General features: G+C 26.2%; 34 protein-coding genes. 22 read left to right on the forward strand and 12 right to left on the reverse strand.

Translation table 11 applies throughout. From position 1 onward, the window contains the following. Window positions 1-126: 126 nt before the first annotated feature. Together NG904_RS14135 and NG904_RS14140 are read left to right on the forward strand one after the other, a co-directional pair. Window positions 127-675 carry a GNAT family N-acetyltransferase gene (locus NG904_RS14135; protein WP_252213498.1) on the forward strand — a complete coding sequence of 183 codons (549 nt, stop codon included), beginning with the start codon at window positions 127-129 and terminating at the stop codon, window positions 673-675. A gap of 445 nt (window positions 676-1,120) precedes the next feature. Next, window positions 1,121-2,203 (forward strand): alpha/beta fold hydrolase, encoded by a 1,083-nt coding sequence (locus tag NG904_RS14140; RefSeq protein ID WP_252232238.1) that lies wholly within the window; start codon window positions 1,121-1,123, stop codon window positions 2,201-2,203. A 96-nt stretch (window positions 2,204-2,299) separates the two neighbouring features. On the opposite strand, the gene NG904_RS14145 is transcribed toward NG904_RS14140, so the two are convergent. Both NG904_RS14145 and cls read right to left on the reverse strand, forming a co-directional pair. After that, window positions 2,300-3,487 (reverse strand): AI-2E family transporter, encoded by a 1,188-nt coding sequence (locus NG904_RS14145; RefSeq protein WP_252232240.1) that lies wholly within the window; start codon window positions 3,485-3,487, stop codon window positions 2,300-2,302. Between the two features lie 97 nt (window positions 3,488-3,584). Continuing rightward, window positions 3,585-5,012: a cardiolipin synthase gene (gene cls, locus NG904_RS14150; RefSeq protein WP_252232242.1), complete on the reverse strand. Its 1,428-nt coding sequence runs from the start codon at window positions 5,010-5,012 to the stop codon at window positions 3,585-3,587. Between the two features lie 530 nt (window positions 5,013-5,542). Between cls and NG904_RS14155 the strand changes: the two genes are divergently transcribed. From NG904_RS14155 to NG904_RS14200, 10 genes are all read left to right on the forward strand, one after another. Further along, on the forward strand, window positions 5,543-6,034 hold the full coding sequence (locus tag NG904_RS14155; RefSeq protein ID WP_252213502.1) for an NADH-quinone oxidoreductase subunit NuoE family protein: 492 nt from the start codon (window positions 5,543-5,545) through the stop codon (window positions 6,032-6,034). Beyond that, window positions 6,024-7,904: an NADH-quinone oxidoreductase subunit NuoF gene (locus NG904_RS14160; RefSeq protein ID WP_252232244.1), complete on the forward strand. Its 1,881-nt coding sequence runs from the start codon at window positions 6,024-6,026 to the stop codon at window positions 7,902-7,904. Before NG904_RS14155 ends, NG904_RS14160 begins: the two co-directional genes overlap by 11 nt. Before the next feature lie 42 nt (window positions 7,905-7,946). Then, complete coding sequence (locus NG904_RS14165) at window positions 7,947-9,644, forward strand: [FeFe] hydrogenase, group A (protein ID WP_252232253.1); 1,698 nt, start codon at window positions 7,947-7,949, stop codon at window positions 9,642-9,644. Window positions 9,645-10,118: 474 nt separating this feature from the next. Then, window positions 10,119-10,664, forward strand: a complete 546-nt coding sequence (locus NG904_RS14170; protein ID WP_252232255.1) for a phosphoglycerate mutase family protein — start codon at window positions 10,119-10,121, stop codon at window positions 10,662-10,664. A 198-nt stretch (window positions 10,665-10,862) separates the two neighbouring features. Further along, window positions 10,863-12,221 (forward strand): MATE family efflux transporter, encoded by a 1,359-nt coding sequence (locus tag NG904_RS14175; RefSeq protein ID WP_252232257.1) that lies wholly within the window; start codon window positions 10,863-10,865, stop codon window positions 12,219-12,221. 181 nt (window positions 12,222-12,402) lie between these two features. Continuing rightward, entirely contained in the window at window positions 12,403-13,098 is a 696-nt protein-coding gene (locus NG904_RS14180) for a PHP domain-containing protein (RefSeq protein WP_252225911.1), read from the forward strand. Between the two features lie 450 nt (window positions 13,099-13,548). Continuing rightward, a complete protein-coding gene (locus NG904_RS14185; RefSeq protein ID WP_252232259.1) occupies window positions 13,549-14,304 on the forward strand; it encodes a DeoR/GlpR family DNA-binding transcription regulator in 756 nt (251 codons plus the stop codon). After that, window positions 14,297-15,199, forward strand: coding sequence for a 1-phosphofructokinase (gene pfkB, locus NG904_RS14190; RefSeq protein ID WP_252232261.1), 903 nt, complete (start codon window positions 14,297-14,299; stop codon window positions 15,197-15,199). The genes NG904_RS14185 and pfkB overlap by 8 nt, the downstream gene beginning before the upstream one ends. Window positions 15,200-15,220: 21 nt before the next feature. After that, a complete protein-coding gene (locus tag NG904_RS14195) occupies window positions 15,221-17,113 on the forward strand; it encodes a PTS fructose transporter subunit IIABC (RefSeq protein ID WP_252232263.1) in 1,893 nt (630 codons plus the stop codon). 222 nt (window positions 17,114-17,335) lie between these two features. After that, entirely contained in the window at window positions 17,336-17,491 is a 156-nt protein-coding gene (locus tag NG904_RS14200; RefSeq protein ID WP_003374574.1) for a zinc-ribbon domain-containing protein, read from the forward strand. Window positions 17,492-17,521: 30 nt separating this feature from the next. On the opposite strand, the gene NG904_RS14205 is transcribed toward NG904_RS14200, so the two are convergent. Next, a complete protein-coding gene (locus tag NG904_RS14205) occupies window positions 17,522-17,974 on the reverse strand; it encodes a GNAT family N-acetyltransferase (RefSeq protein ID WP_252213516.1) in 453 nt (150 codons plus the stop codon). Window positions 17,975-18,190: 216 nt separating this feature from the next. On the opposite strand from NG904_RS14205, the gene NG904_RS14210 reads away from it, so the two are divergent. Further along, the gene (locus tag NG904_RS14210) at window positions 18,191-18,520 is read left to right on the forward strand and encodes an ArsR/SmtB family transcription factor (RefSeq protein ID WP_252213517.1); all 330 of its coding nucleotides are present in this window, start codon (window positions 18,191-18,193) and stop codon (window positions 18,518-18,520) included. An 86-nt stretch (window positions 18,521-18,606) separates the two neighbouring features. Here the strand turns inward: NG904_RS14210 and sfsA are convergent, their stop codons facing one another. Continuing rightward, on the reverse strand, window positions 18,607-19,305 hold the full coding sequence (gene sfsA / locus NG904_RS14215) for a DNA/RNA nuclease SfsA (protein ID WP_252213518.1): 699 nt from the start codon (window positions 19,303-19,305) through the stop codon (window positions 18,607-18,609). 59 nt (window positions 19,306-19,364) lie between these two features. Next, complete coding sequence (locus NG904_RS14220) at window positions 19,365-19,973, reverse strand: hypothetical protein (RefSeq protein WP_252213519.1); 609 nt, start codon at window positions 19,971-19,973, stop codon at window positions 19,365-19,367. 366 nt (window positions 19,974-20,339) lie between these two features. On the opposite strand from NG904_RS14220, the gene NG904_RS14225 reads away from it, so the two are divergent. Next, window positions 20,340-20,963, forward strand: a complete 624-nt coding sequence (locus NG904_RS14225) for a hypothetical protein (protein WP_252213520.1) — start codon at window positions 20,340-20,342, stop codon at window positions 20,961-20,963. A 103-nt stretch (window positions 20,964-21,066) separates the two neighbouring features. Here the strand turns inward: NG904_RS14225 and NG904_RS14230 are convergent, their stop codons facing one another. The 3 genes from NG904_RS14230 to NG904_RS14240 form a co-directional block, all read right to left on the reverse strand. Next, window positions 21,067-21,786: a tRNA 2-thiocytidine biosynthesis TtcA family protein gene (locus tag NG904_RS14230; RefSeq protein ID WP_252213521.1), complete on the reverse strand. Its 720-nt coding sequence runs from the start codon at window positions 21,784-21,786 to the stop codon at window positions 21,067-21,069. A gap of 214 nt (window positions 21,787-22,000) precedes the next feature. After that, window positions 22,001-25,144, reverse strand: a complete 3,144-nt coding sequence (locus tag NG904_RS14235) for a bifunctional diguanylate cyclase/phosphodiesterase (protein ID WP_252232265.1) — start codon at window positions 25,142-25,144, stop codon at window positions 22,001-22,003. 280 nt (window positions 25,145-25,424) lie between these two features. Next, a complete protein-coding gene (locus NG904_RS14240) occupies window positions 25,425-29,384 on the reverse strand; it encodes a bifunctional diguanylate cyclase/phosphodiesterase (protein ID WP_252232267.1) in 3,960 nt (1,319 codons plus the stop codon). 443 nt (window positions 29,385-29,827) lie between these two features. Between NG904_RS14240 and NG904_RS14245 the strand changes: the two genes are divergently transcribed. Continuing rightward, window positions 29,828-31,168 (forward strand): CHAP domain-containing protein, encoded by a 1,341-nt coding sequence (locus NG904_RS14245; RefSeq protein WP_252232268.1) that lies wholly within the window; start codon window positions 29,828-29,830, stop codon window positions 31,166-31,168. A 78-nt stretch (window positions 31,169-31,246) separates the two neighbouring features. Here NG904_RS14245 and NG904_RS14250 read toward each other — a convergent pair whose 3' ends face one another. Continuing rightward, window positions 31,247-31,495 (reverse strand): hypothetical protein, encoded by a 249-nt coding sequence (locus NG904_RS14250; RefSeq protein ID WP_252232270.1) that lies wholly within the window; start codon window positions 31,493-31,495, stop codon window positions 31,247-31,249. Between the two features lie 150 nt (window positions 31,496-31,645). Here NG904_RS14250 and NG904_RS14255 point away from each other — a divergent pair, with 150 nt between their 5' ends. The 3 genes from NG904_RS14255 to aroD all read left to right on the forward strand — a co-directional run bounded on the left by NG904_RS14255 (window position 31,646) and on the right by aroD (window position 35,818). Further along, a complete protein-coding gene (locus tag NG904_RS14255; protein WP_252232272.1) occupies window positions 31,646-33,421 on the forward strand; it encodes a FapA family protein in 1,776 nt (591 codons plus the stop codon). Between the two features lie 262 nt (window positions 33,422-33,683). Then, entirely contained in the window at window positions 33,684-34,904 is a 1,221-nt protein-coding gene (gene pepT / locus NG904_RS14260; protein ID WP_252213527.1) for a peptidase T, read from the forward strand. 149 nt (window positions 34,905-35,053) lie between these two features. Then, window positions 35,054-35,818, forward strand: a complete 765-nt coding sequence (gene aroD, locus NG904_RS14265) for a type I 3-dehydroquinate dehydratase (protein WP_252232274.1) — start codon at window positions 35,054-35,056, stop codon at window positions 35,816-35,818. A gap of 173 nt (window positions 35,819-35,991) precedes the next feature. On the opposite strand, the gene NG904_RS14270 is transcribed toward aroD, so the two are convergent. Beyond that, a complete protein-coding gene (locus NG904_RS14270; RefSeq protein ID WP_252232276.1) occupies window positions 35,992-36,750 on the reverse strand; it encodes a DUF3298 and DUF4163 domain-containing protein in 759 nt (252 codons plus the stop codon). A gap of 345 nt (window positions 36,751-37,095) precedes the next feature. Between NG904_RS14270 and NG904_RS14275 the strand changes: the two genes are divergently transcribed. Next, complete coding sequence (locus NG904_RS14275; protein WP_252225889.1) at window positions 37,096-38,853, forward strand: helicase-related protein; 1,758 nt, start codon at window positions 37,096-37,098, stop codon at window positions 38,851-38,853. A gap of 186 nt (window positions 38,854-39,039) precedes the next feature. Here the strand turns inward: NG904_RS14275 and NG904_RS14280 are convergent, their stop codons facing one another. Together NG904_RS14280 and NG904_RS14285 are read right to left on the reverse strand one after the other, a co-directional pair. After that, on the reverse strand, window positions 39,040-39,585 hold the full coding sequence (locus tag NG904_RS14280; RefSeq protein WP_252213530.1) for a 50S ribosomal protein L25: 546 nt from the start codon (window positions 39,583-39,585) through the stop codon (window positions 39,040-39,042). Between the two features lie 242 nt (window positions 39,586-39,827). Then, entirely contained in the window at window positions 39,828-40,376 is a 549-nt protein-coding gene (locus NG904_RS14285) for a 50S ribosomal protein L25 (RefSeq protein ID WP_252213531.1), read from the reverse strand. A 406-nt stretch (window positions 40,377-40,782) separates the two neighbouring features. Between NG904_RS14285 and NG904_RS14290 the strand changes: the two genes are divergently transcribed. The 3 genes from NG904_RS14290 (at window position 40,783) to NG904_RS14300 (ending at window position 43,655) form a co-directional block, all read left to right on the forward strand. After that, window positions 40,783-41,874, forward strand: coding sequence for a ribose-phosphate pyrophosphokinase (locus tag NG904_RS14290; protein ID WP_252213532.1), 1,092 nt, complete (start codon window positions 40,783-40,785; stop codon window positions 41,872-41,874). Between the two features lie 298 nt (window positions 41,875-42,172). After that, window positions 42,173-42,670 (forward strand): RNA polymerase sigma factor, encoded by a 498-nt coding sequence (locus NG904_RS14295; protein WP_252213533.1) that lies wholly within the window; start codon window positions 42,173-42,175, stop codon window positions 42,668-42,670. Further along, window positions 42,648-43,655 carry a hypothetical protein gene (locus tag NG904_RS14300; protein ID WP_252232278.1) on the forward strand — a complete coding sequence of 336 codons (1,008 nt, stop codon included), beginning with the start codon at window positions 42,648-42,650 and terminating at the stop codon, window positions 43,653-43,655. Before NG904_RS14295 ends, NG904_RS14300 begins: the two co-directional genes overlap by 23 nt. Window positions 43,656-43,700: the final 45 nt, after the last annotated feature.

Raw genomic sequence — 43,700 nt, forward strand, 5'->3', positions numbered from 1 at the left:
TCATTTTAGTATTCCTAAGTTTAATTACTTCGTCCACTTCGCTTATTCATATATTAACATATATTTAAAATATAGTTATAATTAAAATAAGATATGGTATTTTTGAATTTATTGGAGGAGAAATTTATGTTTAAGAATTTAGAAAGAATTGAAAAGGATGATTTTGAGAGCTTTTTTTGCTTATTAGATAAGTCCTTTCCTAATATAGAAAGAAGAAGCAGAGAAGGTCAAAAAGAAATTTTTGATGATGATTTATATAAAGTATATGGAGTCAAAGACCATAGTGGAAATGTTGTTGGATTTATAGCAACATGGGAATTTGAGAAGTTTAATTTTATAGAACATTTTGCAGTAGATAGAATCTTAAGAGGTAAAGGTATGGGAACTCACTTGCTAAAAGAATATATAAATAATTCGAACAAGCCTATTTATCTAGAGGTGGAATTTCCTAATGATGATATATGTATACGTAGAATTGAATTTTATAAAAGATTAGGATTTAAATTAAATGAGTTTGATTATATACAGCTACCATTACAAATAGGAAATGAATTATTACCATTAAAGATAATGACATACCCATCTAAAGTAAGTAATGATGAATTTATTTACTTTAGAAAAAATGTTTATGATAAGGTATATAAACAAAGTCAATCTTCTGACTTTGAACTTTAATTATAGATAAAATTATATAAATTAAAATAATAGTACTATTAACTTAGATTATCTGAAAAAATAATACTCTATTTAATATAAAAAAGTATATTAAATAGAGTATTATGTATATTGAGAAGATTGTTATGATATTTTAATTATTGACTTATATTTTAATTATATACATATAAAAAATAAAAAAATGTAATTTTAAACAAAAAATAATATGTTAAATATAGTGTAATTAACTATTAGAATAAACTTCAATACATAATTTTACATGGAAAGTAAAATTATCAAAATAAATCAAATTTTCTATTAATTTATAATTTAAAATATAAATTAAATATGAAAGTCACAAATATTTATTTTGATATTGTTAAATATAAAAATTCAGTTTACAATTAAAGTAATCGATTACATAAATAGTTATAACTAAAAATAATTAGTGAAAAGGAGAATTTTAATGTGCAAAAATATTAAAAAAACGATTGCTATTTTTACTATGGTGGTGTTAATGACTCTATGTTTTGAATTGCCATATCAACATGTTTTTGCTTTTGATAAAGCTTCACTAGAAAGTATCTATGTATTAGAAGAAGACTATGAAGAAAAAATGAAGAACGTAGTAGAACCCTATATTGATGACATAAAAGAGACAGGCTTTGTACAAGGACAAGAAGGCGTTGATATATATTATGAGATGTATAAATTAAATGACTCAAAAGCTAATGTTGTAATAAGTCATGGATTTTCAGAATCATTAGAAAAATATAATGAAATGATTTATTATTTTCTAAATCAAGGATATTCGGTTTTTGGAATAGAACATAGGGGACATGGAAGGTCAGGTTCTCTTGGAGTTAAAGATAAGAGTCAAATAAATGTAAAAGATTTTGAACATTATGTTTTAGATCTAAAAGAATTAATGGATGATGTAGTTATGCCTAATTCTAATGATAAAGAAGTATTTTTGTTTGCACATTCAATGGGGGGTGGAATAGGAAGCAAATTTTTAGAAGAATATCCAGAATATTTTGATGCTGTAGTATTAACTTCACCTATGTTAGAAATTAATACTGGCAAAGTACCATCAAGTATAGCTAAATTAATAGCTAATACAAGTGTAGCATTATCATTTGGTGATAAATATATTGCTGGACAAGGTAAATATGATGACACGTATAGTTTGAAAAGTTCTGATACATCATCAGATGCTAGATGTAGATATTATCATAATATAGTAAGCAATGATGAAGATCTACAAAGAGGTGGAGCTTCATATAATTGGCTTCAAGCATCAATATATGCTACTAAAGGAATTACAGATAAAGACAATGCATCAAAGGTTGAAATTCCTGTAATGTTAATGCAAGCTGATAAAGATGATTTTGTAAAATCAGGTGGACAAAACAAATTTGCAAAATATGCTCAAAATTGTGATAAGGTATTTTTTGAAGGATCTAAGCATGGAATATTTAGAGAAAAAGATGAAATATTAAAAGAATATTTAAATGACCTATTCACATTCTATGAAGAAAAGTTATAATAAAAATTCTATCTGTTTTAAGATGTAGTTGATAGTATGAAATAAAGAAAAAAAGATATCTAGAAAATCTAAGATATCTTTTTTTCTTTAAAATCATTATTTTACTTTTAAGTTTTCTTTTTTCATATAATTTGTGTACCAATTATTAAATAAAACTTTAAATGAAGCAGCTAAAGGTACTGCAAGTAACATTCCAAAGAGTCCACCAATATTTCCACCTATTAATATTGCAAGCATTGTAAATACAGCATGCAATCCTACGCTATTCCCAACTATTTTAGGTGCTAAAAGATTATTATCTATTTGTTGAACAATAATCATAGCAATAATAGCATAAACTATTTTTATAGGTGTACCACTTAATAAGCCCATTATGGCAGCTAAAATAGTACCAACTATTGGACCTACATAAGGAATAAGATTTGATAATCCAACTATTATACCTATAACAAAAGCGTAATCTATTCCAACAATAGATAAAGCTATTGCTGATAAGATTCCTACGAAGAATGCTTCTAGCAATTGGCCACGAATAAACTTTCCAAAAACCTCATGTATTGTTGAAAATACGTAATTTATTTTCTTACCAACTTTACTATTTCTGAAGATTAAGTAATAAAGTTTATTCCAAAGATTAATAAAATATTCATGATCTTTTAAAAGGTAAATACTAATAACTAATGCAATAAAGAAAGTAGCAACTCCACTTCCTATAGATACTGCAAAAGAAGCCATTTTCCCCATATTATTTGTAATATAATTTTGAATAAAGTTAACTACTATTACTATATGATCTTCTATAGCATTTAAAAAAGGTAAATTTAAATTTTCTAATGCTAAACTGATTGATGAATTAGAAAATGAATGTGTACTTAAATAAACAGATATATATTCTACTATATTAGAAATACTAATATTTTTAGATAATTGTCCACCAATCATAAAATAAATACCACAAAGAAGTCCTAATATTATTCCTATTATTGCTAGGTAAGAAAAAATAATGCTTAGTGCACGGTAAGTGCCTTTATTTTTTATCTTATATATCTTATTGTTTTTTAGAAAATTTTCTATACCTTTAGTAAGAGGAAATAAAATATATGTAATTAAAATAGCTATTAACAAAGGTTTTATTAATGAAAGTATTTTCTCTATAACATGAAAAGTAGTTCCTAAAATGTTACCTATATTAAAAAGAATTGCAAAGGCAATATATATAGTAATAGCTGTAATAGTAATGTATAATCCATATTTAAATAATTTTTTATCAATATCAATTTTCATTTTGAGTCACCTTTCTAAAGTTTATGTATTTTATTACAGTATAATAAAATATAGTGTAACATAAAATTTAGAAAAAATAATTAAAATTTTATTATTATTAAAGAATAGGTGATATTAATCTAGAAATAGATTCTAATATTTTAATTAGATGTCCTCTATTTTCATATTCTTTAAGCGTTAATAGTGTACATACATTTTGGTCTTTTAAAAATATATCTTCGTAGTCTTTTGCTATTTTAGAGTCATAAATTATAGCATTAATTTCAAAATTAAGTTTAAAGCTTCTTATATCTAAATTAGCAGTACCAATGCTACATACTGAACTGTCTGAAACAATAGTTTTAGAATGAATAAAGCCATTTTTGTATTTATAAAATTTAATACCAGATTTAATAAGACTGCCTATTGAGGCACTTAGAGCCCAACTCATAAAAAAGTAATCAGCTTTATTTGGAACCATTATTCTTACATCAACGCCAGAAAATGCTGAAATTTTTAAAGCTTCTATCATAGGATGATCAAGCACTAAATAAGGTGTTTGTATAAAGAGAGTTTTTTTTGCATTTGTTATAATTTTTAAATAAGAATTTCTTATGTATTCCTCCATATTATCTGGACCAGAAGAGACTATTTGTATACCCACATTTCCTTTTGAAGAAAATGTGATTTTTTTTAATTGTATATCGTAAATATCTTCTTTTGCAGCATATTCCCAATCAAGAGCAAATCTTTTGTTTAATTCTAATGCAGCAGCACCTATAATTTTTATATGAGTGTCTCTCCAAAAAGAAAATTGTTTTCCTTTATTTATATATTCATCACCAACATTAAAACCACCAACATAACCTGTATCTCCATCAATAACTACTATTTTTCTGTGATTTCTATAATTCAGACGTGGATTTATATATGGAGCTATATTAGGAAAAAAAACTGAAAATTTTATTCCGCAAGATTTAATATATTTTATGTGCTTTTTTGTTAATGATTTAGATCCCATACCATCAACTAATAATCTAACTTCAATACCTTCATTAATTTTTTCTCTTAATAATTCTATTAATTTAGAGCCAAGAGTATCAAATTTAAAAATATAGTATTCAATATTTATAAAGGATTTAGCATTTTTAATATCGCACATTAAATCTTTAAATTTATTTTCTCCATTAATGTAGATTTTTACTTCATTTTCTTTTGTATAAATACTATCATTAGCATAAAAATTCATTTTTATAAGATCTATATATTCTTCAGCAACTTCATTATGCAAATCTTTATTTAAATCAGCTAATAATTTTTTAATCTTTTTTTTATCAATGGCAGCTTTTTTGCTGAAAATCTTTTTTTTAGATATGTTTTGTCCAAAACATAAATAAAGCATAAATCCTAAAAAGGGAAAAATAAAAAGGATTAAAAGCCATGCCCAAATAGTTGTGGTATCTCTTTTTTCAATAAATACTAAAGAGACTGCACATATAGAATTAATTATGAAAAGAATTAATGTTAAAATTAAATATATATTCATATACTTCACCTATTTTAATTGAATTTTAATATGTGTTTTAAAGTAGAATTATCTTATAACTAAAATTAAATCTTTATAATATATTTTTCTTATAACTAGTTTTTTATACTTAAATTATGTAATTGATTTTAAATAATAATATAAATTGAAGATTATTGACAGAATATTAAGATATATGATTATTTAGTTTTGCAAACAATCAATCTTATATTCAAAGAAGACAAAAAATAAACTACTTTTTTCGTTTCTTTTTTTTAATAATTACATTAACCTAATATGTAAGAAATAATAAAAATATCTTACAAATAAGTGAAATATGTGTTTTAATATATATAAGAATATAAATAAATATCATAGTATATAATATACGTATGAATGATAGTCATTTAAAGAAGGTGGTATTAAAAAATAAAAAAATAATATATTATTTTGTTAATAAAAGTGATTATATATTATAAATATGTACAAGCATATTATAATAAATCATTTTTTATTTTTATAATAATTTATAATATATGGGGGTGGGACAAGTGATATTAAAAGAAGAGGAAATGAAAGAATTAGATACCATTTTAGCTTCTCATAATTATCAAAAGTCGTCAGTTATTGCTATAATGCAAGAAGTTCAAAAACAATATCGTTATTTACCAAAGGAAGCACTATGTTATATTGCAAAACACTTAAAAATAAGTGAAGCAAAAATATATGGTGTTGCAACTTTCTATGAAAATTTTTCATTACAACCTAAAGGAAAATACGTAATAAAAATTTGTGATGGAACTGCATGTCATGTAAGAGGATCTATACCTATATTAGAAGAATTCAGAAAATTATTAGGACTTTCAGAAAGCAAAGTTACAACAGATGATATGATTTTTACAGTTGAAACTGTATCTTGTCTAGGCGCATGTGGGTTAGCACCGGTCTGTACTGTAAACGATGTAGTACATCCTAGTATGACTAAGCAAAAGGCTAGAGACATAATAAAACAGTTAAAGGAGGAAGCATCTAATGAGAATTAACACTAGGGAAGAGTTGAACTCTTCAATAGAAAAATGTAAGTTAGCTTTAGGTAAACAATCTAAACAAATATTAATTTGTGGTGGAACTGGTTGTGTAGCTAGTGGTTCTTTAAAAATCTATGATAGATTAAAAGAGTTAATAGAACAAAGAGGACTTGAAGTTACTATCTCATTAGAAGAAGAACCTCATGATGATAGTATTGGTTTAAAGAAGAGCGGATGTCATGGATTTTGTGAAATGGGTCCACTTTTAAGAATAGAACCTGAAGGAATATTATATATAAAAGTTAAATTAGAAGATTGTGAAGAAATTGTTGAAAGAAGTATAATTTCCAATGAAGTAATAGAACATCTTATTTATAAAAATGAAGAGAAAAGTTACAGTAAGCAAGAAGAAATTCCTTTTTATGCAAGACAAACACGTGTTGCATTAGAACATTGTGGACATATAAATGCAGAGTCTATTGAAGAATATCTAGCAGCTGAAGGATATACTGCTGTTGCGAAAGCACTTTTTGATATGACACCTGAGGAAGTTGTAGACGAAATATCAGAATCTTATCTTCGTGGAAGAGGAGGCGGTGGTTTCCAAACAGGAAGAAAATGGTCTCAAGTATTACAACAAGCTGAAAAACAAAAATATATAGTGTGTAATGGTGATGAAGGTGATCCAGGAGCATTTATGGATAGAAGTATGATGGAAGGTGATCCTCATAGAGTAATTGAAGGAATGCTTATAGCTGGAATTGCAACAAAAGCAAATTATGGTTATATATATGTTCGTGCTGAGTATCCACTTGCAGTTAAAAGATTGCAAATGGCTATAGATCAAGCTACTAAAGTGGGACTTTTAGGAAAGAATATTTTAAATTCTGGATTTGATTTTGACTTACATATAAGTCAAGGAGCAGGAGCATTCGTTTGTGGTGAGGGAAGTGCTCTTACAGCGTCAATAGAAGGAAATAGAGGTATGCCAAGAGTTAAACCACCTAGAACTGTTGAAAAGGGATTATTTGAAAAACCAACTGTATTAAATAATGTTGAAACATTTTGTAATGTTCCAAGCATCATTAATAAAGGTTCAAAGTGGTATAAGAGTATTGGTACTGAAAAGAATTATGGAACTAAGGCTTTTGCACTTACTGGAAATGTCAAACACACAGGTTTAATAGAAGTTCCTATGGGAACAAAATTAAAAGAGGTAATATTTGATATTGGTGGTGGAGTAAAAGAAGGAAAGTTTAAAGCAGTTCAAATTGGAGGACCATCTGGTGGATGTCTTTGCGTAGGCGAAAATCATTTAGAATTACCACTAGATTTTGATTCACTTAAAAAAGTTGGAGCCATGATTGGTAGTGGTGGATTAGTTGTAATGAATGATAAAAGTTGTATGGTAGAGGTAGCTCGTTTCTTTATGAATTTTACTCAAAATGAATCTTGTGGTAAATGTATACCTTGTAGAGAAGGTACAAAAAGAATGTTAGAAATTCTAACTGATATTGTAGAAGGAAGAGGTACATTAGAACACCTAGATATGTTGGAAGAATTATCAGATACTATATCTGCGACAGCGCTTTGTGGTCTTGGTAAGAGTGCATCTTTGCCAGTAAAGAGTACTTTGAAATACTTTAGAGAAGAATATATAGCTCATGTTGTAGATAAAAAATGCCCAGGCGGAGTATGTAAATCTTTAATGTCTTATGAAATAGATAAGGATAAATGTAAAGGCTGTTCTAAATGTGCAAGAATGTGTCCAGCAGGAGCTATTACAGGAGAAATTAAAAAACCTTATACCATTGATCAATCAAAATGTATAAAATGTGGTGCTTGTATGGATGGATGCGCATTTAAAGCAATCCAGTTGGTTTAATAGCTCACGAATTATGAATTAGTGAAAGGAAGGTATAAACTTATGTCAAAATATATGATAATTGATGGTAACAGGGTAGAATTTGATAAGGAAAAAAATATTTTAGACTTAGTAAGAAAAGCGGGAATTGATTTACCTACATTTTGTTATTATTCTGAGCTATCTATTTATGGAGCTTGTAGAATGTGTGTGGTTGAAGATGAATGGGGAGGAATTATAGCTTCTTGCTCTACGCCACCTAAGGATAAAATGTCAATTAAGACTAATACGCCTAAACTTCATAAGCATCGTAAGATGATATTAGAACTTTTATTGGCATCACATTGCAGAGATTGCACTGTGTGTGAAAAGAGTGGAAAATGTAGACTTCAAGAATTAGCTTTGCGCTTTGGAGTGAAGACTATTAGATTTAAAAATAAAAATGAAAAAATTGAATTAGATACTTCATCTAAATCAATAGTTCGTGATCCAAGTAAGTGTATATTATGTGGAGATTGCGTTAGAATGTGTAATGAAATACAAAATGTTGGAGCAATTGATTTTGCATATCGTGGTTCTAATATGGTTGTTAGTCCGGCATTTGGTAAATGTTTAGGAGAAACAGATTGTGTAAATTGCGGACAATGTGCTAATGTATGTCCAACAGGAGCTATTGTTGTAAAGAGCGATATAAAGCCAGTTTGGAAAGCAATATATAATCCTAAACAAAGAGTTGTAGCTCAAGTTGCACCAGCAGTAAGAGTTGCTTTAGGTGAAGAATTTGGAATAAAACCTGGAGAAAATGTTATGGACAATATAGTTGCTGCAATGAGAAAATTAGGATTTGATGAAATATATGATACTTCATTAACAGCTGATATGACAATAGTAGAAGAATCTAATGAATTTTTACAAAAATTAGAATCGGGAGATGATAAACTTCCTTTATTTACTTCTTGCTGTCCAGCTTGGGTAAGATATGTGGAAACTAAACATCCAGAACTTATGAAGTATGTTTCTACATGTAAGTCACCTATGCAAATGTTTGGATCAGTAATAAAAGAGTATTTTAAAGAAAAAGATGCTTTAGACGAAAAAGAAACTATATCAGTAGCTGTTATGCCATGCACTGCTAAGAAAGCAGAAGCAGCTAGAGAAGAATTTATAAGAAATGGAATTAAGGATATTGATTATGTAATTACAACAACAGAATTATGTAAGATGATTAACGAAGCTGGACTTCAATTTGATAAGATTGAACCAGAATCTTCAGATATGCCATTTTCTTTATACTCAGGAGCAGGTGTTATATTTGGAGTTACAGGTGGTGTAACAGAAGCTGTAATCCGTGGGGTAGTTGAAGATAAGAGCTCAAAGGCTTTAAAAGAAATAGAATTTATTGGTGTTCGTGGAATGGAAGGTGTAAAGGTTTGTGAAGTTCCATTTGGAGAAAAGAATCTGCGTATAGGAGTAGTCAGTGGACTTGCTAATGCAGAAAACCTAATTGATAAGATTCAAAATGGAGAAGAACAGTTTGATTTTGTTGAAGTTATGGCTTGCCCAGGAGGATGTGTAGCTGGAGCAGGACAACCTTTTAGTTTAAAAGAAGGAAAGAAAGAAAGAGCTAAAGGTCTTTATAAAGTAGATAAGGTTACGCAAATAAAGAGAAGTCAAGAGAATCCGGTACTAATATCTTTATATAATGGACTATTAAAGGAACGTTCAAAAGAACTATTACATGTTCATTATAAATATGACTAGGAAATAAATAGTTAATATATTTTATGGTGAAAATTTATATTTTTAATTTTATTATTTTGAGTGTGTGTGTTTCAAATATATTTGGAACACTTTTTTTTGCTTTATTTTAAGGATATGTTTTATCAAAATACTTATATATGTATAAGCAAAGTGAACAGAGTAATTGAACTTATGAATGCCCAAAATAAATATATTTATATAAATATTATTAAATAATACTTAAAAATATATGAACTATTAAACAGTTAAAAAAAATTGCTGTATAATAGACTATAAATTTTAACACATTGGGGAAATATTAATAAATAGTATGAAGAAAGGTTAATATTTTATGTTGATCTTATAGAAGTATTTAGATTAATGCTTAGCATTAAGTTGATATAAGTATATTTTATTGATGGAATTAAATATAGTACATAAATTATACAGTATACTAAAGTTAATTTATGTAATTAAGTTGGTGGAGGTATAGGAATGAGAATAGGACTTGTAAGACATTTTAAAGTTAATTATAAAAGAAAATTTCTTATGACATCAAAAGAGTTTAAGGATTGGGAAACTGCTTACAATACTAGTGATGTTATAAGAAATGATGTAGAACTTCAAGGAATAGCTTGGGATAAATGTTATTGTAGTACTTTAAGTAGAGCAATAACAACTGCTAAAGATATATATTTTGAAGAAATAGTTCAAGATGATTTAATAAGGGAAGTTCCAATAAGTCCATTGTTTAAAAGTAATTTAAAGTTACCATATTGGTTCTGGGCAATAAGTGCAAGGTTTGCATGGTATTTTAATCATTCTTCTCAAGAGGAATTAAAAACACAAACTGAATTAAATGCTAAAAATTTTCTTGATTTTTTAGAAGAAAAAGTAAAAGAAGAAGGATCACAGAATATTTTAATAGTTACTCATGGATTTTTCATGTATACTCTTCAAAAGGAATTGAGGAAAAGAGGATTTAAAGGCAAAATGATACATACACCTCAGAATGGTACTTTATACTTATATAAAAGATAAATAAGTATACTAGAGTTTTGATTATTTTATATTTATATTGATTAATGATATTAAGGGATGTAATATAAAACATGGCAATGATTTGTTTAAATTTTGCCATGTTTTGTGTTGTATAAATATTGTGTTTTAAAATAATATTTATGCAATAGAAATAAACGCAACAACAAGAAGGATTTTTGTGAAGGGAAAGGAGAAAAAATGAGTAGTATAAACACATTAGAGAGGACAACTGAAAGAACAACATCGTTATTTAAATTGACATGGCCTATTTTTATAGAACTTATTTTGCAGATGCTTGTAAGTAATGTGGATCAACTTATGTTAAGCAGAGTATCGGAAAATGCTGTTGCTGCTGTAGGAAATGTAAATCAAATCATGAATTTCTTACTTATTACTTTTAGTATTATTACTATGGCAACAACAATACTTGTATCTCAATACTTAGGTGCAGAAAATTATGGAAAGGTTTCCGAAATATATTCTGTAGCTGTATTTTCTAATTTGATATTTAGTATTTTAATAAGCATATTGTTATTATGTTTTAATGGTATATTTTTTAAATGGCTAAGAATGCCAAGTGAGCTGCTTATAGATGCAAAAACATATATAAGTATAATCGGTGGAGGAATATTTCTACAAGCTATATTTATGACTTATTCAGCAATATTAAGAAGTAACAGCTTAATGAAACAAGGAATGTATGTTTCTGCAATAGTAAATGCCATTAATATATTAGGAAACTTTCTTTTTATAAATGGTGCATTTGGGATACCGAAGCTTGGAGTAGAAGGTGTTGCTATATCAAGTGTATTAAGCAGACTTATAGGAGCTATAGTTATAATATACATATTTAAACAAAATATAAAACAAAAAGTATCATTAAAGTATCTAAATCCATTCCCTAAAGAAATATTTAAAAAGTTAATGATGATTGGTCTTCCAGCTGGAGGAGAATCAGTATCATATAACTTTTCACAAATGGTTATATTAACATTTATAAACATGATAGGTACAAGCTCTGTTGCAACAAAAGCATATGTTGGAATATTGGTTTGGTTTTCTTTCATATATGGATCAGCAGTATCACAAGCGAATCAAATAAGAGTTGGGTATCTTATTGGTGCTAATAAGGAAGATGAAGCCTATAAGAAAGTTTTGGAGACATTAAGACCAGCAGCATTTATTTCAGTAGGGGTTTCAATAGTGCTATTTATATTTAGTGATAATTTGCTTGGTATATTTACATCTAATCCTGAAATCTTAAAATTAGGAAAACAAGTTTTATTTATAGATGTATTATTGGAGTTTGGAAGATCCTTTAATCTTGTAATAATAAGAGGTATGCAGGCAGCTGGTGATATTAAATATCCTATATTTATAGGAGTTTTATCAATGTGGATTGTAGCAACAGGACTTTCTTATGTTTTCGGAATAGTTTTAGGACTAGGACTTAGAGGGATATGGATTGCAATGATGTGTGATGAATGTTTAAGAGGATTAATTTTCTATATAAGATGGAGAAGAGGGACTTGGAGATCTAAGAGTGTTGTAAATTAAGTCTAGATTAAGTATTATGTGTAATATATTTGATTTTTAAGGTTATCTTACACCATCTAGCTTTAATTATGCATATGTCAACATGACCTTAAAGAATAACCTGATATGAAAATAATAAATAACTATTATATTATAAATCTCATACAATAAAATGTGGTATAACATTTTAAAGGAGTTACAGATGTATAAAAAAGGAGATTTTCATATTCACTCAACATCTTCAGATGGTGGTTATACCCCAAAACAAGTTGTTAATTTTGCTAAAAAAAGAGGTGTTGATATAATTTCTTTAACAGATCATAACAATACTTGTGGTATAGATGAATCTATATTAGAGGGGGAAAGAATAGGAGTTAAAGTAATTCCAGGAGTTGAACTTTCAACTAAACATAAAAATGGAAGTAGAGTTCATATTTTAGGATATTTTAAAGATGAGAGTTATAAAGATGAACTTCTTGTTAAGATTTTAAAAGATGTGAAAAATCATAAGATAAATAATATAAAAAAAGTATTAGGAAGATATATAGAAATCAATAAAGGCGATGGATTATCGGTTGATAATGGAATTAAAATATTAAAATTTTTTGGAGCGACAGTTGTACTTGCGCATCCAGTACTTATCAATAGAAATGATTTTAAAGAAATTATAAAATTAGATTTTGATGGATTAGAGGCTAAGTATTTTAGCAATACAGATGAAGATACAAAATATTTTTTGGAAGTAGCTAAAAATAAGAACATTCTTTATACAGCAGGATCAGATTTTCATAATCATAATGAGTTTTATAGAGCACATGGGCTTATAGGTGATGTATATCTAAATGAAAATGAAATATATAATTTTCTTACAAAAGGAGGATTGTATCCATACATTTAACTAAATTATCCTTAGGTACTACTGCGATTTTTACAAAGCTTTAGTTTTAATAAAAGGGATGTATCAAAATTTGATACATCCCTTTTTATATAAAAAATTATATATAACATTTGAGGATTTAAATTCAAACTATTATCTCTAAACTTTTAAATAACAAGATATGGTTTGGTAAATTTTCTTTATGGAATAGTATGATTAGTTTTGAAATATTTGTTAAAAATGATATTATATTATGAGTGAATATAAAAAATAGTTATATAAATATGGCTGAAAATGAATAGAGTTGGATCAAAAACAGTTATAAACGATCAAAATTATGTAATAATTATACTTTAAAAATATATTTTAGTTGAAAATATAAATGCTTTTGATTGATTTTAAATTAATTTGAACTAAAATGATTGATTTTTAAAAACAAATAGTTTATTATAAAGATATGGAGTGGTGAGAATGTTTACAGAAGAAAGATACAATATAATACTTCAAGAACTAAAAACAAAAGGAATAATTTCAGTTGTTGAACTAGTTAAATTACTAGATGCTTCTGAATCTACAATAAGAAGAGATTTAAATAATCTTCATAATGAAGGATTGCTTAAAAAAATTCATGGAGGAGCAACATTAATAAGTGAAGGTACAGCAAAACATGATTATAAAGTAAATGTTAGAAAATCATTAAATGCAGATAAGAAAATTGAAATAGCAAGATATGCAGCTAATTTAATAGAAGATAGAGAGTTAATTTACTTAGATGCTGGTACAACAACAGAAGCTTTAATATCATTTATAGAAGCAAAAGATATAACTGTTGTTACAAATGCTATAGTTCATGCAAAAAAATTATTAGAAAAAAACATAAAAACTTTAATGTTGGGTGGAGAATTAAAAGCTGTTACTGAAGCAATTGTTGGACCTATAACTGTAGAAGATTTAAAAAAATATAATTTTACAAAAGGTTTTTTTGGTACAAATGGTGTAAGTAATAAAAATGGATATACAACGCCGGATGTAAATGAGGCTATGGTAAAAGCAGAGGCGATAAAAAGATGCAATAAAGCATTTGTTTTATGCGATGAATCGAAATTAGATGAGGTTAGTTTTATAACTTTTGGGACAATAAAAGATGCAACATTAATTACAAGCAGAATAAAAAATTTAGATATTATATATGATACTAATGTAATAGAGGTGAGTAAAAATGATTAATACAATAACTCTTAATCCTTCATTGGATTATATAGTAAAAGTTGATAATTTTAAAGTTGATTCATTAAATAGAAGTAATGATGAAGAAGTTTATGCAGGAGGAAAAGGAATAAATGTTTCTATAGTCTTAAATAATTTAGGTATAGAGAACATGGCATTAGGCTATGTTGCAGGTTTTACAGGAAATGAAATAGAAAGACAAGTTAAAAATCACGGTGTTGATTGTGACTTTATAAAATTAAAAAATGGTTTATCAAGAATTAACGTAAAGCTAAAAAGTAATGGAGAAACAGAAATAAACGGAGCAGGTCCAGAAATTACAAATGATGATTTAAATAAATTATATGAAAAACTTTCTGATTTAGAAGAAGGAGATTATTTAATATTGTCAGGTAGTATACCAAACAGCGTTCCTGATGATATATACCAAAATATAATGAAGAACCTATTGGAAAAGAATGTAGAATTTATAGTTGATGCAACTAAAGATTTACTTTTAAAGGTACTAAAGTATAATCCATTTTTAATAAAACCTAATCATCATGAATTGGCTGAAATGTTTAATGTTGAGCTGAAAAATGATGAAGACATAATAACTTATGGTAAAAAGCTTCAAGAAATGGGCGCTAAAAATGTATTGATTTCAATGGCTGGAGAAGGAGCAATTTTATTACCTGAAAATGGACAACCTATAAAAAGAGAGGTACCAAAAGGAATATTGAAAAATTCAGTAGGAGCTGGAGACTCTATGGTAGCAGGATTTTTAGCAGGATATATTAAAAATAATGATATAAAAGAAGCATTTAAAATGGGAATTGCAACAGGTAGTGCAAGTGCATTTTCTGATGAATTAGCAACAAAAGAAGAAGTAGAAAAACTATTATCTAAAATGTAAAAATGTAAGGAGGAATATTTAATGAGAATTGTTGATTTATTAAAAAAACAAGGCATTGAGTTAAACTTTAATCCATCTTCTAAAGATGAATGTATTGAGAAACTAGTAAACTTGATGGATAAAACAGGTAATTTAAATAACAAAGAAGAGTATAAAAAAGCTATTATAGCAAGGGAAGCACAAAGTACAACAGGAATTGGTGATGGAATAGCTATACCACATGGAAAAACTAATGCTGTTAAAAAAGCTTCATTAGCTGCAGCAGTATGTAAAAATGGAGTAGATTATGATTCATTAGATGGATCTTTAGCAAAATTATTTTTTATGATTGCAGTTCCAGATAATAGTGACAATTTACATTTAGAAGTTTTAGCTAGATTATCTACTATATTAATGGATGAAAAATTTAAAGATAGCTTAATTGATTGTAAAGATAAAGATCAATTTTTAAAACTAATAGATGAAAAAGAAAGTGAAAAATTTCCTGAAGAAGTTAAAGAAAATAAAAAAACTTCAAATAATGGTGGATATAGAGTTCTAGCTGTTACAGCATGTCCAACGGGAATAGCACATACTTATATGGCAGCAGAAAGTCTTGAAAATAAGGGTAAAGATTTAGGCATTACGATAAAAGTTGAAACTAATGGTTCTGGAGGAGCTAAAAATGTTTTAACTAAAAAAGAAATTGAAGAAGCAGAATGTATTATAATTGCAGCAGATAAAAATGTTGAAATGAGTAGATTTAATGGAAAAAGAGTTATAAAAACTAAAGTAGCCAATGGAATACATAAAGCAGAAGAATTAATCAATGAAGCTATAAGTGGAAATGCACCTGTATATCATTATAATGGTAATAGCAGTGCTGAAACAGAGAATATAGAAAATGAAAGCATAGGTCGTCAAATTTATAAACACCTTATGAATGGAGTATCACATATGTTGCCATTTGTAATTGGTGGTGGTATATTAATTGCATTAGCATTCCTTTTTGATGATTATAGTATTGATCCAAGCAACTTTGGTATGAATACACCACTTGCAGCATTTTTTAAAACAGTAGGTGTAACAGCTTTTGATTTTATGCTTCCAGTACTTGCAGGATTCATTGCAATGAGTATTGGAGATAGACCAGCACTAGCAGTAGGTTTTGTTGGTGGAGCATTAGCTAATAAAGGCGGATCAGGATTCTTAGGTGCATTACTTGCAGGATTTATTGCTGGTTATTTAGTTGTTTTATTAAAGAAATTATTCGATAAATTACCTCAGAGCTTAGAAGGTTTAAAACCTGTATTATTATATCCTTTCTTTGGTATATTACTAATTGGAGCAATTATGGTGTTTGCTGTTAATCCACCAGTTGGTGCTTTAAATACTATGATTACAAATGGACTTAATTCAATGGGCGGAACTAGTAAAGTTCTTTTAGGTATAGTATTAGGTGGAATGATGTCAGTTGATATGGGAGGTCCCGTAAATAAGGCAGCATATGTATTTGGTACAGCATCACTTGCAAGTGGAAATTTTGAAATAATGGCAGCTGTTATGGCTGGTGGTATGGTTCCACCACTTGCAATAGCATTAAGTACTACTTTCTTTAAAAGTAGATATACAAAAAGAGAAAGACAATCAGGTCTTACTAACTATATAATGGGTCTATCATTTATAACAGAAGGAGCAATTCCATTTGCAGCAGCAGATCCATTAAGAGTAATACCAGCTTGTGTAGTAGGTTCAGCGGTTGCTGGAGGGCTATCAATGTTCTTTAATTGTGCTCTAAGAGCGCCACATGGTGGATTATTTGTAATAGGTATTATAAGTAATAAATTAGGATATATTGGAGCAATAGCAGCAGGTTCAGTAGTAGGTATGATAATACTTTCAGTATTAAAAAAACCAATAAAAGATAATAAATAAACATCCAATACACCTATTTAGAGTAAATGATTATCTACTCTAAATGGGTGGTTTTTTATGATGTTAAAAAATATATATTTGATAAAAAACATTGCAATTTTGCCTAAACAGTGTTATACTGAATTAGTAATATATAAAGATTTTGTTAAGATAAATAGATTTCTCCTTTTAGAGAATTATATGAGTCAGTAGGAATCTTTAAATAATAAGGAGGAATTTAATATGGAAGATAAGACAATCGTATGTAAAGACTGTGGTCAAGAATTCATTTTTACAGTAGGAGAACAAGAATTCTACAAAGAAAAAGGATTTTCTAACGATCCAGTAAGATGCGCAGCTTGTAGAAGAGCTAAAAAAGAACAAAACAATAGAAGATAATTTGTGATTTTTAAGAGTTATAAGATTTTCTTATAACTCTTTTTTGTATATTTTAATATAATCTCCAGAGTATTCAGCACCATTTTCAAAATGCTTCCAACCTGTTTTCTCATAATAGTTATCAATATCTGTATATAAAAAGAGTTTAGAAAATCCAGCATTTTTACAGTAAGTTAGTACAAAGTCTTGTAATTTTTGACCAATACCTTTATTTCTATAATTTTCTTTTACATACAATGCTGATAACCATGGATATAAATCTTGTCTACTCACTAAATCAGCTCTCCACAAACTAATAGTGCCAACTAATTCATTATCTGAAAGAGCAATAAATGTTAAAGGTAAACTGTTTTTTTTAAAACTATGATTTATAATGCTTTCAAAAAAATCACGATTTGTTTCATTTCCAAATTCATTCCATAACCAATCAATTATGGTTTCTGTATTTTCTTTATAATCAGCTAAGTAGGCAATTTTAAGCACATTGAAGTCCTCCTATTTTACATTAAATTGAAAATTATACTTATAATTAAAATATAGTTTAATTATAACATAAAAAGGCATGAAATGGCAAAAATAGATAGGGTAAAATGTTACCATATAATTATAATGATACAAGTGTAATTATAGATAGTTATTGACGTTAAACATAAAGTGATTTAATCTATATATAGATATTTATCTATGCTAGGAGGAGTTATGGAAACAAAATATGAATTAAATTCAAAAATATTTAAAGCATTAAGTGATCCAAATAGAATAAAAATATTAGATTTACTTTCTTGTGGAGAAAAATGTGCTTGTAATATATTAGAGAATTTTGAATTTACTCAACCGACATTATCACATCATATGAAGGTATTGATAGAGTGTGGATTAGTGGATTGTAGAAAAGAAGGAATATGGAATCACTACAAATTAAATAGTGTAAATTGTAATAAATTGGTTTTGTTTTTAATGAATATAGTTACCGAGACAGAAGACTGTATTTGTAATAATATATTAAAATGTAAAGATAATAATAGTTAATATTTGTAGATGTATAAATTATAAGACTATATAATAGATCTTAAGTTACTTCAAGGTTTATTATACAGTCTCCATGTTTTTTTTAGTTATGTTTGTAATTTTAATTCAACAGCTTTGGACAGTTCAATAAAGGTTTCTCCTAATGTGCAGTCATATACAAATATATCTACACCCATAGTTTTAGCTTTTCTAAGTGCATTGGCAAACTTAGGGTCAGTATCATCATTTGGTGAAAAACTTTTTACATTATCTAATTGAATTAAGAAAAGAACACCAGCTCCCATATTATTATTTTTAACTTCTATTAGTTCTAATAAATGCTTAGTTCCTCTTTCAGTTGGGGCATCTGGAAATCTACAAAATCCATCTTCCTCTAAGGTGACGCCTTTTACTTCTAAGTAATACTCATTATTTAAAGAATCTTCTAATTTAAAATCAAATCTACTATTTCCAAAGGTTTTTTCTCTAGAGATTTTTGTATATTTCTCTAGTCCTTTAATTCTTTTATTAATAAGAGCTTCTTCAACAACTTTATTTGGTATTTGTGAATCAATATTTATTAATTTGTCACCTTTATATGCACCAATTAAGCTAAATTTAGTTTTTCTATTTGGACCATTTTCTTCTCTTATTAGTGCTTTGCAACCAGGTATTAATATTTCTTTGCATCTACCTGTATTAGGTACATGCACTAATTCTTCTTTTCCATCTATAATAACATATCCTTGAAATCTATTTGGACGTCTTACAAATTCAACTATTTGCGTATTTTTTTTAAATATCATATGCTCCTCCAATATTTTAAATATAATATTTTAATTGTTTAAATCTATTTAGTCTTTTATTATTTTTCGAAACTAAATAGTGAATATGCTGTATCATTGCGAACATAATCTAACGTTCCAATTGTAAAATCATAAGTAGTTATATATCCATAATCATTAGCTCCAAATAGAATCGCTTCATGACTAAAATTTTCGTTAGGATTATCAATAACTTTTTCTATTGGCACTAATTTATCTTTGAAAGAATTTTTCATATCCTTATATTTTGTTTTTTGTAAGGTATTTGTATATACAGAATAAGAATACATATCAGCACTGTTAATATTATGTAATTGAATAGTACGTCCATCATTGCTAACTGTTACTTCACAATATTCATCGCCTTGGGTCATAGAACAGTCAATTTCTTGTAAATCAATACTATTAATAATTTGTAATTCATTTAAATCATAAATAAAAAGTCCAAAATAATCATGAAATATTATTATATCATCAGATGCATAATCAAGTGTTACCATATCTACACCAACGCTTTGTTCTAAAGCCCATTTAGCAGGTGAAGGTTCAAGGGTACTTTTCTTTGAATTATTACAACCATTTAATAAGATTAAACAATTTAACATTAATAATAAAAAGAATGATTTTTTAATAGATTTATAAGTAGTCATATAAATATCCCCCATATGTATAATATAATTTGTTGAGTTTTAACAAAAATATAAGTAAAATTTTCAATACTAAAATCTAAATAATTTGATAATAATATCATTTTGAAGATTATAGCATAAATATATATTAATTACTATTAAGATAAAATGCATATGTGTAAGATAAAAGTGTATTATGTATTTATAAGGGAATAAAATATATTTTGTTTTTATATTAAGAGTAAATCATACTAAAAATTAATGAATAGAATTGTTGTTCTCTAGTTATGATATAATGTATATATATAACAAGAGTAAATAAAGAAATGTTTTAGAAAAAGGGTAATAGGGTATTGCAACATTAAATTAATAAAAGGGGAGATTTTTATGAGGGAAAAAATGAAAACAATAGCAATAGTCACAAGTTCAGTTTTAATTGTAGGTATATTATACATATACAATAATACTCATATGACAACTCCAACTTCAATTGAAAAAGAACCTAATATAGAAACTAGTGAAACTACTAATGATAACGCAAATAAAGAAGAGATAACTATTAGTGAAGAAAGTATAGAAAATAAAGAAAAAAGTGATAGTGGCAAAATCGTAAATGATAAAAATAAGGAGAATATTGAAAAAGATTCTAAAGGTAATTTAATATTTAAAAGTAATTTAGGATTTTCAATGACTTTTCCAGATACTTGGAAAGACAAATATAGGATTATAGAAGAAAGCAATTCAGTAGCTGTTTATTTTAAATCATCTGATTCTAGCATTGACCCAAAATCAGGACTATTTTTTCTTATAATTAAGCAAGATGATTCATTAGATCCAAGTATGTTTGATACGATTGATGTTGAAAACTATGTTACTGTAAATGATGATACTTATTTTATAGGTGGTCCAACAGATATATCATTGAATGAAAATGCATCTGATTTTAATACATTTATTTCTATGAATAAAGACCGTAAAGATATAATAGAAAGTATAGTGAGCTTAAAGTAAAATAAGATTTAATATGTATAGCCTACAAATAATATAATTAGAGTTAAATGTTTATGTATAAAAATAGGTATCTAAAAATAATTTTTAGATACCTATTTTTTAGTTATTTAATTAAATCTTTATTCCAGATAAAAAGTTGATCTGAATTATTTAAACAACCAAAAAGGTTCTTTTTAAAACCTGGCATTTTATTATTAAGTTCATCAATCAATTCTTTTATATCCTGTCTTTTGGTTTTACCATCAGCAGGGCATGGATTCTTTATAACTGGAAAATTAAATTTTTTAACAACACTTTTAATGCTGTGCTCCTCTATATAAACCATTGGTCTTATTAATGTTATAGTATTTTTATGCATAAGTGTTTTTGGTGAAAAACAGTTAATTCTTCCTTCATAGCACATTGATAGCATAAGAGTTTCCAAAGCATCATCTTTATGATGACCAAGCGCAACTTTATTGCAACCTAATTTTTCTGCATTATTATGCAAAGCACCACGTCTAAGATTTGCACATAAAGAACAAGGATTTTTTTCTTTCCTTAAGTCAAACACAATCTTTTTTATATCTGTTTGTATTTCATAAAAAGGAACTTTTAAATTTTCACATAATGTGTATAGGGGAGAATTGTCTACACCACCTGGATTTAAGGTAATTGCTATAAGCTCAAATTTTTGGGGTGAAAAATTCTTGTATGTATTTAAAAGATATAGTAGAGTTAAGCTATCTTTTCCGCCAGAGAGTCCAACAGCTATTTTATCTCCATCTTGAATCATATCAAAATCATTTATTGCTTGTCGCATTTTACTAAGAAGTTTTTGCATTTAATATATTCCTCCTAAAAAGTCTGTACAAATAATTATATTATAGAAAAAACATAATTTCAAAGATATTAAATATTTATTTTTGATTTTAAATTTTACTGCAATTACTGTATTTTCACAAATAAAAACCCTTATAGTAGCTAAAAATCATATAAGAATTTTTATATCTACTATAAAGGTTACACTTTATTAAGGATAAATTATTTTTAGATATTTAAGGATTAAATTTTTTTTCAAATTCATCAACTGGTATAGGCTTTGAAAAAAAGTATCCTTGAACCATATCACATCCAATCTGAGTTAAAAAATCTACTTGAGCTTGAGTTTCTACTCCCTCAGATAAAACTGAAATATTAAGATCTTTAGCCATTTTTACAATATTAGATACGATTATTTTTTCATTAGCACTTACATTGTTGTTAGGAAAAAAGCTTTTATCTAATTTTAAAACATCTATAGGAAGTTCCTTTAAAAGATTTAAAGAAGAATATCCAGCCCCAAAATCATCCATTGAAAAAGTAAATCCAAGGTTTTTTAATTCAGTTATTTTACTTAATACTTCTTTTATATTATCAAGAAAAATATTTTCAGTAAGTTCAAGCTCTATTAAATTTATTGGAATACTATATTGTTTAATTAGAGTGATTAATCTAGAGATAAAAGTATCATTATTTATATGAACTCTTGATACATTCATAGAAATCGGTAGCAGTCTCTTTTTATTATCCATCCAATTACGAAGAACTTTAAAAACTTCTTCATAAACATAAAAATCTAACTCAACAATAAATCCATTTTTCTCAAACAAGGGAATGAATTTTCCGGGATAAAAAATCACATTATCAGGGGTAATCCATCGTACAAGAGCTTCAGCGCCAACTAATTTTTTTGTAGAAAGTTGAATTTTGGGTTGTAAATATATTACGAATTCTCTGTTATCTAAGGCATCAATCATACGATTTTCTATCTTTTTTTCTTCAGTAGCTTTTATATGAAGTTTAGAATCATAAAATGCAAATTGGCTTTTATGTGAACCTTTAATAGTTTTTCGAGCTATATTCGCTTTGTCAATCATTGAAACTAAGCTATCATTTACATTAGTTATTAAATAAATCCCACTAATTATAGAGATTTTTATATGATTAAATTCTTCTTTTTGAAACTTTAATATTTCATTATTAAAATTTATAAGTCTATTTTTAAATTTTTCAATATCAGTGTATTTTATAAGAGTTAAAAAATTATCAGAAGAAGCTCTACATACTAATTCATCTTTGTCAAGAAGTGTAGATAAAAGATAAGAAAATTTAACTAAAACTTTATTTCCAATAGCATAACCAGCAGTCTCATTTATATATTTAAATTTATCAAAATCTGAACATATAAGTGCATATTTATTATTTGACTTATTTAATAGTTCATTAGCCATTACTTCGAATTTTGGTAATGTCATTAAGCCTGTTAAAGAGTCTTTAGAGATAATTCTATCTAAAAAATTTGTTATATCAGAAAAATACATTAGTCTTGCTTGAATATTTTTAGGTAAGGTTATTTTACAAGCTGTCATACTTATCCAAGTTTCGAGTACTGGATTAAAAAATTCAACTGTATTAGTATTATTATCATAATTTAATTTAGATAATGGACAATGCATACAAGGAATATCGCTATTAAAAAAAGCTTTATAACATACTTCACCGCATTTTGCATTTGGAAAGATGTTTTTTAAATTAGGACTCATATATAATAGCTCATAGCTATCATCTTTTAAAACATAGGTATATAGATTTTGATTTTTGGCAATGGATTGGAAAAAATGTTTTTCTTCTTCAAGACGTTGAGTAGTGAGTATCTTCAACAAATAAGAAGCTATTATTTTTGTTATTGTAGTAAACAACTTGATTTCATTTGCAGTCCAAAAATGATTTTCATAGGAATTATAGAAGTTAACACATCCTTTATACTGTTCATTATCTTTTATAAGACATTGTAAAAATGATTTTACATTAAGCTTATCATAAAGCTTTTTATTTTTTTCTGGCAGAATTAAATTTGAATAATCGTTACAAATAAATACATCATCATTATTAAAGATAGAAAAATAATATAGCCAATCATTAAACAATAAATTTTTCAGCTCATTTTTATAACAAGGTATTTCATAATTACACCATTCATGCGTAATATTAAAATTAGTATCCTCTGAGGAATATTTTAGTATGCTTATTCTACTTAAATTAAAGTACTCCCCAATTTTAGATAAAATCAAAACTATAGCATCATCGATATCTTTAGTTTCAGAGAGTATATCAAATGAGTATGAAATTAATTTATTTTTAAAAGTGTTATTATATCTGTTGTACAAATTGTTTTTTGAATGAAAATTGAAGATATCACTTTCTTTAAAAACATCTATTTTATTTTTATCATAGAATTCAAAGCAATCCTTACCATATCTTTTAGCTAAATAAAGAGCATGATCAGATTTTTCAAAAAGGTCATAATAAGCAATCCCATCATTTGGATAAATAGATATTCCAATACTGCAAGAAATACTATGACTTTTATCTATATATATATTTTTTATAGAATTACAAACTGTATAAGCCTTAGTGGTAATCATTTCTGTATTAATAATGTTTTTAAAAAATACAATAAATTCATCGCCTCCAACACGTCCAACAATGTCATCTTTGTCAAAACAAGATTTTAAAGTATCGGAAACTTTTAATAAGATATTATCACCGAACATATGACCTAAATTATCATTTATAGATTTAAAATTATCAATATCAATAATCATAAGAGCATGTGAGGTTAAAGTATTACTTTTTAAGAAGTCTTCAATTAATACTTTACTTGCGGTTTTATTATATAACTTAGTTAGAGGATCTAATTGAATTTTTAATTTTAATGTTTCAATCTCTAATTTTTGATGAGTATTTTTATTTTCTGTTATATCATTAAGAATACATATAAATTGATAATTGCAATTTTTATTAGATATACACCGACCCATTAGAAGTAGCCAACTAAAATTAGTATCATTTTTATTAATTCTAAATTCAATTTTAATATCGTCTCCAACATTATGTTTAGTCACAAAAATGTTCTTAAACAAATCTATATCTTCTTTATAAATGATTGAAAGAACATCATTTTTACAATCTTTATTAAAAATATCTTTCTTTAATCCAAGAATCTTAAAAAATTCAAGATTTGCGTAAGAGATTTTAAAAGAATTATTAAAAACAATAGTAGCTAATCCACATAAATCAGAATTATAAAATAATTTAATTAAAAATTTATTGAGAATTGGTTGTAGTAAAGAAGTTATTTTATCTTTAAGTTTACTCATAATATATCCTCGCTTTTATAAAATATAAAATAGTATTAAGAAATTATAAGTTTAAGTTGTTATTTTATCACTATTTTTTATAAATATTAAAGAATACAAGGTAGGGAAGTGATAAAATAATTTTTTCTAATCTTAAAATAAAGTTAAGTATTAATAATAAGGATAACTTAACTAAAGATTAGAATGATTTGAAAACAAGTTTCTTAATTTATTATATTTACATACTAATGCTAAGGTGCAATTTTCTAAATAAAAAAAGTGGCTAATTGCCACCTCTTTTTTATCCCCATAATTTTTTTTCAAACATTTTGATAGGCATAGGTTTATCAAAAAGATATCCTTGAGCCATATCACAACCAATCTCAGTTAAAAAATCTGCCTGTTCCTTTGTTTCAATACCTTCCGAAATTACTATTATATTTAAATCTTGAGCCATTTTAACTATATTAGAGATTATTACTTTTTCCTTTGAATTTATAGCTGAATTAGGAAAAAATTCTTTATCTAATTTTAAAACATCAATAGGTAAATCTTTTAAAAGATTTAATGATGAATATCCAGAACCAAAATCATCAATAGAACAAGTAAATCCAAGAGCTTTTAACTTAATAATTGCATTAAGTAAAACTTGAATATTATCAAAAAATATACTTTCAGTTAACTCAAGTTCTATTAGGTTAGTCGGAACATTATATTTTTCTGTCAATTTTTTTAATCTAGGAATAAAGTCACTATCATTTATATGAGACCTAGACACATTTAAAGAAATAGGTATAACTTTTTTACCTTCTTGTATCCATGAATTCATTTTTTTAAATACCTCTTCATAAACATAAAAATCTAATTCAATTATAAAACCATTCTTTTCAAATAAAGGAATGAATTCATTTGGTGGTATAAGTTTTTTACTTGGGCTCATCCATCTTACCAAAGCTTCAGCTCCAACTATTGTTTGAGTTGGAAGGTCAATTTTAGGTTGCAAATATACTAAAAATTCGTTATTTTCCAGTGAAGAAAACATTAAATTTTCAATTTCTTTCTCTTTGGTAATTTTTAAATGCAATTCATGGTCATACAAAGCATATTTACTTTTATGAGATCCTTTAATTGTTTTTCGCGCAATATTAGCACGATCTATCATTAAAGATAAGTCTGTATCTTCTGAGTTTATTAAATATACACCACATATAACTGGAATTTTTAAATTATTAAAATGTATTTTTTGAACTTCTATGAAATTTTCATTAAAATTCTTAAATCTATTTTTTAAAGATTCTAGATTATCATATTTTAATAATATAATAAAATTATCTGCAGAAGCTCTGCAAATTAATTCTCCAGCAAACAAGAATGAAGAAACAAAGTGTGCAAAATGGACTAAAACTTTATTTCCAATAGCGTATCCAGAAGTTTCATTTATATATTTAAATTTATTAATATCACAATAAATAAGAGCAAACTTAGTATAAGATACATTTGTTAGTAAGTTTTTTGCAAGCACCTCAAATTTAGCTAAAGTGAGAGCACCTGTTAAAGTATCTTTTGAAGTTATTCTATCAATAAAATTAGTTACATTAGAAAAACAAATTAAGTTTGCTTTATTGTCTAATGATAAATTTATTTCAGAAGCAGTAGTACTAATCCAACCTTTTAAACAACTATTATAAAATTCTATTGTGTTGCTACGAATATCCTTTTTATAGAGGTCAGTAAGAGGGCAGTATTTACAAGGAATATCACTATTGCCAATAACTTTATAACATACATCTCCAACTCGAGCATTAGGATATAGATCTTGGGTATTAGGACTAAGATATATAAGCTTATATGAATTTGGTTTTAACATGTAAGTATATAAACTCTGATTTTTAGCAACAGCTTGAGTTAAAAGTTTTTCACTTTCTAAAAGTTCCTTAGTACGCATATTCAAAAGATAAGAACCTATTATTTTAGTTATTGAAGTAAAAGATTCAATTTCAAAGTCTGTCCATACATGGTTTTCATAGCAGATATCAAAGCAAACACATCCTTTAAATTTACCATTATCAAGAATTGGACTTTGAAAAATAGATTTACTTTTAAGTGATGCATATAGCTTACTTAATTTATTAGGTAAATTATATGTATAAATATTTGAACAATTCAAATTACCGTTTTTATAAAAATTAATCAAATAAGTTTTCAAATTATTAAATTCCAAGTTCTGCATGATATACTTTGAAGGCAATATATTATTATCACACCATTCATAAGTGGTTCCAAGCAATGTATCATTATCAGAAGTTTCTAAGATACTTATACGACTTAATTTAAATGAAGTACCTATTTTAGCTAAGATTAAATTTATTGCACTATTAACATCTTTTGTTTCAGACATTATATCAAAAACATAATTACAAAAGTTATTTTCGAATCCATGAATAAATCGTCTATAACTTTCATTTTCAGTATAATAATTAAGTAAATGATCTTCGTTTTTATTAGAAGAATTTAATTTAGAATTAAATAGTTCAAACTTATTTTTTCCATTATTTTTTGAACTATAAAGGGCTTTATCAGCTTTTTTAAATAGTTCATCATACGTAGTTCCATGAGTAGGGTATATAGATATACCTATACTACATGAGATTTTAAAATCGTTATTTTCTCCAGTATAAATGTCTTTAAAAACCTTACAAAGATCATTTGCTTTTTGAGCTATTAATTCATAGGAACCAATATTTTTTATAAAAATTATAAATTCATCTCCACCAATACGTCCTACAATGTCGGATTCTTTAAAAACCTTTTTTATACTAGATGAAACTTCAGAAAGAACAGAATCACCAAACATATGACCTAAGTTATCATTTACCGCTTTAAAATTATCAATATCAATAATCATAAGTGCATGATATTTTTCTTTAGCAACTGTAGTAATATATTTTTCAATTAGAGACTTAGTAACCACTTTATTGTAAACTTTAGTAAGTGGATCAAGTTGTGCTTTTAATTTTAAAGCTTCATTTTCTCTTTTTTCTTTATCTATATTTACTATATTTCCAATTGCCTTAATTGGTTTTTTATCATCAAACAATATAGTTGCTTGCACTTTAAACCATGTGTATAAATTATTAATACCATTAATTCTAAGATCTGTTGTAATAAAATCTTTTCCAGATGAAAGGGATTTCATTAGATTTAAGAATTTAGGTATATCTTCTTTATAAATTAGATTACTGTTTATTGTTTCATAAACAAAATTAGGTATATTGTAGTCTTTTCCAGTAATATTAGTATATTTAATTGAATAAACCATTTTACAAGTTAGAATATCATAATCAAATAATATATTGTTTGATTGTTCAGCAATTATTTTATAACGTTTTTTTTCTAATTCTAAATCATGTTGTATTTGCTTAGATTCGGTAATATCAACAAGTATACAAAGAAATTCAGGCAAACTTTTATCCGTAATAAATTTATGACCACTTAGTAAAATCCAAATTGTTTCTCCGTTTTTTTTCTGTAATTTTATTTCTACTTTTATACCATTATTAATAGATGTATTATGTAACAAGGGGTCTGTTAATTTAACTAAATCTTCTTCATTAATAATTTTAATAACTTGATTATTCATTAAATCTTTAAATTCTTCACGCGTATATCCTATTAACTTATAAAATCCATCATTTGCATAATTAATTGAAAGAAATTCATCACAAGAAATAGTGGCCACTCCACCATCAATACTATTTGTTATGTGTTCAATTTTTATAGTTTTATCTTCTATAATTTTTTGTAAAAGATCATAACTATATTTCCCCATACTTTCAGGGAAAAATTCATTATGTTTTTGTGTAGTATCTGCAACAGAGTTATGAATATGGCATATTTTAAATTTATCATTAACTAATTTACACAATAAGGTTAATCTGGTGGGAACTTTAATTAATGTTTTATTTTCTAAACTATTTTTGTAAGTTACTTCTCCAAATACTAAAACAACCTTATTAGAAATAACAATAGTGTGATACTGTTCTTCTTCAATTTGAAATTTAAGATTACTAGTTTTCTTTTCAAGCTCAAAAAGTCTTAAAGCATCATCTATGTTAGTACAGATATCTTTAGCACCAGTACCAATCCAAGATATACTACTTTCGTCCATATTTTTCAGGATAATTTCAAAGTTTCGTTCTATAAAGTAAGTGTGTACTATTTTTTTAGCGAATATTTCTGCTTGTTGAACAAGTTTGTCCATAATATAGGCCTCTCTTTCACACAAATAAATCTATATAGTAAATAATAATGCTTTTTTTAATATAAAAAATTAAAATTAAATTAGTCTATAACAACTTATAGTATAGCATATTATAAGTTTTAGGAAAATATTATAATAAAAACACTTTTATGTTAATTTATGACCTTATAAGATGCTTATATGAGATGCTTATTTAAGAAATATTATACATTAATGTATATATGAGTTGAATTTAGAAAAGTATTGGGTAAATCAAATAAAAAATAAGATGAAACTATTGATGAATATTGTAAAAATAATTAAAATATTATGGAAAGCAACTCAATGTTTGCTATTATATATGATATAATTATTTCTAACATATTAAATTATTAAAATAGTAATATTGTTTTAATACAAATGACAAAAGACATTAATAATTGACTTAAGGGGAGAAAAAATAGGTGAAAAAAAGATATCTAACTAAGATAATACTGACTTCTTTAACAATTACCATGTTATTAAGTTTAAATTCAGTAACTGCATATGCTGCATGGCAAAAAGATTCACAAAATAAGTGGAGCTGGCTTGAAAATGATACTAAAGCAACTGGATGGAAAAATATTGATAATTCTTGGTATCATTTTGATGCCAATGGTATTATGAATACGGGATGGTTAAAAGATAATGATGGAAAATGGTATTACTTATTAACTAGTGGAACATTGCAAGTAGGATGGTTTAAGGATAATGATAATAAGTGGTATCACCTATCTAGAAGTGGGGCTATGGATATAGGATGGCTTAAGGATGAAAATAATAAATGGTATTATCTTTCAAATAGTGGTGTTATGCTTACAGGATGGTTAAAAGATAAAAATGAGAAATGGTATTACTTATCAAATGATGGATCAATGGATACGGGTTGGTTAGAATATAATAGTAATATTTATTATCTTAATTCTAGTGGTGAGATGGTAACTGGAAAATTAACAATTGATGGAGAGAGATATATTTTTTCTGAAAGTGGTCAATTAATAAGTAAAGAAATATCTAATTCAATTGAAAGTGATGGGACAAGTACTGATGAAATTAGAAAAGGATATGTTATAACAGAAAGTTCACCATTAAATGTAAGAGAAGAACCATTAGCTTCATCAAATATATTAGGAACTGTACCTAAAAAAAGTAAAGTAAAGGTTATAGGAAATGAAGTAAATGGTTTCTATAAAATTTCATATGATAATTTGACCGGATGGTCAAGTAGTGAATGGATAAAACTTATAAGCGATGAAGATGATATAATAGATGATGATTTAAATGAAGAATTAAACGTAGAGCTTGGCGAAGAAAGAACAGGACCACCGTCTCTAGATAATAAATATTATTATTCAAATAATAATATATTTTATAAAGTAAAACTTTCACCACCATTTTTAAAAGATGATGGAAGTCCTATAGTAGGAAACTGCACATGGTATGCATGGGGACGTATATGGGAACTTACTGGACAAGCACCAATTGATGCAAAATTCCTAGGAAATGGATATGAATGGTGGCAATCTAATCTTGATACGGGTAAATATAAAACGGGAAATAAACCTAGAGTAGGAGCTTTAGCAGTATGGAAACCATCTTTAGCAGGTTCAGGTGGATTTGGTCATGTTGCAGTAATTGAAAAAATAGAAAATAATAAAGTATATATATCAGAATCATCTTGGCATGGATCACTGTTTAAATATAGAGAACTATATAATACACAAGATTTATACGGATATATATATTTAGATGAACCAAATTATTAATAAGAACATAATAAAATGCTCTAACTATATTTTTAAATTTAGTTAGAGCATTTTATTATATTATTTTTAGGCTATGTTTTAAAATCTTTTTTTGTTAGCTAAGTAGTTTTTATGAATTGCATTAAAGAAAAAATTGGTGATTTTTTCATTAGTTTTATCATCATCATTTACTTTATTTGAGATATTGTTATAATAAGTCTTAGGTTTTTTAAAATTTTCTTTATTTCTTAATGGTATTACTTTTGCTTCACTTCTAATCAATTTATTACCGTCTTTTATAGTAGTTGATTTTATGTTATTTTTATATTTAATATACATTAATTCCATGCCTACTTAACCTCTCAATATCATAATTTTTACTTATGATTTAATATATGCGCTTATTTTTAAAATATACATAATAATTCAATGTTATGTTAATTTTTTGATATTATAGTATAATAAGTATATTAAGGTAATTAAGGGGATCAATGAGAAATGGAATTTGGAGCCAAAGTTGTTAATGGGAAAATAATAATAGTAGATGAGGTTGATAAAGAACTAAATTCTATAGTTAATCAGCCTATAACTATAAAAGTATGTAACAATATAGAATTATATATCAACAAAAAACGTTGTAAGGTAAATAATGTTTATGAAGTCACATCAAATGATGAAATAGAATGTAAACGTGTAAGTACAGAGGAAGTAAGAGAAGCTGTAGTTAATATATCAAAAAATAAAATGAAGGCTTTTATGACAGTAAATTATGCACCTAAAATAGAATATGGTCTTAAAGATAAACAATGTTTTTTAAACTTAGCTTTAACTACTGAAGTAATAAGTGAAAAATATCCAGAGCCTTTTAGTATAATGGAGTTAAAGAATATATTAAAAGAAAAGGGAGTTATATATGGTATAAATGAAGAAACTTTAAAAATTGTATCAGAAAATAAAGGAAAAGAAATTATTGTTGCTCAAGGGGAAGAGCCTATAACAGATATACCATCTGAAATAAAACCTTTATTTATACAAACTAAAATGTTTTTTCCAGATATTGATTCACAAGAGAAAGTGGATTATAAAAATTTATTTAGAATTTCAAATGTGAAAGCTGGAGATAAAATAGCTGAAATAATTCCAGAAGTTCTTGGAAAAGATGGTATAAATATATTTGGGAAAATTGTAAAAAAGGACTATATAAGGAATGAACCAATAAAAACATCTAAAGGGTGTAAGATAGAAAATAATGATGTTATAGCATTAATAGATGGGAAAGCACACATATTAAATAGAAGCATTGGAGTTAATCCAGTGTATTCTGTAGAAAGTGTAAATATGGAAACGTGCAATATTGCTTTTTATGGTGATATTGAAGTTTATAATAGCGTTGATGATCACATGAGTGTTAATGCTGGTGGTGCCTTAGATGTAAGCCATAATGTAAATACATCTAATGTAGTTACAGGAGGGGAGATTACGATTTTAGGAAGTGCAATTAGCTCTAAGATTTTATGTGGTCAAATTGATATGCAAAAAAAAGATTATTCTCAGTTATTAAACTTATATAAGAAAAACATTTCATCAATAATTAGTATTATGAAACAAGCAAATTTAGAAAATATGAAAATGGATTTTAGAACAACACTAAACTTAGTAATAGATACTAAGTTTAAAGACTTTAAAAAGATATCTTTAGATATAGTATCAACTAATATAAAAAATAAAATAAGATATAACAAACTAGTAGATCTAATTAGAGATAAGGTTCTTATGAATGGTATGCTTGATTTACATTCTATGAGACAATTAAATAATTTTAATAATATATTAGATAATGAATTAGAATACTATAATAAAAATATTATAGTGCCTTTAGATGTAAAATTGAATTATTGTCAAGATTGCTATATAAAATCCACAGGAAATATTATAATAAATGGTAATGGAGAATATACTTCTTATTTAAATGCTATGAAAGATATAATATTTGCTAAACCTAATTCAGTTGCTAGGGGTGGATTGTTAGACGCACAAGGCAATATAAGTGCAGGAATTGTAGGAAGTAATGCTTGTGTAGCTACAGCTTTAAAAGTTCCTAAGTCTGGACGAATAAGTGCTACAATTGCTTATCCAAATACAAAGTTTTGCTTTGGAAATTCTACATTAATATTAGAAGAAAAACTTGAAAATATCAATGTGTATTATGATGAACATTTTAGGAGTATTGAAATTTCTAAATCAGCATATAGTAAAATTGAAAAATATAGTTAACTTAAGATTATATATTAATCTTATTTAGAGGAAAATATTGAAGAAAAGTAATATTTAGATGATAATAATTATATAAAGCAAAATGAAAATACAATAATTACTCCGCCCACTTTGCTTATGCATATATCATCAACACTCTGCTAAAACATAACCATATTAAAAGTATTTAAGTATAAGATGAAAACATTAAAAAACAATAAGTATAACATTTGTTAAAAAGATAACTAGTTATAACTATATTATTAAGAAAGAAGGTAATTAAATGAAAGCTTATGAACGTTTATTAAACTATGCTAAGGTGTATACTACATCAGATGAAAATTCATTAACACATCCAACAACCAAGAGACAATTTGATTTAGCTAATTTACTTGTAGAAGAAATGAAGGCACTTGGTATTGAGAATGTTAGATGTGATGAAAATTGTTATGTTTACGGATTTATTCCAGCAACTAAAGGTTATGAAGACAAAAAGAGTATAGGACTTATAGCTCATATAGATACAGCACCAGCTGCATGTGGAGAAAATGTAAAACCACAAATAATTGAAAATTATGATGGAGGAGATATTATATTAAAAGGAAATAATAGCGTATTATCTCCAAAAAGATTTCCACATCTAAAAACTTTAAAAGGAAGAACTGTCATTACAACTGATGGAACAACACTTCTTGGAGCAGATGATAAAGCTGGTATTGCTGAAATACTTACTGCATGTGAAATTATAATGAATGACAATATACCTCATGGAAAGATCTGTGTAGGTTTTACACCTGATGAAGAAGTGGGTCAAGGTGCCGATCTTTTTGATGTTAAGAATTTTGGAGCGGATTTTGCTTACACAATTGATGGTGGAATAGAAGGCGAAATAGCGTATGAAAATTTTAATGCAGTAGGTGCAAAAATAGAAATAAGTGGAGTATCTGTTCATCCAGGAAGTGCTAAAAACACTATGATAAATGCTTTAAATGTAGCAATAGAATTTAATTCTATGTTACCGGCTTGTGAAAGACCTGAATACACAGAAGGGTATGAAGGATTTTATTATTTAGAAAAATTAAGTGGAAACACAGATAATGCTAGTATGGAATATATATTACGTGATCATGATGCAGAAAAAATTCAAGTTAAAAAGTCTATGATGAAATTAGTTGAAAAACTTCTTAATGAAAAGTATGGAGAAGGAACAGTTAAAGTAACATTAAAGGAGCAGTATAGAAATATGGTTGAACTAGTAAAACCTTGTTTCCATTTAATAGATAATGCAATAGAAGCTATGAAAGACTTAAATGTTACTCCAATTGTTGAACCAATTAGAGGTGGAACAGACGGTGCAAGATTAAGTTATATGGGACTTCCATGCCCCAACTTAGGAACTGGTGGATTTGCATATCATGGTGAATTTGAACATATAACAGTTGAAGGCATGGATATTTGTACAAATATAATAATAGAAATATTAAAAAGATACGCCGAGGAATAATTAAATTTTATTCTCTGGTTATGTTTAAATGAATGTTGATATATTTGTAAGCAAAGGTAGATTGAGTAATTAGAAGAACAAGGTGGCGTAGCTACTTTGTTCTTAATAGGATACTTTATAATAAAAGATAGGCATGGAGGAAATTGGGGATGGCAAAGATTGTTGAAGTTAAGGGCATAAAAATAGGTCATGGTATACCTAAGATATGTGTTCCTATTATAGGCATAACAAGTAAAGAAATATTAGATGAAGCAGAAAAGTTAAAAGATTTAAATTTAGATATAGTTGAATGGCGTGTTGATTTTTATGAATATGTTGATAATATAGAAAAAGTAAAAGATACTCTTTTAAAATTGACGAAAGCTTTAAATGGTATACCAATTCTTTTTACGTTTAGAAGTAAAAAAGAAGGAGGAGAAAAAGAAATTGCTATTGAATATTACATAAAATTAATTCATGAAATAGTAAAAACTAAATTAGTAGATCTAGTTGATGTTGAATTATTTACAGGTGATGATTTTGTAAAAGAAATAGTAGAAGTTGCACATAATAATGAAGTTAAGGTTGTTATGTCAAATCATGATTTTTTAAAAACTCCATGTAAAGAAGAGATTGTATCTAGATTAGTTAAGATGATAGAATTAAATGCTGATTTACCTAAAATAGCAGTTATGCCTCAGGATAGAAATGATGTTTTAACTCTACTTTGTGCTACAAATGAAATTAAGCAAAAATATCCTGATAATGCAATAATAACTATGTCTATGAATGGCATTGGAGTTATAAGCAGATTAGCTGGAGAAATTTTTGGATCTTGTTTAACTTTTGGTGCTTCAAAAAAAGCATCAGCTCCTGGTCAAATAGGAGTTCAAGAATTACATTCTGTACTTCAATTATTGCATAAAAGTATATAATTTAAAGGGAGCTGTTACTAGAACTGCTCCCTTTTGATATATAGAAAATTGTAGAATTTTAATATATATTTCTTATAAGGTCTATAGATTTCCAGAGTATTAACTTTCAATTTTTATTTGTAAATGCTAACTAAAGCTTAGTGGAATTACTTAATTTATTGTTTAAATTTTTTCTAATGATTTATAGAATTATGGTATAAATAGTTTTCACCAAATAAACTTAAAGAAATTTTGAATTCTGGCATTCCACAGCAGTAAGGTGCAATTTCATATTGTTGATAATATATTATAAGATTATCTCCATCAATATAAAAATTTACATCATCATTGATTCCTTCAAAATTTATTGCAGATTCAAAATAATTTTCGGGATTAGTAGCAATTTGTTTTGATATTGAATCATTTATTATTTTTTTATAATCATATCCATTAGTAAACAAATTATTTAAAGACACTAAATCCTTTGTATTTTTATCAATTGTATATGAACTTCTTAATGTATTTCCATGAGCTCCTCCAGAATATCTATAGATATCCATATATAAGCTTATTAAAGAATCAGATTGGTTAGTTAGTTTATAATCTATATTTACTTCATATGGAAAAGCTACAAATTCTTTTCCAAACATATCAAAATCCTCTTTACTGTAAGCTCTCATTTCACTTAAAAGTAAATCAATATCATTATTAATTTTTTTGTTTAAAATGTTGATTTTTTCATTATTATCTTCAGCTTTAAAGTTAAATAATTTAATATTTTCTTTTAAGTATGCTGAGTCATTAGTTATAGTATTTTCTACTACTTGTATTTTTGAAGTATCATTAATAATAGTAGCAGCATTTGCCTTTTGTCCATAACCTAAAAATATACTGGTAGTCATTATTAGTGCCAAGCTAGCTAATATTATTTTACGTATATAATTTCTTTTCATAGTATCGTCTCCTTACTGTTTTTTATTTCTTTAATACTATATTAATTCAAAATTTACCAAACTTTGTTACAAATGACTTACAAAAGAATTTCAAATAGTTTGCTTTTATAATGATAAAGTTAATAAATCAAATGATATTTTGTATATGTATAAGTAAAGATGAATGGAGTAATAGTATTAACGAAAGAAAACATTTAATTGTGATATAATAAAAATAAGTTATGCTTTAAGTAAATTTTAGTACAAATCTAAATTAGAAATATGGGTTTCAAGTTAATAGTTTAATTAAAAAATTTTAAAAACACAGGGTGGATAAATTCTTGAGTATATTTTGGAGGTTTTTTAATGAAGAAAAATGCAGCGCAAAGAGAATTTAAGAAGTATAAAAGTCAAATAAATCAAATAGAGGAGATAGTAGAGCATTCAAAACCAGGAGCACTTATAGAACATGAAAGTTCAATAAGAAAAAAGTTAAGACATCTTAAGGAATTTGAGAATCAAGGGTTAAAGGGTTTCAATGAAGTATATGAAAAATATGAGGAGCTCTTAGAATATGTTTCTAAGAGAATGCTTGATTATTATAATAATAAAAATAATACAGATTTTGATTTTCATCAAGTTGTACGTGGAAATTATAACAACTTTTTAAATCAAGGTTTAATGACAGTATTAACTAAAATGCATATACCAAAATTAATAGCAAAAGAATTTGAAGAAAAATTTCCAACTAATCCAAAAGATGAATATATTCATACTAGATATATGAAAAGAAAATTTTATATTCATTTAGGTGATACTAATACTGGTAAAACTTATAATGCAATAGAACGCCTTAAAACTGCAAAGAATGGAGTTTATTTATCTCCACTTAGAATTCTTGCGTTAGAAAACTTTGAAAAGCTTAACAAAGAGGGCATAGTTTGTGACTTATTAACTGGAGAAGAAGAAATAATAAAGGTTGGAGCTACTCATGCTTCATGTACAATAGAAAAGGTTAATTTAAAAGAACATTATGATATAGCTGTAATTGATGAAATTCAAATGATTAGTGACACTCATAGGGGAATGGCATGGAGCAAATCTGTGCTTGGATTGCAATGTGATGAAATACATATATGTGGAGCAGCTAATGCGAAATATATATTAGAGAAAATGATAAATGATTGTAATGATGAATATGAAATAAAAGAGTATAAAAGATCTATTCCACTTGAAGTTGAGTATAAGAACTTTAACTATAATGACGTTAAAGATGGAGATGCTATTGTAGTTTTTTCTAAAAAGAGAGTATTAGAGATAGCAGAAGATTATTCAAGAGAAGGAATAAAAGCCAGTGTGATATATGGTGATTTACCACCAGAGGTTAGAAGAATGCAATATGAACAATTTGTAAATAAAGAGACAAGGGTTCTTGTAACTACTGATGCTATAGGAATGGGAGTTAATTTACCTATAAGAAGAATAATTTTTTTAAGTATAAGAAAATTTGATGGAGAAGAAGTAAGAGAATTAACTTCACAAGAAGTAAAACAAGTTGGTGGGCGAGCTGGAAGAATTGGTATTTATGATGTAGGATATATTGCAGGAGTAGGCGGTACAGCGGATTTTATTAAATCTAAATTAGAAGTTGAGGATAATATTATAAGAAAAGCTGTAATTGGTCCATCAGATGCAATACTTCAAATACAAAGCTTACCCTTAAATGAAAAGTTAGCTCTTTGGAGTACTAGAGAAGAAAAATTAGATTATTATACTAAAATGGATATTAGTGAGTATATTTTAATTTTGGATAAAATAAAGAAATATAAATTAAAAGAAGAGGATGAATGGGATTTATTAAAAGTACCTTTTGATGTATCAAGAGATGAATTAATGGAGACGTTCTTAAATTATGTAGATGAATTATTTATTAATAAACAAGATGAATTATTCATTCCAGAATGCTACACAGGAAATTTAGATGACTTAGAAATATATTATCAAAAGATAAACATGTATTATTCATTTTCTAAAATATTTAATTTAAAGTTTGATGCTAAATGGGTTTATGATGAAAGAATGAAAATAAGTGAAGCTATAAATGAAATATTAGTAAAAATGTAAAATGAAGTTGTTTAAATACACTGTTAAAACCATAGCCTAAATTTAAAAGAAGATAATTCAAATAACGAATTATCTTCTTTTTAAAATAATTAATTAATTTTATTCTATAAAATAAGTAAGATACATATCTCTAGTGAAATATGTATTAATTGTTTTAACATAATATATTATTTTTTAGTGAAAAGATTAAAGGCAAGGATTTACAACAGCTAATAATGTCTTAGGATCAGTTGTTACCAATATGTCTTCTGGTACACTAATATCTTCAACAAATAGTTTATCCTCACAATTCATCTTAGCTACATTAACTTCAAGAAATTCAGGTATTTTTTCAACATTTCCTTGGAAGTCTATAAAAGGAGTAAATGTTTCTAATACTAATCTTTTGGTTTCTAAATTTTCTTGGCCAATATATTTGATTGGAATTCTCATTTTAATTTTTTCATTTGGTTTTACATATTGAAAACTTACATGCAAAATTTCTCTAGGGTTAAGTTTTTGTATCTCCTTAACTACACAATTTAACTTTTTATCATCTAAATTTAGAGTTATAATAGAACCACTATTATTATTTCTTATCATCCTATGAAGTTCAGCATTGCACATTTTTATAGAAATTGATTCTTCTAAGAATTCACCAAAAATTACTCCTGGAATTAGACCAGTTTTTCTAAGTTTATTTTTATTTTCTTTTGTATTTCTTTCGTATACCTTAAATGCTATATTTGGCATAATAATAACCTCTTTTCTAATTTTTATAGTTTAAATAGTAGTTTTTATTAAGCTCACAAAAGATACGTTAAGGTGCATAAATCCATACAAAAATGAATTTGAACGCATAAGTAACTACATCAAGAGCTTAACATTAAAGCTCCACATATGCATCATCCTCCTTTTGTTTAGTAGTTCAAGTATAATAAATATATACTTTAAAGTCAAATATAGGAAATGAAAAGAGGCAATATAAATAGGAATTATTCAATAAAAGGAGTTATAACAGCTAATAATGTTTTAGGATCAGTCATTACTAACACATCATCTGGTACATTGATATCCTCAACAAATAATTTATCTTCACAATTCATTTTTGATACGTTAACTTCAAGGAATTCAGGAATTTTTTCAACATCTCCTTGGAAATCTATAAAAGGAGTAAATGTTTCCAACAACAATCTTTTTGTTTCTAAATTTTCTTGTCCAACATATTTAATAGGTATTCTCATCTTAATTTTTTCATTTGGTTTTACAGATTGAAAGCTAACATGTAAAATTTTGCTAGGACTAAGTTTTTGAATTTCTTTAACTACACAATTAATTTTTTTATCATTTAAATTTAAAGTTATAATAGAACCACTATTGTTATTTGTTATCATCTTATTAAATTCACCAGTAGGCATTTTTACAGGAATTGATTCTTTTAAGAATTCACCAAAGATTACACCTGGAATTAATCCGGTTCTTCTAAGACCCTTTTTATTTTCTTTTACACTTCTTTCATATACCTTAAATGATAGATTTGACATAATAAATCCCTCTTTTCTAATTTTTATAATTTATACATATCTTTTATTAAGCTCACAAAAAATAAGTTAAGCTAAAATAAAAGATATACAAAATGAATTTGAATGCATATTAATTACTATAGAGTTTAGTTAAATTCTATATATAAATGAATCTCTTTATTATTTAATATTTCAAATGTTGGAAAAATATACATTTAAATTAAAAAGAGTGAGATTAGATAGGAAGAAATAAAATATTTCTAATGATGTATATTATGCAGATTAATAAATATATAGTATAATAGATATATAATATTTTACTAAAATTATGATAACATATTTATATAAATGCATTTTTAGTATATACTGTTAATAGGTAATATATTTAAAAATAAAAGATAAATTATAAATAAAGGGAGAGAAACTAATGACTGAATTAAATCATGAACTTGGAATAATAGCATTAGAAAGCTGTAAAGAGTTAGGTAAGGCCATAGATGACTTTATAAGAACTACTAGAAAAGAAGAAGAGTCATTCTTAATACCAATTAATGAAATAAGATTTTCTAATGGTGAAGGAAAGGTTAAGATTTCTGAAACAGTGAGGGGAAAAGATATTTACATATTATGTGACGTTGGAAATTATAGTTGTACATATAAAATGTTTGGTTTCAAAAATCATAAAGGTCCTGATGAACATTTCCAAGACATAAAAAGAACAGTTTCAGCTATTAGAGGAAAAGCTGCTAGAATTACTGTAATAATGCCACTTCTTTATGAATCAAGACAACACAGACGTAAAGGTAGAGAATCTTTAGATTGTGCTTTAGCACTTCAAGAACTTGAAAGATTAGGTGTAGATGAAATACTTACATTTGATGTTCATGACCCTAATATTCAAAATGCTATTCCATTATTATCTTTTGAAAATATTTATCCAACTTATGATATAGTAAAATCAATTATATTAAATGAAAAATCATTAGAGCTTGATAAAGAAAGATTACTAGTAATAAGTCCGGATACTGGAGCAATGGATAGAGCTATTTACTATTCAAGTGTTTTAGGGGTTGATGTTGGATTATTCTATAAGAGAAGAGACCATACAACTATAGTCAATGGAAAAAATCCTATAGTACAACATGAATATATGGGAAGAGATGTTACTGGAAAAGATGTTTTAATTGTTGATGATATGATAGCATCTGGTGAATCTGTTCTTGATATTGCAAAAGAATTAAAAAGCAGAGGCGCTAGAAATGTATATGTAGCTGCCACATTTGCATTCTTTACTGAAGGTCTTAATAAGTTCAATAAAGCTTATGAAGAAGGATTGATAAAGAGAATTTACTCTACTAATTTAACGTATATACCACAATCATTAAAAGATGCTGAGTGGTTTACAAGTGCTGATATGTCAGAATTTGTATCTAGAGTGATAAACAGATTAAACCATGGAAAATCAATTGCTAAATATATGGATGCAACAAGAATAATACATACTTTATTAAATGAATAATATTTAAGGTATTAAACGGAATTTTATTTAATTAAAAATAAGCTATATTATTGTTTTTTCAATAATATAGCTTATTTTAGTATAATAAAGTATATTACATTAATATTAAAGTAAGAATTTTTAATTATTATCTTAATACTTTTAGAAAAGTAATTGGGTAGTATAGCTTGGATATTAAATGAATAATAAGAAAAAATATAGTATTAAAGATAATTATAGATAAATAAAAGAAAATTTCATATTAATGCAACATTTTATGTTACTTAATTGTTTTATAAGTGAAGGGGGAAGCTACCTTATGGGTAATTCACTATATATAGATGAACATATCTCACGAGATTTAGACAAATATGGGGATATGATATTAAGACTTGGATATTCATATATGAAAAATATACATGATGCTGAAGATGTATTACAAGAAGTTTTACTTAAACTAATTCAAGGTACAAATGAATTTGAAAATGAAGATCATAAAAAAGCATGGCTTATATGTGTGAGTAGAAATATTTGTAAAAATAAATTGAAATCTTCTTGGTTTAAAAAAAGAGAAGAGTTTCAAGAGCTTCCATACTATGATACTTATTTAAATCATGATGTTTTTGAGGCTGTTATGAAGTTACCTGCTAAATATAGAGAGGTTATACATTTATTTTATTATGAAGATTATTCTACAATTCAAATTTCAAATTTAATTAATAAAAAGGAATCTACAGTACGGTCATTATTGCATAGAGCCAGAAACATACTAAAAGACAAATTAAAGGAGGAATATGATTTTGAGCAAGAATTATAAAAAGACTATGGATAAAATTACTGTAGATGATGAAATGAAAAAAAGAATATTAAATAATATAGATTCTATAAATCAAGAAAATACAAAAGGCAAATTCAAAAAGAGAAGTTATAGAAATTTAGGAACTTTAGCAGCAGCAGCGTGCTTTAGTATTATTGTATTTTCAGTTAATGTAAAAATGAGTTTAAATGATAAAATGAAAATGTCATTAAATGACAAAAAAGAAATATCATTTAATCAGATAAAAGATAACAGTAATGAAAGCTCAAATGTAAATGGCATAGACGCAGATACATATGAAGATAATGAAAAGAAATTAGAGTTAGAGGATGAAACTTCATTAGAAAAAACTAAAGATAATTATAATAAAAATTCAGTAAGCAATAACTCAATAAGTAATAATGTGTCAAATAATAATGCAACTAATAAAAGTTCAAATAACACCAAAGAAGAAATTCCTAAAGAAAAAAACATTGAACAAAAAATAGAAACTAATATAAAAGAAAATTCTTTAAATAATTCAGAACCAATAATACAAGCAGCATATGATAATAATTACACTGATAGTAATAAAATTAAATCAGTTCAGAATTATGAAAACTTAAATAGAAATTTTAAAAATTTAGATGAATTAAATTCAAACATAGATTTTTCTATCAAAACACCTCAAGAAGTTATAGAAAATAAAGATATAAAAAATATAAACCTTAAAGAAAATAATAATATATTAATAAGTTATGAAAATAGTAATGTGAAATTAGATCTTGAAGTGAAGAAAGAGCTTTCTAAAGAAGATAATACTTCTAATTTTAAATATGAAATAGAAAAGAGTTTAAATATAAATGATAAAATTGTTTCATTAAAAGGAAATGATGATGTTATTAACGCTGCAAAATGGAATGACAATGATTTGTCATATTCTATAAATTCAGATAAGGGAATAAGTGAAGAAAACACTATAAAAATTATTGAAAGTGTAAAATAAATATTTATTAAAATATAGACTAAATAAGTGTTGATATATGCATAA

The organism is Clostridium sp. ZBS15 (assembly GCF_023845705.1).
Classification (GTDB): Bacteria; Bacillota; Clostridia; order Clostridiales; family Clostridiaceae; genus Clostridium; species Clostridium aquiflavi.

Bases quoted from the DNA above. Each gene is read 5' to 3' on its own strand.
- NG904_RS14200 (WP_003374574.1), top strand. From the start codon at position 17,336: ATGGAAGATAAGACAATCGTATGTAAAGACTGTGGTCAAGAATTCATT.
- pepT (WP_252213527.1), top strand. From the start codon at position 33,684: ATGAAAGCTTATGAACGTTTATTAAACTATGCTAAGGTGTATACTACA.
- NG904_RS14135 (WP_252213498.1), top strand. From the start codon at position 127: ATGTTTAAGAATTTAGAAAGAATTGAAAAGGATGATTTTGAGAGCTTT.
- aroD (WP_252232274.1), top strand. From the start codon at position 35,054: ATGGCAAAGATTGTTGAAGTTAAGGGCATAAAAATAGGTCATGGTATA.
- NG904_RS14280 (WP_252213530.1), bottom strand. From the start codon at position 39,585: ATGCCAAATATAGCATTTAAGGTATACGAAAGAAATACAAAAGAAAAT.
- cls (WP_252232242.1), bottom strand. From the start codon at position 5,012: ATGAATATATATTTAATTTTAACATTAATTCTTTTCATAATTAATTCT.
- NG904_RS14180 (WP_252225911.1), top strand. From the start codon at position 12,403: ATGTATAAAAAAGGAGATTTTCATATTCACTCAACATCTTCAGATGGT.
- NG904_RS14210 (WP_252213517.1), top strand. From the start codon at position 18,191: ATGGAAACAAAATATGAATTAAATTCAAAAATATTTAAAGCATTAAGT.
- NG904_RS14140 (WP_252232238.1), top strand. From the start codon at position 1,121: ATGTGCAAAAATATTAAAAAAACGATTGCTATTTTTACTATGGTGGTG.
- NG904_RS14235 (WP_252232265.1), bottom strand. From the start codon at position 25,144: ATGAGTAAACTTAAAGATAAAATAACTTCTTTACTACAACCAATTCTC.
- NG904_RS14225 (WP_252213520.1), top strand. From the start codon at position 20,340: ATGAGGGAAAAAATGAAAACAATAGCAATAGTCACAAGTTCAGTTTTA.
- NG904_RS14170 (WP_252232255.1), top strand. From the start codon at position 10,119: ATGAGAATAGGACTTGTAAGACATTTTAAAGTTAATTATAAAAGAAAA.
- NG904_RS14195 (WP_252232263.1), top strand. From the start codon at position 15,221: ATGAGAATTGTTGATTTATTAAAAAAACAAGGCATTGAGTTAAACTTT.
- sfsA (WP_252213518.1), bottom strand. From the start codon at position 19,305: ATGATATTTAAAAAAAATACGCAAATAGTTGAATTTGTAAGACGTCCA.
- NG904_RS14145 (WP_252232240.1), bottom strand. From the start codon at position 3,487: ATGAAAATTGATATTGATAAAAAATTATTTAAATATGGATTATACATT.
- NG904_RS14220 (WP_252213519.1), bottom strand. From the start codon at position 19,973: ATGACTACTTATAAATCTATTAAAAAATCATTCTTTTTATTATTAATG.
- NG904_RS14290 (WP_252213532.1), top strand. From the start codon at position 40,783: ATGACTGAATTAAATCATGAACTTGGAATAATAGCATTAGAAAGCTGT.
- NG904_RS14270 (WP_252232276.1), bottom strand. From the start codon at position 36,750: ATGAAAAGAAATTATATACGTAAAATAATATTAGCTAGCTTGGCACTA.
- NG904_RS14175 (WP_252232257.1), top strand. From the start codon at position 10,863: ATGAGTAGTATAAACACATTAGAGAGGACAACTGAAAGAACAACATCG.
- NG904_RS14185 (WP_252232259.1), top strand. From the start codon at position 13,549: ATGTTTACAGAAGAAAGATACAATATAATACTTCAAGAACTAAAAACA.
- NG904_RS14230 (WP_252213521.1), bottom strand. From the start codon at position 21,786: ATGCAAAAACTTCTTAGTAAAATGCGACAAGCAATAAATGATTTTGAT.
- pfkB (WP_252232261.1), top strand. From the start codon at position 14,297: ATGATTAATACAATAACTCTTAATCCTTCATTGGATTATATAGTAAAA.
- NG904_RS14295 (WP_252213533.1), top strand. From the start codon at position 42,173: ATGGGTAATTCACTATATATAGATGAACATATCTCACGAGATTTAGAC.
- NG904_RS14255 (WP_252232272.1), top strand. From the start codon at position 31,646: ATGGAATTTGGAGCCAAAGTTGTTAATGGGAAAATAATAATAGTAGAT.
- NG904_RS14160 (WP_252232244.1), top strand. From the start codon at position 6,024: ATGAGAATTAACACTAGGGAAGAGTTGAACTCTTCAATAGAAAAATGT.
- NG904_RS14275 (WP_252225889.1), top strand. From the start codon at position 37,096: ATGAAGAAAAATGCAGCGCAAAGAGAATTTAAGAAGTATAAAAGTCAA.
- NG904_RS14250 (WP_252232270.1), bottom strand. From the start codon at position 31,495: ATGGAATTAATGTATATTAAATATAAAAATAACATAAAATCAACTACT.
- NG904_RS14300 (WP_252232278.1), top strand. From the start codon at position 42,648: ATGATTTTGAGCAAGAATTATAAAAAGACTATGGATAAAATTACTGTA.
- NG904_RS14285 (WP_252213531.1), bottom strand. From the start codon at position 40,376: ATGTCAAATCTATCATTTAAGGTATATGAAAGAAGTGTAAAAGAAAAT.
- NG904_RS14165 (WP_252232253.1), top strand. From the start codon at position 7,947: ATGTCAAAATATATGATAATTGATGGTAACAGGGTAGAATTTGATAAG.
- NG904_RS14240 (WP_252232267.1), bottom strand. From the start codon at position 29,384: ATGGACAAACTTGTTCAACAAGCAGAAATATTCGCTAAAAAAATAGTA.